This window comes from Peribacillus sp. NPDC097198 (assembly GCF_044762055.1).
In the GTDB taxonomy this organism is placed as follows: domain Bacteria; phylum Bacillota; class Bacilli; order Bacillales; family DSM-1321; genus Peribacillus.
The window spans coordinates 1-57,671 of the sequence record NZ_JBIWDO010000016.1; the positions used below are offsets into that span (position 1 = coordinate 1).

General features: G+C 38.1%; 54 protein-coding genes and 1 other RNA gene (1 of these 55 running past the window's edge). 40 read left to right on the plus strand and 15 right to left on the minus strand.

Translation table 11 applies throughout. The annotated features are described in order from the left end of the window. Window positions 1–631 (minus strand): DUF3900 domain-containing protein (locus ACIQXQ_RS18895; protein WP_402959493.1); only part of this gene is annotated, 631 nt, incomplete at its 3' end. A 454-nt stretch (window positions 632–1,085) separates the two neighbouring features. On the opposite strand from ACIQXQ_RS18895, the gene bcaP reads away from it, so the two are divergent. Together bcaP and ACIQXQ_RS18905 are read left to right on the plus strand one after the other, a co-directional pair. Beyond that, window positions 1,086–2,480, plus strand: coding sequence for a branched-chain amino acid transporter BcaP (gene bcaP, locus ACIQXQ_RS18900; protein ID WP_402959495.1), 1,395 nt, complete (start codon window positions 1,086–1,088; stop codon window positions 2,478–2,480). A 174-nt stretch (window positions 2,481–2,654) separates the two neighbouring features. After that, window positions 2,655–3,950 (plus strand): protoglobin domain-containing protein, encoded by a 1,296-nt coding sequence (locus ACIQXQ_RS18905; protein ID WP_402959497.1) that lies wholly within the window; start codon window positions 2,655–2,657, stop codon window positions 3,948–3,950. A 376-nt stretch (window positions 3,951–4,326) separates the two neighbouring features. Here ACIQXQ_RS18905 and tatA read toward each other — a convergent pair whose 3' ends face one another. Then, a complete protein-coding gene (gene tatA / locus ACIQXQ_RS18910; RefSeq protein WP_402872789.1) occupies window positions 4,327–4,533 on the minus strand; it encodes a twin-arginine translocase TatA/TatE family subunit in 207 nt (68 codons plus the stop codon). A 251-nt stretch (window positions 4,534–4,784) separates the two neighbouring features. Here tatA and ACIQXQ_RS18915 point away from each other — a divergent pair, with 251 nt between their 5' ends. The 4 genes from ACIQXQ_RS18915 to ACIQXQ_RS18930 all read left to right on the plus strand — a co-directional run bounded on the left by ACIQXQ_RS18915 (window position 4,785) and on the right by ACIQXQ_RS18930 (window position 7,502). Then, window positions 4,785–5,963, plus strand: a complete 1,179-nt coding sequence (locus ACIQXQ_RS18915; protein ID WP_402959499.1) for an iron-containing alcohol dehydrogenase — start codon at window positions 4,785–4,787, stop codon at window positions 5,961–5,963. 74 nt (window positions 5,964–6,037) lie between these two features. After that, a non-coding RNA gene (gene ssrS, locus ACIQXQ_RS18920) (6S RNA) lies at window positions 6,038–6,225 on the plus strand. Between the two features lie 314 nt (window positions 6,226–6,539). Continuing rightward, window positions 6,540–6,818 carry a hypothetical protein gene (locus ACIQXQ_RS18925; protein ID WP_402872794.1) on the plus strand — a complete coding sequence of 93 codons (279 nt, stop codon included), beginning with the start codon at window positions 6,540–6,542 and terminating at the stop codon, window positions 6,816–6,818. 66 nt (window positions 6,819–6,884) lie between these two features. Next, a complete protein-coding gene (locus tag ACIQXQ_RS18930) occupies window positions 6,885–7,502 on the plus strand; it encodes an NAD(P)-dependent oxidoreductase (RefSeq protein WP_402959501.1) in 618 nt (205 codons plus the stop codon). 25 nt (window positions 7,503–7,527) lie between these two features. Here the strand turns inward: ACIQXQ_RS18930 and ACIQXQ_RS18935 are convergent, their stop codons facing one another. After that, a complete protein-coding gene (locus ACIQXQ_RS18935; protein WP_402959566.1) occupies window positions 7,528–7,809 on the minus strand; it encodes a YnfA family protein in 282 nt (93 codons plus the stop codon). A 274-nt stretch (window positions 7,810–8,083) separates the two neighbouring features. Between ACIQXQ_RS18935 and ACIQXQ_RS18940 the strand changes: the two genes are divergently transcribed. Beyond that, window positions 8,084–9,040 (plus strand): DMT family transporter, encoded by a 957-nt coding sequence (locus ACIQXQ_RS18940; protein WP_402872801.1) that lies wholly within the window; start codon window positions 8,084–8,086, stop codon window positions 9,038–9,040. A gap of 38 nt (window positions 9,041–9,078) precedes the next feature. Here ACIQXQ_RS18940 and ACIQXQ_RS18945 read toward each other — a convergent pair whose 3' ends face one another. Continuing rightward, window positions 9,079–10,164: an MBL fold metallo-hydrolase gene (locus ACIQXQ_RS18945; protein WP_402959503.1), complete on the minus strand. Its 1,086-nt coding sequence runs from the start codon at window positions 10,162–10,164 to the stop codon at window positions 9,079–9,081. Window positions 10,165–10,407: 243 nt separating this feature from the next. Between ACIQXQ_RS18945 and ACIQXQ_RS18950 the strand changes: the two genes are divergently transcribed. Both ACIQXQ_RS18950 and ACIQXQ_RS18955 read left to right on the plus strand, forming a co-directional pair. After that, window positions 10,408–11,136: a type II toxin-antitoxin system SpoIISA family toxin gene (locus tag ACIQXQ_RS18950; protein ID WP_402873209.1), complete on the plus strand. Its 729-nt coding sequence runs from the start codon at window positions 10,408–10,410 to the stop codon at window positions 11,134–11,136. 14 nt (window positions 11,137–11,150) lie between these two features. After that, a complete protein-coding gene (locus tag ACIQXQ_RS18955; protein ID WP_402872807.1) occupies window positions 11,151–11,330 on the plus strand; it encodes a hypothetical protein in 180 nt (59 codons plus the stop codon). A 267-nt stretch (window positions 11,331–11,597) separates the two neighbouring features. Here the strand turns inward: ACIQXQ_RS18955 and ACIQXQ_RS18960 are convergent, their stop codons facing one another. Next, a complete protein-coding gene (locus tag ACIQXQ_RS18960; RefSeq protein WP_402959505.1) occupies window positions 11,598–12,536 on the minus strand; it encodes a sensor domain-containing diguanylate cyclase in 939 nt (312 codons plus the stop codon). 414 nt (window positions 12,537–12,950) lie between these two features. On the opposite strand from ACIQXQ_RS18960, the gene ACIQXQ_RS18965 reads away from it, so the two are divergent. After that, a complete protein-coding gene (locus ACIQXQ_RS18965; protein WP_402959507.1) occupies window positions 12,951–15,518 on the plus strand; it encodes a DEAD/DEAH box helicase in 2,568 nt (855 codons plus the stop codon). A gap of 75 nt (window positions 15,519–15,593) precedes the next feature. Here the strand turns inward: ACIQXQ_RS18965 and ACIQXQ_RS18970 are convergent, their stop codons facing one another. The 3 genes from ACIQXQ_RS18970 to ACIQXQ_RS18980 all read right to left on the minus strand — a co-directional run bounded on the left by ACIQXQ_RS18970 (window position 15,594) and on the right by ACIQXQ_RS18980 (window position 16,973). Continuing rightward, a complete protein-coding gene (locus ACIQXQ_RS18970; protein ID WP_402873212.1) occupies window positions 15,594–15,800 on the minus strand; it encodes a YqaE/Pmp3 family membrane protein in 207 nt (68 codons plus the stop codon). Window positions 15,801–16,072: 272 nt separating this feature from the next. Next, window positions 16,073–16,396 (minus strand): hypothetical protein, encoded by a 324-nt coding sequence (locus ACIQXQ_RS18975; RefSeq protein ID WP_402959509.1) that lies wholly within the window; start codon window positions 16,394–16,396, stop codon window positions 16,073–16,075. 247 nt (window positions 16,397–16,643) lie between these two features. Then, a complete protein-coding gene (locus tag ACIQXQ_RS18980) occupies window positions 16,644–16,973 on the minus strand; it encodes a four-helix bundle copper-binding protein (RefSeq protein WP_402959511.1) in 330 nt (109 codons plus the stop codon). 210 nt (window positions 16,974–17,183) lie between these two features. On the opposite strand from ACIQXQ_RS18980, the gene ACIQXQ_RS18985 reads away from it, so the two are divergent. Next, window positions 17,184–17,558 (plus strand): DUF948 domain-containing protein, encoded by a 375-nt coding sequence (locus ACIQXQ_RS18985; protein WP_402872818.1) that lies wholly within the window; start codon window positions 17,184–17,186, stop codon window positions 17,556–17,558. Window positions 17,559–17,663: 105 nt separating this feature from the next. Next, entirely contained in the window at window positions 17,664–18,029 is a 366-nt protein-coding gene (locus ACIQXQ_RS18990) for a DUF948 domain-containing protein (protein ID WP_402872821.1), read from the plus strand. A gap of 207 nt (window positions 18,030–18,236) precedes the next feature. Here the strand turns inward: ACIQXQ_RS18990 and ACIQXQ_RS18995 are convergent, their stop codons facing one another. After that, on the minus strand, window positions 18,237–18,428 hold the full coding sequence (locus ACIQXQ_RS18995; protein WP_402872824.1) for a DUF3934 family protein: 192 nt from the start codon (window positions 18,426–18,428) through the stop codon (window positions 18,237–18,239). Window positions 18,429–18,648: 220 nt separating this feature from the next. Continuing rightward, a complete protein-coding gene (locus ACIQXQ_RS19000) occupies window positions 18,649–19,977 on the minus strand; it encodes a polysaccharide biosynthesis protein (protein ID WP_402959513.1) in 1,329 nt (442 codons plus the stop codon). Between the two features lie 214 nt (window positions 19,978–20,191). Between ACIQXQ_RS19000 and ACIQXQ_RS19005 the strand changes: the two genes are divergently transcribed. The 12 genes from ACIQXQ_RS19005 to ACIQXQ_RS19060 all read left to right on the plus strand — a co-directional run bounded on the left by ACIQXQ_RS19005 (window position 20,192) and on the right by ACIQXQ_RS19060 (window position 34,090). Then, window positions 20,192–20,458, plus strand: coding sequence for a hypothetical protein (locus tag ACIQXQ_RS19005; protein ID WP_402872829.1), 267 nt, complete (start codon window positions 20,192–20,194; stop codon window positions 20,456–20,458). A gap of 230 nt (window positions 20,459–20,688) precedes the next feature. Then, window positions 20,689–22,746 carry a helix-turn-helix domain-containing protein gene (locus tag ACIQXQ_RS19010; protein WP_402959515.1) on the plus strand — a complete coding sequence of 686 codons (2,058 nt, stop codon included), beginning with the start codon at window positions 20,689–20,691 and terminating at the stop codon, window positions 22,744–22,746. A gap of 167 nt (window positions 22,747–22,913) precedes the next feature. Then, window positions 22,914–23,708, plus strand: a complete 795-nt coding sequence (locus tag ACIQXQ_RS19015; protein ID WP_402959517.1) for a CPBP family intramembrane glutamic endopeptidase — start codon at window positions 22,914–22,916, stop codon at window positions 23,706–23,708. 353 nt (window positions 23,709–24,061) lie between these two features. Next, window positions 24,062–26,254 (plus strand): acetate--CoA ligase family protein, encoded by a 2,193-nt coding sequence (locus ACIQXQ_RS19020; RefSeq protein ID WP_402959520.1) that lies wholly within the window; start codon window positions 24,062–24,064, stop codon window positions 26,252–26,254. A 6-nt stretch (window positions 26,255–26,260) separates the two neighbouring features. Beyond that, window positions 26,261–26,719 (plus strand): MaoC family dehydratase N-terminal domain-containing protein, encoded by a 459-nt coding sequence (locus tag ACIQXQ_RS19025; protein WP_402959522.1) that lies wholly within the window; start codon window positions 26,261–26,263, stop codon window positions 26,717–26,719. A 71-nt stretch (window positions 26,720–26,790) separates the two neighbouring features. Then, the gene (locus ACIQXQ_RS19030; protein ID WP_402959524.1) at window positions 26,791–27,207 is read left to right on the plus strand and encodes a MaoC/PaaZ C-terminal domain-containing protein; all 417 of its coding nucleotides are present in this window, start codon (window positions 26,791–26,793) and stop codon (window positions 27,205–27,207) included. A gap of 35 nt (window positions 27,208–27,242) precedes the next feature. Next, a complete protein-coding gene (locus ACIQXQ_RS19035; protein WP_402872846.1) occupies window positions 27,243–28,406 on the plus strand; it encodes a thiolase C-terminal domain-containing protein in 1,164 nt (387 codons plus the stop codon). Window positions 28,407–28,417: 11 nt separating this feature from the next. Further along, complete coding sequence (locus ACIQXQ_RS19040) at window positions 28,418–28,834, plus strand: Zn-ribbon domain-containing OB-fold protein (protein ID WP_402959526.1); 417 nt, start codon at window positions 28,418–28,420, stop codon at window positions 28,832–28,834. A gap of 40 nt (window positions 28,835–28,874) precedes the next feature. Next, on the plus strand, window positions 28,875–30,071 hold the full coding sequence (locus tag ACIQXQ_RS19045) for an acyl-CoA dehydrogenase family protein (protein WP_402959528.1): 1,197 nt from the start codon (window positions 28,875–28,877) through the stop codon (window positions 30,069–30,071). Between the two features lie 22 nt (window positions 30,072–30,093). Continuing rightward, a complete protein-coding gene (locus tag ACIQXQ_RS19050; RefSeq protein WP_402959530.1) occupies window positions 30,094–31,260 on the plus strand; it encodes an acyl-CoA dehydrogenase family protein in 1,167 nt (388 codons plus the stop codon). A 34-nt stretch (window positions 31,261–31,294) separates the two neighbouring features. Further along, window positions 31,295–32,770 (plus strand): aldehyde dehydrogenase family protein, encoded by a 1,476-nt coding sequence (locus ACIQXQ_RS19055; RefSeq protein ID WP_402872858.1) that lies wholly within the window; start codon window positions 31,295–31,297, stop codon window positions 32,768–32,770. A 42-nt stretch (window positions 32,771–32,812) separates the two neighbouring features. After that, complete coding sequence (locus tag ACIQXQ_RS19060) at window positions 32,813–34,090, plus strand: MFS transporter (RefSeq protein WP_402872861.1); 1,278 nt, start codon at window positions 32,813–32,815, stop codon at window positions 34,088–34,090. A gap of 110 nt (window positions 34,091–34,200) precedes the next feature. Here ACIQXQ_RS19060 and ACIQXQ_RS19065 read toward each other — a convergent pair whose 3' ends face one another. Next, complete coding sequence (locus ACIQXQ_RS19065; protein WP_402959532.1) at window positions 34,201–34,932, minus strand: hypothetical protein; 732 nt, start codon at window positions 34,930–34,932, stop codon at window positions 34,201–34,203. Window positions 34,933–35,120: 188 nt separating this feature from the next. On the opposite strand from ACIQXQ_RS19065, the gene ACIQXQ_RS19070 reads away from it, so the two are divergent. Both ACIQXQ_RS19070 and ACIQXQ_RS19075 read left to right on the plus strand, forming a co-directional pair. Then, on the plus strand, window positions 35,121–36,005 hold the full coding sequence (locus ACIQXQ_RS19070; RefSeq protein ID WP_402959534.1) for a hypothetical protein: 885 nt from the start codon (window positions 35,121–35,123) through the stop codon (window positions 36,003–36,005). 269 nt (window positions 36,006–36,274) lie between these two features. After that, a complete protein-coding gene (locus ACIQXQ_RS19075; protein WP_402959536.1) occupies window positions 36,275–38,296 on the plus strand; it encodes a HelD family protein in 2,022 nt (673 codons plus the stop codon). On the opposite strand, the gene ACIQXQ_RS19080 is transcribed toward ACIQXQ_RS19075, so the two are convergent. After that, the gene (locus tag ACIQXQ_RS19080; RefSeq protein WP_402872873.1) at window positions 38,291–39,010 is read right to left on the minus strand and encodes a MerR family transcriptional regulator; all 720 of its coding nucleotides are present in this window, start codon (window positions 39,008–39,010) and stop codon (window positions 38,291–38,293) included. The two genes, ACIQXQ_RS19075 and ACIQXQ_RS19080, sit on opposite strands and share 6 nt — an antisense overlap. Window positions 39,011–39,292: 282 nt before the next feature. Between ACIQXQ_RS19080 and ACIQXQ_RS19085 the strand changes: the two genes are divergently transcribed. The 6 genes from ACIQXQ_RS19085 to ACIQXQ_RS19110 all read left to right on the plus strand — a co-directional run bounded on the left by ACIQXQ_RS19085 (window position 39,293) and on the right by ACIQXQ_RS19110 (window position 44,795). Next, window positions 39,293–40,525 (plus strand): Zn-dependent hydrolase, encoded by a 1,233-nt coding sequence (locus tag ACIQXQ_RS19085; protein WP_402959538.1) that lies wholly within the window; start codon window positions 39,293–39,295, stop codon window positions 40,523–40,525. Between the two features lie 195 nt (window positions 40,526–40,720). Further along, window positions 40,721–41,110, plus strand: coding sequence for a DUF4176 domain-containing protein (locus tag ACIQXQ_RS19090; protein WP_402959540.1), 390 nt, complete (start codon window positions 40,721–40,723; stop codon window positions 41,108–41,110). After that, on the plus strand, window positions 41,097–41,735 hold the full coding sequence (locus ACIQXQ_RS19095; protein ID WP_402959542.1) for a hypothetical protein: 639 nt from the start codon (window positions 41,097–41,099) through the stop codon (window positions 41,733–41,735). Before ACIQXQ_RS19090 ends, ACIQXQ_RS19095 begins: the two co-directional genes overlap by 14 nt. A 21-nt stretch (window positions 41,736–41,756) precedes the next feature. Further along, window positions 41,757–43,163, plus strand: a complete 1,407-nt coding sequence (locus tag ACIQXQ_RS19100; protein ID WP_402959545.1) for an alpha/beta fold hydrolase — start codon at window positions 41,757–41,759, stop codon at window positions 43,161–43,163. A 121-nt stretch (window positions 43,164–43,284) separates the two neighbouring features. Next, entirely contained in the window at window positions 43,285–44,343 is a 1,059-nt protein-coding gene (locus ACIQXQ_RS19105; RefSeq protein WP_402959547.1) for a hypothetical protein, read from the plus strand. Between the two features lie 260 nt (window positions 44,344–44,603). Then, complete coding sequence (locus ACIQXQ_RS19110) at window positions 44,604–44,795, plus strand: hypothetical protein (protein WP_402872894.1); 192 nt, start codon at window positions 44,604–44,606, stop codon at window positions 44,793–44,795. Between the two features lie 63 nt (window positions 44,796–44,858). Here ACIQXQ_RS19110 and ACIQXQ_RS19115 read toward each other — a convergent pair whose 3' ends face one another. Continuing rightward, window positions 44,859–45,569 carry a class I SAM-dependent methyltransferase gene (locus ACIQXQ_RS19115; protein ID WP_402959549.1) on the minus strand — a complete coding sequence of 237 codons (711 nt, stop codon included), beginning with the start codon at window positions 45,567–45,569 and terminating at the stop codon, window positions 44,859–44,861. A 156-nt stretch (window positions 45,570–45,725) separates the two neighbouring features. Between ACIQXQ_RS19115 and ACIQXQ_RS19120 the strand changes: the two genes are divergently transcribed. Continuing rightward, on the plus strand, window positions 45,726–45,992 hold the full coding sequence (locus ACIQXQ_RS19120) for a hypothetical protein (RefSeq protein ID WP_402959551.1): 267 nt from the start codon (window positions 45,726–45,728) through the stop codon (window positions 45,990–45,992). A gap of 283 nt (window positions 45,993–46,275) precedes the next feature. Here the strand turns inward: ACIQXQ_RS19120 and ACIQXQ_RS19125 are convergent, their stop codons facing one another. Next, window positions 46,276–46,998, minus strand: coding sequence for a class I SAM-dependent methyltransferase (locus tag ACIQXQ_RS19125; protein WP_402959553.1), 723 nt, complete (start codon window positions 46,996–46,998; stop codon window positions 46,276–46,278). A 293-nt stretch (window positions 46,999–47,291) separates the two neighbouring features. On the opposite strand from ACIQXQ_RS19125, the gene ACIQXQ_RS19130 reads away from it, so the two are divergent. Next, window positions 47,292–49,247, plus strand: coding sequence for a GTP-binding protein (locus ACIQXQ_RS19130; protein WP_402959555.1), 1,956 nt, complete (start codon window positions 47,292–47,294; stop codon window positions 49,245–49,247). A 53-nt stretch (window positions 49,248–49,300) separates the two neighbouring features. Here ACIQXQ_RS19130 and ACIQXQ_RS19135 read toward each other — a convergent pair whose 3' ends face one another. Next, window positions 49,301–49,966 (minus strand): lysozyme family protein, encoded by a 666-nt coding sequence (locus ACIQXQ_RS19135; RefSeq protein WP_402872907.1) that lies wholly within the window; start codon window positions 49,964–49,966, stop codon window positions 49,301–49,303. A 324-nt stretch (window positions 49,967–50,290) separates the two neighbouring features. Between ACIQXQ_RS19135 and map the strand changes: the two genes are divergently transcribed. The 6 genes from map to ACIQXQ_RS19165 form a co-directional block, all read left to right on the plus strand. Beyond that, window positions 50,291–51,037, plus strand: coding sequence for a type I methionyl aminopeptidase (gene map, locus ACIQXQ_RS19140; protein ID WP_402872909.1), 747 nt, complete (start codon window positions 50,291–50,293; stop codon window positions 51,035–51,037). Between the two features lie 244 nt (window positions 51,038–51,281). After that, window positions 51,282–52,034 carry a PadR family transcriptional regulator gene (locus ACIQXQ_RS19145; protein ID WP_402872911.1) on the plus strand — a complete coding sequence of 251 codons (753 nt, stop codon included), beginning with the start codon at window positions 51,282–51,284 and terminating at the stop codon, window positions 52,032–52,034. A gap of 141 nt (window positions 52,035–52,175) precedes the next feature. Further along, entirely contained in the window at window positions 52,176–53,423 is a 1,248-nt protein-coding gene (locus tag ACIQXQ_RS19150; protein WP_402959557.1) for a GTPase family protein, read from the plus strand. Window positions 53,424–53,547: 124 nt separating this feature from the next. Further along, the gene (locus tag ACIQXQ_RS19155; RefSeq protein WP_402873215.1) at window positions 53,548–54,693 is read left to right on the plus strand and encodes an acyl-CoA dehydrogenase family protein; all 1,146 of its coding nucleotides are present in this window, start codon (window positions 53,548–53,550) and stop codon (window positions 54,691–54,693) included. A gap of 389 nt (window positions 54,694–55,082) precedes the next feature. Beyond that, window positions 55,083–57,071 carry an acetoacetate--CoA ligase gene (locus ACIQXQ_RS19160; RefSeq protein WP_402959560.1) on the plus strand — a complete coding sequence of 663 codons (1,989 nt, stop codon included), beginning with the start codon at window positions 55,083–55,085 and terminating at the stop codon, window positions 57,069–57,071. Window positions 57,072–57,538: 467 nt separating this feature from the next. After that, a protein-coding gene (locus tag ACIQXQ_RS19165) for a hypothetical protein (RefSeq protein WP_402959562.1) crosses the window boundary here: on the plus strand, window positions 57,539–57,671 show its start. 338 nt of this gene lie beyond the right edge of the window; only the first 133 of its 471 coding nucleotides appear in the window; the start codon lies at window positions 57,539–57,541; the stop codon falls past the right edge of the window.

Consider the following 57,671-nt stretch of genomic DNA (forward strand, 5'->3'; position numbering starts at 1 on the left):
CGAACTTAAGGAAATCCTCGAAGTAGCGGGCATGTGAAGCCTGATGGATTTTCAGTTCACCTTCTTCGACAATTCCTTCTTCGGGCATGAAGGGGTACTGAATCGATTTCATATTTTTTGTGGTAATGGCCATTTCCACATGTCGAATTAATGTTCGTTCGTCGGAAATGGAAGCGACTTTTGGCTCGAAATCACATTTCAATAGAAAGATGAAAGGTTCATCAAGATATTGCGTCAACTTAGCCGAAGCAATAAGGAAAACCCCGCCACGTACAGCACTTGTATCTATATAAGATTGGGCAAAAAGTTCATTTTCCTTTTGAAACTCTTCTTTTGATCGTGCATATCGGACTCGATTGAATGCATTGTAATTCGGGTTTGAGTCGAGCGCATGACCTTCTTCTACTATAAATGAACCGATTTTCGTCGGAATTTGTTCAGTTTTAGGATGACGGTCCACTTTTCGTTTGGAGATTTTCATCAATTCACCATCTAGAAAATCCTTTAAAGGACTATCTTCATATTCCTGGGTATCAAGTGTTTGAAAGTGTTTAAAACGTTTGTCCGCCTGATCGCCTTTTCCTTCGACTTGTATTAAATAAAAAGACAGATAGGTAATCGCAAAATCCATGAAAGTCACCTACTCCATTATATATATTTCCTCTTTTAAGACTTAATAAGTATAGAGATGCCAGTCTCATCCGTCAATATTAATCTAGTCACCTTGAACATGCTATTAGGACATTATGCTCCGAAGGTGAGCCCTGTAATGAAGTAAATTTAAACATATTACTAGTGAAAGTTACCTTATAATTAAGAAATATCAAATGTCTAATATTTTGTGAGTATATTAATAGTGTATATAAATCTTGTAAGCTTTAATGAAAATAAGATAGTATTCTTTAAAAATTATACTATTACAATAATAAAACCATTGACGGGTAAAAGGGTAATGCGTATAATTTGAAAGTCTGATAATTCAGGATTTGTTGAGGTTTGTCGAAATTTATCTTAACTAAACAATATTTTTAGCCATTCTATTATTTACTTATCGAATGTTTTTTATTTTTTATGGAGGAGAAAAGATGAGCATTTTTAGAAAGAAGTCCATCGAGGACTTATTGAACACAGGTTCCAATAACAATGGTTTGAAGAGGGAGCTAGGTGCTTGGGATTTAACGATGCTAGGTATAGGCGCCATTATTGGGACAGGCATTTTTGTATTGACGGGTACTGGAGCGGTCCACGCCGGGCCTGCACTATCCCTTTCATTTGTCATTGCAGGTCTAGCTTGTTTATTTGCCGCTCTTTCATATGCTGAGTTTGCATCCTCCGTTCCAGTTTCGGGTTCGACTTACACTTATGCTTACGCAACACTTGGTGAATTCGCTGCTTGGATTATCGGGTGGGACCTAATTCTTGAATATCTCTTGGCAGTTAGCGCGGTATCCGCCGGTTGGTCTGGTTATTTCCAATCGTTCTTACATGGAATCGGGATTAACTTACCAGAAGGGATTACTGCAGCACCTGGTTCTATTGAAGGCACAACAACGTATATGAACCTTCCGGCATTTTTAATCGTCATAGCAATCACGTTATTAATTTCCCGAGGTACCAAAGAAACCAAACGAGTGAATAACATCATGGTCATCATTAAATTGATTGTTGTAGCATTGTTCATCATTTCATCTGTTTTCTATGTGAAGCCAGAGAATTGGCAACCATTTATGCCATTTGGAATAAGTGGTGTGTTTTCAACTGCCGCATTGATGTTCTTTGCGTTTATCGGATTCGATGCAGTAGCTTCCGCAGCTGAAGAAACGAAAAATCCCGGAAAAAACTTACCCCGAGGAATCATTGGTTCATTGATCATCTGTGTTGCTTTATATATGGTTGTTAGTTTAATCATGACTGGTGTGGTACCGTATGCACAATTCGGAACTGCGTTGGATCATCCAATTTCTTTGGTTTTACAAGTTGTAGGACAAAATTGGATTGCGGGATTCATTGATGTTGGAGCCTTTATTGGAATGACGACGGTCATCCTGGTTATGTTATTCGGACAATCCCGTATCATGTTTGCGATGTCGCGTGACGGTTTAATGCCGAAGTCATTATCTAAACTGCACAAGAAATATAAAACGCCCTATGCCGTTACTTGGATGTTCGGAATCATTGCCGCTTTGCTTGGTGCATTTATTCCATTGAGTGATTTAGCTGAGTTGGTCAATATAGGAACACTAACGGCGTTTACTATGATATCCGCTGCAGTCATCGTATTACGAAAAATCAAACCAGATTTGAAACGTGCTTTTTATTGCCCATGGGTGCCTCTCGTACCAGGATCGGCAATCGTTTTCTGTGTGTTTCTGATGTTCCAATTAGGGAGCCATACATGGATTCGTTTCTTGATTTGGATGGTCCTCGGTATTATCGTGTACTTTGTATATTCACGAAAACACTCCAATCTGAATCAATAAATCGTAAAAACACTCTTACGGAGTGTTTTTTTTTAGGGCAATACCAAAAATAGTCCTAAAGTAATGTGAAAATATGTTCAAAAATGAGGAAATTTTCATCAAAATAGCTTAATATTAACATAGAATATGACTTACTATCATAAATCGAAAGCAGATATCCGGAGGCAAGTCTTAATGAAAATCATATGGAAAAATAACCTTACCAATGATATTGATTATATGAAGTATAAGGATCAAGTTGGTATACAAATTAAAAACCATTCAGGTGTGTTAACCCAAATAGACATGATTCATTTAACTACAAAGGATCTCTGTGTTATTCGTTCATTACAGGACGATGTGAAGGAACATATTATTAAAATTGTAGACAATTTCTACAGAAACTTAGAAAAGGAACCCTCTTTAATGCAGGTGATTAATAAGCACAGTTCGGTTGATCGGTTGAAGACGACGTTACACCATCATATGTTTGAAATGTTTAGTGGTTGTATCGATGATGAATATATTAAACAGCGTTATATCATTGCACATGTCCATGTAAGGATTGGCTTGCAGCCAAAATGGTATCTGAGTGCATTTCAGGATTTGCTTCAGTCAATCATTCTCCAAGTGATGACTCATATCAAGGACATAGAACTATACCAGGACACGATTTTGGCTGTCACAAAAATCATGAATTTAGAACAACAAATCGTTCTAGAAGCATATGATCTTGAAAATGAGAGAATTCGCCAACAAATCCAGGGTGATAAGGAAATGATTAAACAACAAGTCAATCGGAATGCAGAAGAATTGTCTGCCATCAGTCAACAGACTAGTTCCGCCACTCAATTAATGGCGGATAAAGTAATGGATATCCAAGTTGTTACCCAAAAGGGATCCGATACCGCCATCAGGACAGAAGAGCAATCCAAAGAAGGGGTTGAACTTTTAAAGGGGCTCGAAAAAAGGATGGTTAAAACCCAAGAGCAAATAATTATTATCTCAAAGGATATGGAGCAGCTATCCAATACATCCAAGGAAATTGAAAGAATTGTATCAATCATTACTTCAATCGCAGAACAGACGAATCTTTTAGCTTTGAATGCAGCAATTGAGGCAGCTAGAGCAGGTGAACATGGTAAAGGCTTTGCGGTGGTGGCTGGTGAGGTTAGAAAGCTATCGGAAAACACGAAAAAGTCCGTTACTGAAGTGGCAAAATTGGTAAACGGAATAGGGGACTTTACAAATGTGATGAATACATCCATTGCTGTCGTGAGTGATGAAATTATTCAAGGTACGCAACAAGGAAAGGAAACTGGATTATTTTTTACTGATATTGCGGAGGCCATGCTGTCTGTCAAAGAGCAAAACATTAAAGTCGCCAAAGAAATGAACGAGCTTAACGAAATATTCGATGGAATCAGTAAAGCATTCGATCAAGTGGCGGTATCCTCGGAGGAATTAACAACAATGACAATGAATTTATAAGATCATGATAGAAAAGATACGGAATCTGCTAGATTCATTCCTTTTTGACCAATAGCCTGTAAAAGGGAGGGAGCAAATCATGAAATGTAACCCCCTCTAAAACGCTTTTTTAGAAAAGGATTCTGACTTCCTTCTTTTTTAGGAAATGAGTGAGTACATGTGCTACTTAGTAAGTGTACTATATTAAGAATAGAAAAGTTTGAAATATTTACTTGTAATAATTTCAGATTAATGTTATATTAATAAAGCGATGAGCTAATTTGTGTAAGCCGTAGAACATGCTTTTAGCTAAACGTCGGGATGTGGCCTGACGGTTTTGCGCCACAAACGCATCAAGACGCCTGCTGCGTGCAGGCGTCTTTTTCTATGCATTTTTTTATTTAATGGACTCTTTTTTAGCAGCTTGTACGTCTTCTTTGAAATCGGCTTGTATATCATCGGTGATTCCTTTTGTGGCATCCTTGAACTCACGAAGCGAAGTGCCGACAGCACGTCCGATTTGAGGAAGTTTACTTGGGCCAAAGACCATTAAAGCTAATAGAAGGATTATAATTAAACCAGGTATTCCAATATTTGAAAACATAGATAGTCACCCCTAAAAATATTGATATCTAATATTATAGACTTCACACCGTCAATTGCAAAGGTTAATTACTATTAATTGTAAGCCTTATTTGCTTATAATCTAAACATATTGCCTCCATATTATTCTCTGCTTGCAAGCTAAATTCTTTGATTGTTCGATTTCCCTCATCATAACTTTATCTTCCTACCATATTTTGTGTTACCATTAAATTACATGATGGATTAAAATATTGGATTGGAGGTGTTTATATGTCCAGTACACTTATTTTTACCCCGCTCAGTCATGTGGGCTGGGGGTCATTGAAACAACTTATTCCTCAAGTGAAGAGGTATGACATCTCCAGTATTCTAATCATCACGGACCCGGTGCTTATAAAAATAGGAGTGACGAATAAGATTACTTTCCCATTGGAAGAAGCAGGGTATCACGTTCAATTATATACAGAAGTGATTCCTGAACCCCCTTTAGAATCAGGAGAAAAACTGGTTAGCTATATAAAGGAGCATCCATTCGATCTTATCATTGGTCTAGGTGGTGGCAGTGCTCTGGATTTAGCGAAACTGGCTGCGGTTCTTGCTGTTCATGAAGGATCTGTGGCAGATTACCTGAACCTAACGGGAACACGGAAGATTACTGCAAAAGGGATTCCCAAAATATTAATCCCAACCACAGCGGGAACGGGTTCTGAAGTAACCAATATTGCCGTGCTTTCTCTTGGAAACACCAAGGATGTTGTGACCCATGACTTTTTATTGGCGGACGCTGCCATAGTGGATCCAGAACTGACTGTATCCGTGCCACCACATATAACAGCTGCAACAGGTATCGATGCTCTAACTCATGCAGTAGAAGCCTACGTTTCCGTCAATAGCAACCCTACGACTGAAGCCTTATCATTGCACGCTGTCAGGCTCATTAGCAAATCTCTTCGTACTGCCGTTCAGGATGGGCATAATCAACAAGCAAGGACAGACATGAGCCAGGGAAGTTATATGGCCGGCCTTGCCTTTTTTAATGCTGGCGTAGCGGGAGTACATGCACTTGCCTATCCGCTAGGTGGCCAATTTTACCTATCACATGGTGACTCCAATGCCGTCCTGCTTCCGTATGTTATGGGCTATATTAGAAAAAGTTGTACGAAAAAGATGGTTGACTTATTAAATGCCATGGGTGGAAGCTCTGTTTACTTATCCGAAGAAGAGGCATCCCTTAGATGTGTTGAAGAAATTAAAAGATTGGTTCAAGATATAGGAATCCCAACTACTTTAGGTGATTTCGATATTCCTGAAAACGCAATAGACAAGCTGGTGGAGGATGGAGAAAAGCAAAAAAGGCTATTAGCGAGAAGCCCCATGCCACTGGGAAAAGAAGATATTCGAACCATTTATCAATCGGCTTTTAATGGTCGTATTACTGAGCCTTTATAAAATTTATTGCACGAAATGTAGTGGATGGAAATTTTTGACCTTGCAACTTAAGATATCTTTAGGTATTATAAATACATAAGCTGCGTTGTTCGTAATGATAATTAAGTTTTAACCTTTAAGCTGTAATAGGGAGTTTTATATCAAGGTTGGAATGTTATGCCTCGTCACTGACTTGGAAAACAGGAAAATTTTTGCAAACACCCACTTTGAGGAGTGGTGGTTTAAAACTTTCTTACTGAAATACGGCAATGGCGGCTTTATAACCTTTACAATTTGAGACCAGTCCCTAATGGGGGCTGGTCTTTTGTAATTGTTCAACTTAATTAAGCGAAGGTTAATAAACAGAGGCAATGTTATATAATAAAAGATCTTCGAGGCGTTTTTTTAGAGGTATTATAGGACAGTATTCAAAGAGTTAATTTCTATGTAAAATCTCATAAATGCTTTAACTCTTTTTTCCTACATAATTCAAAAGTGCTTTTATATAAAGCGATAGTTGGAGGTAAACTTGCGGATCATTTTGGTTCAAAAGTCGTACTCTTCTCCTTTTTAATCCTGGGGTTCGGGACACTCACGATGTTGAGCTTTAAACCAAGCATGTTCATGCTTTATTTGCTCCTAGCCATGGCAGGGGGAACGACAACAGGTACACAAATCATTACGAATGCCTATGTATCACAGTATTACCCAAATGAAATTGTCCCTTCAGGTCAATTTCTTGGCCTTTGCCATTCCTTGTATTATCGCAGCGATAGCGATATGGTTCATACAAGAAAAATTCAGCAATGCAGCACTAAATTCAGTAAAGAAAGTAAATTAACAGAGTATTGTATGATTAGTATCACTTTAGAGTAAAACGTAATGATAAATTATCCGGTCAGTGTTATGATTAACTCTATCATTTCATTTGGAGGATAAAACATGAACATAATCGTATTTGGGGCTTCAGGTAAAACAGGAAAATTGGTTGTGGAGCAAGCACTAAATTTACAGCACGAAGTAACAGCCTTTGTAAGGAACCCGACTAAGCTGCAATTGAATCATCCGAACTTGCATATCGTTCAAGGGGATGCTCTAGAAGAAGAGGCGGTACAAAAGGCCATATCGGGCCAAGATGTGGTCATATCATGCCTAGGCTCAAGCAGTGGGTTGGGAAAGACGACCGTTCTACATGAAATGACGCAGAATATTGTCAATGGAATGAAAGTCAACAATGTTTCAAGAATCATTTATATGGCGTCAGCGGGTATTGAAAAAGAAATCCCAGGATTGATTGGGAAGTTGACAATGAAGATGTTGGGGAATGTATTGGAAGATCATCGTAATGCAGTGGATGTTATTAAAGCAAACAATTTGACATGGACCGTGGCAAGACCGATGGGGTTATCTGATAATCCGCCTACTGGTTCGTATCGGGAAGAGCATCAAGGTGTACCAAAAGGAAGCCGTAGCATTTCCCGTGCAGATGTTGCCGATTTCATAACACGAGCACTCACGGAAGATAAATATTTAAATCAATCTGTTGCTTTAGGAAACTAAAGGGGTTATTAGCCCTTTAGTTTTTTTAGTTTCTTGGTGCCCATAGGATGATGGATGCCCCGATTACACAAATGATAGCGCCAATCCAATCATATAAATCAGGTGTTTTCTTATCTATTCCCCATCCCCATAAAACCGATAATACGATAAAAACGCCACCATATGCTGCATATACACGTCCAAAAGTAGGGAATGTTTGAAATGTGGCAATTATGCCATATAAAATAAGTGCAATTCCTCCGGCCAATCCAAAATAAATGGATTTTCCTTCTCGTAGCCACATCCAGATAAGATATCCGCCACCAATCTAGGCCAGACCAGCCATAAGAAATATAAGGATGGTCACAATCATATGTATCCCTCACTTTCTTCATTGAATTCTATCATAACTTGTATAACGTTGGCAGACTTTGCTACCTATGTTTTAGGAGCATCAACTCCATCTCCTTTTCTTCGATCCATGGGTCATTCACTGAATTCTAACCAATGAATATTCAAATGAATTATTGGATTGCATTTCAAGTACAAAGGGTACTAGAACTAAAACGGAATCATAGTATCCTAGTTAAGGAGATGCAACCATGAAAACCAAATCATATGCTTATATGCTAGCCATATTGCATGCCAGCATTGTTGGCTTATCCTTTTTGTTTACAAAGATGGCAATCGCCGAATCGAACCCACTTGATACGTTGGCGTTCCGTTTCAGCATTTCTTTCGCCGTTATATTAGTTCTGGTCGCACTAAAAGTAATTAAGGTGAGCTATACAATTGAGTCAATCAAAAAACTGCTTCCATTATCATTAATGTTTCCCACCCTTTTCTTTGTCTTTCAAACTTTCGGACTTAAATATTCCCAATCCACGGATGCCGGAATCTTATCGGCTATCACCCCAATCATTACAGTCATCATTGCGGGATACTTTCTAAAGGAAAGAACCTCTCTTTATCAAAACATCTCTATTGTTTTATCGGTAGTAGGGGTCATTTTCATTTTCCTTATGAAAGGAAGTACGATGAATGCCTCTGATTTGCTCGGTATGGGATTAATCCTTCTATCTTGTTTAGCGACAGCAGGATATACGACGATGACACGGTCCTTGGCAAAGGAATATACGCCTGGTGAAATGTCCTTTTTCATGATGGGAACAGGTTTCATCCTTTTTAACCTGGCTGCAATCATATCTCATATGAGCAAGGGAACGATGCCGGAATTCATTTCACCATGGTCAAGTATGGAATTTGTCGGTTCTATCTTATATTTAGGAATCTTGGCTTCGTTGGTCACGTCGATGCTTTCGAACACGATATTATCAAAAATCAAGGCTTCTCAAATGAGTGTCTTTGCAAATCTATCGACAGTGGTGACCATTATTGCAGGAGCACTCTTTCTTAATGAAAAAATTACGATTTTCGATATAGTGGGTTCAGGTTTAATTATCCTGGGCGTGTTCGGTACCAACTATTTTGGGGAGAGGAAAGATCACCCTATTAAAATGAAACTTCATTTTGATGAGAAAGAGCATAGTGTAAAATGAAAAAATCAGCTTATCCTCAATAAAGGGATAAGCTGATTTTATTTCCACCATATTGTGTCAGGGAATTCCATTCCGCCAATGTGAACAGGCTCGCCGATTTTTGGGGTGGCTATTTGTACGGTTTTTTCCTTGGCAGCTTTTGTCACCCTTTCAATGGGTTCTGTCCAATCATGAAGAGATAAAGTGAAGCCTGCCCAATGAATGGGAATCATTAGTTTTCCTTTTACGTCGATAGTTGCTTGGACCGTTTCTTCAGGCATCATATGAATGGTGGACCATCGTTCATCATACTGTCCGCATTCCATTAATGTAAGATCGAAGGGACCGTATTTTTCGCCGATTTCTCTAAAATGTGTGCCGTACCCGCTATCACCGCTGAAAAAGACCTTATCTTCTTTTCCGTATATCACCCATGAACACCAAAGTGTAGAATTTCTATCATTTAAACTTCTCCCGGAAAAGTGTCTTGCTGGCGTACAGACTAAATGGAGTCCGTCGTAGAATACTTCATCCCACCAGTTGTGTTCCTGTATCTTTTCCTTCGATACACCCCACTTCACCAAATGGTCTCCTACCCCTAGGGGAACAATGAATTGACCGACCTTATCTTTTAATTTCTTTATGGAATAGTAATCTAAATGATCATAGTGGTCATGCGAGAGAATGACAGCATCAATCGGTGGAAGGTTTTCCAAATCGATTGGCAAGTCACCGCTAAATCTCTTGTTTCCAAACATCGGAAAAGGAGTAGGGGCTTTACCAAACATTGGATCCACCAATAAAGTTTTACCGTCCAACTCAAGCATGAAGGCTGAATGTCCATACCAGGTGATTTTATTGGCGTCTTTGTATGATCGGACCGTCGAATCAATCAAAATGGGAACGGCAGGTCGTCTGTTTGGATTTCCTTTCATATACTCCCGAAGTATGGAGCCAGTATGTTTAAGGCTCATCATCTGACTCGCAGGAATTTGATTGATGAATTGCCCATTCTTAAAATTTTCTTTCGTACTGAAGTTTTTGATTCTTTTCTTTGATGCACGTCTTCCTAGTGGAGGATAAAGACTTATAAAAAGTATCCCGGTTAATAGGATGGACATGAAAATTCTTAACGTTTTCAGCATATATGTTCCTCCTGAATATTTAGGGATTTATTCTGAACTAATCATAACATAAAAATTGGTAATCACTCACTGGAGTGGTTCTGAATGAAACGCGTGAGGGTCGCTGTTCAAGTGCAAATGTAAAAGGCAATCCCCACTTATACTTTCTCTTTGATTGCAGGGAAAAGAGGGAGACATCCTGAATATAATTTATATAAGAATTATAGAAGCTGAAAAAAGGGTAGGAGGATAAAAACAGTGTTGATGTTTTTCAGAGTCTTTGTATGGGCCGTATTTATTGCATTATTAGTTTATGTGGTTTTATCCTGGAGGTATAAAGATAAAATCAGCATGAAAATAGAAGCCATTCGAAAAACATGGTATGTCATTTTCATATTGGGGGCTTTAATATACTGGAGTTTTTATCCGACGAGCATTTTTGATGAGTGGAAGAATTTCCTCATTGTCGCCGTTCTGTTTGTGCTGATAGATATGTTCGTATTTTTGAGCATGTATATATCAAAAATTGGCGATAATGAGCTCTCCTATGCAACTAAAGCGGTTGCGGAAAGCGATAAGTTATTATCGGATAATCGGGAAAAGGTCAAAAATATGTTTTACCTTTTGAAAAAAGAAGGGATTCCGGAGTTTTATCAGACGAATGAGGAATACCTGGCCTACTTGCATATCATGCTTCAGGCTTATGCAGCCAAGGAAGGGATGAATGTCAAAATTATTCCTTTTAAAACGGAACAAGACAAGAACTTGATGTTAAAAGCTTACCCGACCTTGTCTGGAAGTACGATCCGTGCTACATTGGAAAGAGAAGATACGTATTACAATGATGAAGAGAAAATGGCGCTTCAGCCCGTTAATGTTTTGACATTTCCTTATATTTTAGAGATAAGATCGGAAAGCTTCGTGTCAGAAGTGGATTGTTTATTAATAGCATTATTGATCATGATGTTTGATATGGTCATAAAACAAAATTAAGGGGAGTTGGTTGAATGAGCATTTATGATAAAGCTGGAAGCAATGTTTCCGTCGCTGTAATTAAACCCCAGGTCAAAATTCCCGATGTGGCTTTAAGTCCACATACAAAAAAGGTGATGAAACAAAATGAACGTGTTATCCTGAACCATAAAGAAAAGACAACACGTTTGAACAAATTGAGGGATGTCCTCTAGAAAGAAGGAGGCTTGGGATTGATGATATTTTAAGGGCACCTGCATATACTATTTTATAATGATAAATAGGAAGGGTCCTTTAGATATGAACAAGAAACCTGTGAGAGTAGACATCCCAGCCCCTTCAGCATCGCCATCCGAAAACAGGATACATAAAAAAAATGCTGAATTGTTGAATGTTTTGCGTAAGTTGAAAACGAAACGTTGGTTTTTTATACGGTAAGGACAAAAAGTGTGGATGATTACAATCATCCACACTTTTTTGAATTAAGAATATTCAATATGTTTTTTGCCTCCTTTAGCAACATACATAGAATGGTCCGCTTTTTTCAGTAACGTAACCATGTCGTCCCCATGGACCGGGTAAACGCTTATCCCCATACTTGCAGAAATCAAATGTTCTTTCCCACCGACTTGGATAGGCATGGAAGATAATTGTTTTAAAAGGAGTTCGGCTGTCTGTTTTGTGCTTTTTATACTATCCTCAGTGCGTAATAAAACAACAAATTCATCCCCACCAATTCGAGCGACATAACTATTGTCAGGTGAAGATTTCAAAAGACAATCCGCGGTCCTTTTAATGACACTATCTCCAAAATCATGACCAAAAGTATCATTGAAATATTTAAAATTGTCGAGATCGATATAAAGAAGGGACATTTCTTTATAAATTTCATCCTTATTATATTCAAAATAGTTATAAATGTAGTTACGGTTATAGAGACCAGTCAAAGAATCCCTGATTATTCCATTCTCGATGATGACCGTTTGACTGATCAGCGATGCCAAGGAGCTAAGTAGCAATACATCATACTCTTTGAATTCATAAGGTTTAATATCGAATGCACATAATGTTCCGATGATTTTCTCCTCATTTTTAATAGGAGCACCCATGTAGCATCCATTTTTAATCCTATCCAATATGGGGTGATTACATGTCAGGATACTATTTTTTATATCGTTAATAACTACGGGTTCCATTTTATTCTCGACGACCAGGTTACAAAGAACTTCATTAAAGGGTATGGTATCGCCGGTCTTGATTAGATTTGCTTTCCGATTGAAGGACTTGACGATAAAGCTTTGGGATTGTTCGAAAACCGTGAGCACGAATGTATTGACTTTAATCGTATGAGCTAGTAATTCTAAGACTTCATTAGCGATGAAATCAAAATTCTTGTAGTAATTAATGTCGTGGTGAATCATTTTCTGAATCCCCTTTCCATAAGTCAGGTTGTTTGATGGGTTCTATATGGGTGATTTATCATGGGTTGAATCTATTTATATAAATGACGGTATGTTCGTCGCGTTAGCTCATTGCTAATTCGAGGTTACTATCACGAAAATGGATACAGTTTTGCTTGAAATTTGTTAGTATTAGTTTAAACCATCATTATAAATGTAGAAGTTACATAGCTTATTGTAGACAGAGTCACCATTTACTGTACATGTAATGGAAGTAATACCATTAATCTATCATACATGTCATATTTTATCACTATTTGCATCATAGCACTTCCTTTGTGCTTTCTCACAGTTCCGATAAAATGGCTTATCGTGCTGATTTTTAAAAAAATTTTGGAAAGGATAATAAATAAGAAGATTCAAAAGGGGATTATCATGGGAAAATTAGAAAATATACACCCACTTTCAATTGAACAGACAAAGCAAAAATTACTCCAAGATATCGACCGCTATGTAGAAAATAAAGATGTAATGCCGACCTTTGAAACATACCTTTCAGATCGGATGTCTTATATCGAACAGATTTGGATGAATGTTTGGTTAAATAAAGCGTCCAATGACGTTCCGAGAAAAGAAAAGAAAGTATTTTTAAAAGGCAGGGGATTCGTTACAGAAGGGACAGATCATAAGCATATCAACCATTTGTTTCGAAATGAGTTAAGGGCGTATCACCCTTTTGATACAATATCCTGGCTGGAGGAGACCTTTTCCGAAAACGATCAAGATTGGGAACAGAGATATGTGAACGCAAGGGAAGTCTTCTTTAAAAGGCAAGAGGAACAAAAGCTAGCACATAAGCGGTGGCTGGTACAGGAAAAGCTTGAAAATGAAGCGTACACTTTTTTAGAAAATAACTCTCTGCTAGTTTATTTACATGTCCGTTATTATATATCAGGCAAAATTGCCACTGATCTTCTTAATAAGCCGAAATTTCAGTCTGTAGAACCGTATCTACTTGAAGAACGGTTGATTGAGGAGGGATCATTCGAATCTACCGATTACCTTATGGTGACTGATTTCTTCGATGAACTGACGGGGGATATTCATTCTACTTTTGATTGGGGTAAAAGTCGTTACGAGTATGAAAATTATTTCTATCGTTATGAACGGTTGGTATTAGACTTTATCTTTGAATATATACCTAAAAAGGTTCTTGAGAACTTGACTACAGAAGTGTTGAACGATTATTCAGAAACCTTAGGGGATATTGTCACCCCGGAGATCCTTAAAGAGTTACTTCAAGAGGATTTGACAGATTTGTCACAGGCTTGTTTCGACGAACTTCAAGAAGAATACCTATCTGACTTACTGAAGCTTGCCCAGATTCCCTTTGATGAATCTGTTCATCAAGAGATTTTTGAAAAGGACGAGGCAACCAGGGAACGAAAAAAAGCAGAAGCGCTGGCAGAAGCTGCTCGAAAGAAGGAAGAAGAGAAAAGAATCCTTGACGAAATTTTTGGAAAGGCCTATACACCATCATTAGGACTAAAGGTCAAATACATTTTACACGTTGGAGACACGAATACAGGAAAGACACACCAGGCCCTGGAGAAAATGAAAAAGGCCGAGAGCGGATTGTATCTTGCACCACTTAGGCTTCTTGCTCTGGAAGTGTTTGATAAGCTGAATGCAGACGGTGTGCTTTGCTCATTAAAAACGGGAGAAGAAGAAAAGCTGGTAAATGGGGCACAGCATATCTCTTGTACGGTTGAGATGTTTCATGAGAAGGACTACTATGATGTAATTGTCATTGATGAAGCTCAAATGATAGCGGACAAGGACCGTGGATTTTCTTGGTATAGAGCGATTACGAAAGCAAATGCAAAAGAAGTACACATTATAGGAAGTAGAAATATTCAAAAGATGTTGCTGAATTTACTTGATGAAACGGATTTGGAGATTTATGAATATAGTCGGGAAATACCGTTAGAAATAGAACCGAAAGAATTCGAATTGAAAAATACCAAGAAAGGGGACGCCCTTATTTGCTTTTCAAGAAGGCAAGTACTCGAAACGGCCTCACGTGTGCAAGCTAGTGGGCATAGGGTCAGCATGATTTATGGGAGTATGCCACCAGAAAACAGAAAAAGGCAAATTGAGCTTTTTAATCGGGGGGAGACATCCGTCGTTGTTTCAACTGACGCAATTGGGATGGGATTGAATTTACCGATTCGCCGCATCGTTTTTCTTGAAAATGAGAAATTTGACGGGACGAGAAGAAGAAGGCTGACTTCTCAAGAAGTAAAACAGATAGCAGGGCGTGCTGGAAGAAAAGGGATTTATGATACGGGTAAAGTAGCATTTACGGGCGACATAAAAATCATGAGGAAATTACTTGAACAGGTAGATGAGCCGGTTCAAACCTTTACGATTGCCCCGACCTCTGCGGTATTTGAACGGTTTCAGAAGTACTACAGGAATTTAGGGACATTCTTTGAGTTATGGGAAAAGTTCACTCCGCCAAATGGAACAAAAAAAGCATCACTTTCGGAAGAGCGGGAGCTTTATGAACTGATCCGTGAGACTGAAATCGAAGCTCGTTTTTCATTAATGGACCTATATGGTTTCCTGCATTTACCTTTTTCGGCAAAAGAACCTCGCCTTATTCGCCAATGGCTAGAAACCATAGAAGCAATTGCTGAGAGTAGCGAACTTCCCGATCCCTTTATAAGGACTAGGAACTTAGAGGAGTTGGAACTATCTTATAAAGCAATAGGTCTTCATCTTTTGTTTCTATATAGGATGGGTAAGAGAACCGAGGCTGTCTATTGGGAACGGGTGCGGGAAGAAATCAGTAATGGCGTTCATGATCAGTTGAAAGATGAAATAATCAATTATCAGAAAAAGTGTAAGCGCTGTGGAAAACAGCTTCCAGATACCTCGCGTTTTCAAATATGTGACGCTTGTTATCATAATGGACATAGAAAAAATCGAAAATATTAAGGAAATAATAAAGAAAAACCCCGGATATGGTACACCTTTACATGGTGGCAGATATACGGGGTTTTTGAGTTGAATTCATTTTTTTCGATTGGACTTTGCAATCAAGGCAGCTTGATGCTTCATTCGATTATCCGCTTTTTTGTCATGAACAACCAAAATGGCATGAATTAGGCCTGGAACGTAGAAAAATAAGGTGAGAATCAAGTTAAGCAAGGCTTGAATTGGTTTACCGGCCAATAAGACGGCTAGAGGAGGAAAAAGAATGGCGATTAAATATAGAATATTGATCACTCTCCAAAATTAAAAGTAGATACCCCTAATATAACACTTAACCTATTTCGGTGCTATGAATGGGGTTGGGAATTTTCTATAGAGGTCCCACTGTCGCGTAAAGCCTTCGAATGAAAGTTCTTGATATGATTAGGGAATTGCCTGGGAAATGGGAAACCAAGATATTTGACCCATTAGAAAAAGATATGGACAACATATCCATAGGATAGGGATATATGAAACAGAGTCACTTGCGTTACTAGTTATTTCAATGAAGTGAGCAATCAGCCTCCATTCACTTTATTACGTATCTGTTCAAGGATTAATTCCAACTCTTCAACAGGAAGCTCTGCAAGGGAACTTTTAATTTTTTCTTCAACCCGTTTTCGGTCAAGCTCGCGGTATTGATCCCACCATTCCCTCAAACCATCCGTATTTTCCAATAAGTACTCGATGTCAATTTCTTCTTGCTCGTCGTCGGATAAATACCTCATGACGGCTCCTAATAATCGATTGAGTCGAGTTACCTCGTTTTCTTTCTCTTTCTTATCTATAGTTGATACTTTTTTCCCCTTATCGTTCTCACCGGAAACTTTTTGATTTGCCATGCACATTACCCTCCTGTTTTAAGACTAGTATTCCTAAAATAGCCAAGTTTAATAACTTTGAGGATGGAGGGATGCAAAGTATGAGAATTCAAGTGAAATGCCAACCAATAATTTTAGCATGAACCTCGGTAGAATATATTATTTGATCTTTCAACTCAAAGTATAGTTTAAATAAATTAACATCAATCATTAGGAAGAAAAAAACAAAATTAAAAAGGGATAGAGCACCCTATCCCTTTATATGAAGTTATGCTGCAAGTTTCCTGCATTCTTCTGCACACGTTAAGCAAGCCTGGGCACATTTCTGACAATGTTCATGATCATGCTTTTTACATTCATTCCCGCAACTTTCACAAATCTTAGCACAGGTAGCTGCCAATTCAGAAACGAATGGTGTATTTCTTCCTAATGCTTGTTCCAAGTATGAACACATATCCGCGCATTCTCGATCCAAGCGGATGCACTCGGCCATCATCTTTACGTTCTCTTCTTTTAAGCAAGCATCAAAACAATGGTTGCATGCAGTCATGCATTCGTGCAAAGTTTGAATGACTGACTGATAATTTTCGTGTGACATAGGTAAGTTCCTCCTTAATGGTTATCTCATATTGTCTACATCTATTTCCTTAATAACAATTTTCAAAACATGAATAGCCAAACAGATAAAGTACAGACATAGTCGAACATAGCAAAAAATCCAGGTTGAGAAGAACAGGGCAAGCAAAATCTTTTAACGGAATGAATAGGGAAGCTAGTGCATAAATTTAAAGAAAAGGAGGTTGCTTGCATGTATATTAAATTAAGCGTGGCTAGTGTTTCCGGAGCTGTCGTCTATTTGATTTATAATTTAAACAAGACGCTTCGAAAAGGAATGGGTACGCTTGAGGAAACCAATAAAACCCTAGAAGAGGTAAGAAAGGCGGTTCATGGGTTAACAGATGAATCCAAACAATTAATCCATACCGCGAACCAAATTACCGTTGATGTAAAAGGGAAAATGAGTAATGTAGATCCGTTATTGGAATCGGCCCAAGATGTTGGCGAAATGATTCATAACGTCACCAGTACCATCAAAGAAGGAAGCAGGACCGATTCAGAAATTCCTTCAAATCCGACTGCTCCTAATAACCAGCCAGAGGGAGTACACATCAAAATCAAATAAAAGATTTCATATTAGGACCATGCACCCCGAGAATTACTAACATATACATCTAAACTACGGCAATATGCATGTAATGAATTTTTTGAGTTTAAGGGGGATTTTTTCATGGTTATGGAATATAGCGTCGCAGCAATCGCATTGGCTTTCATTTGGTTGGTTGTTTTCTTGATTGGTACATTACAAAAAGTGATGGTGACGTTAGGGGAGGCAAATAAAACATTGATTGATGTGAGAGGAGCGATACAGGACCTTTCATCCGAATCAAAACAACTTATTCATACAGCGAACGATATCACTGTGGATGTGAAAGGGAAGATCAAAACAGTGGAACCATTATTCGACTCGGCCCAAGACGTCGGGGAAGCCATTCATTCAGTGACGGATACGGTTAAAAAAGCTACAAATACCTATAATACAAAGCTTTCACCCAAAAAAAGCAATCCTACTAAACCCAAAAGTAATATTAGATAGCACAAAATCTTCTTCTTATTCTTTCTACATACATCTCACTTACCTCATAGAACAAAAAAGACACTTCCAAATTGGGTAGTGTCTTTCCTTTATTAATCTCATTATTTAATTGTCCAATCTTCTTCTATGGATTTGATTGAATGAATAACCCGTATTAGAATCTGAGACAAGAAAGTTTATTTGTAGCCACTCGATTACGTGGATTAATTATTTCTCGCTTTTACTACTCGAATCGTTACCATTGGCTTTGGAATCATTGCCATGTTTGACGCCCTTACTTACGTACGGCTTGGCACTCTTTTTCTTATTGGCTCCCGTTTTCCAACGATTCCAACCCTTCTTGCCCGTACCTGTTCCTGTTCCCTTACCTGTTCCACTCTTAGCTTTAGCCTTGCTCATGAAATCACTCCATTAATAGTCTATGCTTAGTTTAAACCACATTGCTTGATTAATACCCAAGTATGTTGAAATATACATCAAATAGCGGCATAAGTACAGGAAAAGGGACAAATATTTTTCAAAATCCTTATAGATCAGTTTCTGGAAATAGGTTACGTGTACAAGCATTAAGCAAGATGGTTGGGATTTTGAATGACCAAATTGTCCAAACAATCCATTATTAATAAACGTTTTGTTTGGATTTCGTCAACCAGAGGCTTATCCCGATTTTTTTACAGATGGTTAAGTAGTGCATAAATGTAATTAAAACAGCACCTGTATTCATACCCAAGATAACGCCTTCCATATTAAGGACAGCTTGAGAGCCAAGAATATACATGAGTGTAAAGGAAACAATATGCGCCCACACGGTATGGATGAATGCATCTTTGACTAGACCTAATCCAATGAGGTAGGCTTGCATCGGTATGATGAAAAAGTGGAAAAGGAAATAAGGGCAAAGCATTTTCAAATAAAGAGAAGCCGTTGTGGAAGAAAAGAAGAGTGCTGTCAGAGGTTCCGCAAATAAATAGATAATGAGCACGGCTGGGACTCCATACATAACCGTAAACCACATTGATTTTTGTAACAGGACTCTAAGCTTTTCTTTATCCTGATTTTTGTGAGCTTCCGATACAGTCGGAATAAGCATGATCATTAGAGAATGAGCAATAAATGCCGGAAAGAAACCTATAGTCATCGCGACACCCGTTAACATCCCAAAGTGCTCGGTTGCAAGAACGGCACCAAACCCCGCTGAAAGAAGCGCAGCATGAATAAGAAAGGGTTGAATGGCATTAGTGATTGCATGAAAGATTCTAAGTCCCATAGTTGGGAGGGATACCTCCAAAAGCTTTTGCCGGGCATGTTTACCTGTGGTCCTTAAATTCGTACCACGCCCCATGATCCGAACTTGAAGGATCAGTATGCTGATCAAGTATAAGAATACAAGAAATTCACTTCCTACCAATACGAAAAAGGCCATTAACAAAGACTTTTCCTGGTTAAATTGAAACAAGTTGAAGATGAGGAGCAACAGGCCGAACTGAAAAATCTTCTTTAAAAAGTTTGAGATTGCAATTTTGCTCATTTGTTGTACACCCATAAAATAACCTCTTGCAATCGAGGAAAATGCGACGATAGGTATCAAACTGATCAGCATCCATTTTATATATGGGTGAAACCCGTCCATTATTGAAGAAAATGAAAGGATAAAAGGAAGGATGATACACATGATCAGCACGACCACAGTTGCCAATTTGAAGGCATGAAGCAGTAAATTATAATGTAATGCAGGTTTGTTTTCAGCGACAAACTTGGCAATCGAAACATGCAATTCAAAACTGGCAATTACATATATCAGAAAGAATACAGGCAAAATGGACATGTAAAGCCCCATGCCTTCCTCTTGTAGTTCCCTGGCGAGAATCATGTTTACAAAAAACTCGATACATTCACCAAAAAACGCTGCGACTATCAAGATGAGCGTTCCTTTATAAAAAGATTGCATGCTGTCACACTCCTCAAAAGGTGTTTGTATAAATATATGAGACAGGCACCGGAATATTCATATTGAAGGATGACATGACATGGCATGCTATCCATACAGTTCAAAATGACAGCATGTAGCCATGGTGATGATAAAGTGTGTAAAAGTAACTATGTTATGTCCTTTGTAATCTAACTAATATTTTGCTATCCTGTATTCAGAGGAGATGTTAAAAATGAAATTTTCAGCGATTGACCATTCGAACCTAGACGAATTATGTATTGCATTTGAAAGCTGTTTGACCCAAAATCATATTTCATTCAAATATGTTGACATGACTGAAGAAAATGGAGTTATCTCGTTCATATTCTGTAACAACCCCGAGTATGCCCGATCTGTTGAATTGGACGGAAAACAGTTTATCGGTTTAGAAACGGATTACATAGCAAATGAAATATTGGTGCCTATTTTACCTAGATTAAAAGAATTCTCACAAGAATGAACTCCTCTAAATTGAGGAGTTTTTATTTTGATCCGTTTTCTTATATAAGCAATCAGGCAAGAAAATTTTAATTACTCTAGTTCAAAAGAAGGGTAAAGTTAATGCTTATTGAATATATGTAATAGGATGGGTATTATCTGCTCTTTCATTAGCTCCATGTTATACATCTCATTTTTATATATCTTAATAGTAAATCTTGAGCGGTTACGTATTTCAATGGGGAGGTATTCATGCAAAAAAATATAGATGGTAAGCAAAACGAAACAAAAAGACCAAATAGCCAGTCGAGTGGTAACATGCCAACTCTTCCCTGGTCAAACAAAATAAATAACTTTTTGGTGCTTTGCATCTATGAATCAAACAACCAATATAATGATTTTCATAAAATGTATCACATTCATAAGGCTAAAGGCCGGACAGGTTTTCAAACATTTAAAGAAGGGTTTAGTACATCTTTTGTTATTTGGGAAGAGGCATACAAAAAAAATGAAGAGTTGTTTTTTAAACTAAGGATTACAGCACGAAATGAAACCGTTTCACAGATAGCACAGAATGTTGTGTTTTACCTTATAAGCAGATATGAGAAGTTGTCTTCAAAAAGCGAGGCTGTTTTTAATGATAAACAATTAATTGAAGATTCCATTTATCAAATGGAAAACAAATTAAAAACAGATACCTTTTTGGCTAAGGAGACTGTTTGGGTCAATTTTTATAGTTGGTTTAGAAATCAGATAAAGGATTGGATTATTGAGGAAATTGCTGGTTTGTTAGGCACTAATCATTTGGCAAGACTGGATAATGATGAGCTGAATAAACTATTCTATCAACAACTTACGGATAAATTCGCTAAAGACACCGATTTTGTATTGAAATTAATAGATATCGTAAATGGCTATGTACAAGAATGGGTTAAATTAATCATCATTCATTTCAATCTGGAATCTTGTTCTGTAAAAAAAATAGAAGAGCTTCTTTGTATTAAGAAAGATGGTTTTCGAACACCTGATTTATTATTAACAAATATCAGGGATTTTTCTTCAAGCTTTACTATCCAAGACCATTTACTGGTAATGAATAGTGCTCCGTACCAATCTGTCAGAGACGCCATTTATAAAAAGAACTTTCAAAAAATCGGAAATGCTCCATGGCCATCAACACCTATTCTACGTGGAAACACAGAAGGATTTATACAAATTATCCCTATATTCAACCACTCTCTAAATATGGAACAGAGTATAGTCGACGAAGCATGGAACAGAGTACAATCATTGTCGGATGCGGATGTGGATGTATTCGATGCCCTTTGCAGCCTGTTTTTATCCAAGGCGAGAAACAATGAAGAAATTATAGAAATTCACCTGAGTGATTTACTATCCATAAGAGGCTTAAAACCTAAACTTGGTGGAGATGGGCGAAGAGGGGGATATGAAGCGAAACAACGAGAACAAGTTTTGAAATCGCTTACAAATATTCAAAGCATATGGATTAATATCCAAAAAGCGATCGTCTACGAAAAAGGTAAACCAGTTCATACAAGGTTGCAAGGACGGACATTTATTTTTATCGACCGTAAGGGGGAAGAATACTCCATTTCGGAGGAAACATGTAAGAAAAAGATTACCTTTACAATTGATCGGGTTTTCGCGAAGTTCTTGAATGGATCTGGCAGGCAGGTTGCACTTCTTTCAATTAAAGCCCTGCAATATAACCCTTATAAACAACTGTGGGAGAAACGACTTACTAGATATTTAAGCTGGCGTTGGAGGACACAAGCGAGAAAAGGAACCTTTTTACAGCCAAATAAAACAAGTACGCTCTTGGAATCTATTGGGGAAGAGATGAATATTCGAACTCCATCGCGTACGAGAGAACGTTTTGAAAAGGCTTTGGATAAGTTACTTGATGATGGAGTAATTGCATCATGGCATTATGAAAAGTGGGACGAGTCTATTGCGGATTTTAAAGGATGGGCGAATATTTGGTTGAATTCCATGATTTTAATAGAACCTCCGGAGATTATTATGGAACAATATCGTTCAATTGAGAAAAAAAAGACTATTGATGATTCGGAACAAAAACATTCTAACCAAAAGAATGTACAAATTGGTAAGCAAATAAGAAACACTAGAAAAATGCTCAATCTTACACTATATCAATTGGCAGAAGAACTAGAAATTTCTGCTCCTTACGTTAGTAATATTGAGAGGGGAATTAAAGTCCCATCAAAAAAAATTCGCATGAAAATGCTTAAATGGTTGGAAAAACATGAAACGGTTCATCATACATAGTGGTTAAAACGCCGAATTCCGCTCATTAAATTCCATTGAAGCCAAAGAGTCCAATTCCTACACTACACTCTAATAAAAGGGAAGGAATTGGACTATAGCCCCCGAAGTAAGCAGGAGGGATTTGGCCCTAATGCAACTACTGTTTTCGGAGGGGTGAATGTTTCATATTGTCATATGTATTTAAACATATCGCTTCATTATTTATATTTGTATCCCTTATCATATCGTTACAACTAAACAATTATTTACTTATTGGTATATGGCTAATTACGTCTATTTTTATTTTTATAACTTTCGATAAATCTATGAAATCGTTTATTATCACAGGTATTCTATTTGGAGTTGGATTTTCCGCTTATTTATATGCAATTACTCATTGGACGGTACAGTTTGAAACAAAGGAATTACGCATACTTTTCAGTAGAGTATCATTAATTCTAATTTTGGTCCCCTTATTCATTTTATCTTTCTTTTCCAAGTCTCCATTTATAGCATATTTGAAAAAACCACAATGGAATGAACTGATTTACTTTCCATTTATATGGTCCGGTTTTCACCGAACGAGTGTTAAGTTTTTTCTATTCATAGCATTAATCGTTAATACTATTGTCTTTACACCTTTCATTATTCAAAATGGTTGGTTCGCCATCAAAGAAATGTGGCTACTCACCATCATATTTTCAATAACAAATGCTGTATTAGAAGAACTTATTTGGAGAGGTAATCTGCTGAATCGGTTCTCAGAACTATTAGGTGAAAAATGGGCGGTCGTACTAACAAGTTTGGGTTTTGGATTGCAACATTATTCACTTGGAATTCCATGGGTTACTTGCATTGCCTTTTCAATTGGAGGAATGTTTTATGGAGGGATTACTATCAAAGGCAGAAGTGTGATTCCTTCGATTCTTTGGCACTTTATTTTTAATATTCTTATGGTTTTAAGTGGTTTCCTATTGAACTAAGAAAAGGTACGAATTCAAGTATCACCAAGGAACAGAAGAAAAAATTTAATAGAGTTTATATAGGAAATCCTTAAACGGGGTTTCCTTTTTTATTTCAAACTAAAAAGTTAAGCGTTTATCTTGTTCAGATGTCGGGGCTATCCCCACGCATAGTCGGGGTTATATAGAACGTAATTTTTTTAGTGTCTCCTTGTATCCCTTGCTGCATCAAGGTTAAATGAAAGGTTTTACATGAATTAACCTCCTAATGTTTATATGAATTTAGCGATAGTTAATTTTCTTATCTTTTTTTCTCTACATGTAAGATGAAAACAGAGAAATGATTTATACATTACGAGGTTGGGGGAGAATGTATGACAAATGAAAATCAAATAGATCTTTCAAATCAATCGCTTGATCCTTTATTTAATCCTAGGTCTGTAGCCATACTAGGTGCATCTGCGAATAAATATAAGATTGGTAATCTACAAGTGAAGACACTTTTGGATGGGAAATTTATCGGAGAGATTTATCCAATCAATCGCAAAGCAAAGGAGATTGAAGGATTAAAATGTTACCCTTCCTTATTGGATGTACCAAACGATATTGACTTGGCCATATTTTGTTTAAATGCCGAACAAGTACAGCAAGGGTTAGAAGAATGTGCAAAAAAGAATGTTAAAGCGGCCATCATTTTTTCTGCGGGCTTTTCTGAAACTGGACAGGAAGGCATTGAAAAGCAGAAGGTGCTCACAGAGATTGCCAAAAAGAATGGTATTCGAATAGTCGGTCCCAACTGCGTTGGGTTAGTTAATTTGTCTAATGGATTAATCGGGACGTTTTCACCTGCGATATTATCAGTTCCGTTGGACGGCCAACAAGGTGTGGGGTATGTCTCGCAAAGTGGGGCATTTGGTGTATTAACATACATGGCTGCTGCACAGAATGAACTAAGTTTTAACTACTTTGTGAGTGTCGGAAATGAAATGGAAACCGAGTTTTCGGATATCGTGGAATATATGATCCATGATCCAAAAATAAGCGTAATAAGTGGTTACTTGGAAGGATCTAAAAATCCAGAAAAGCTAAGAATTTTGGCTAAAGACGCACTGGACAAAAATAAACCAATTATTGTCATGAAAACAGGCAGAAGTATAGCAGGAAGTAGAGCTGCTGCTTCTCACACTGGTTCACTCGCTGGTTCGGATCATGTTTATGATGCATTCTTTACGCAATCCGGTATTGTCAGAGCTGATGATTATGAAGATATCATCTCTTTTTCAAAGTTATTTCTTTCCAATAAGTTGCCTAAAGGAAGAAATACAGTAATCATCACAAGTTCTGGAGGAAGAGGCATTAATGAAGCAGACCGTTGTGAAGCAAATGGTCTTACCATCATTCCTCTAAGTGAAAAAACAAAGGAAAAAATCATGCTTAATATTCCTACTTATGCAAGCGCTTCCAACCCAGTTGATTTAACAGCTGCTGCCTCTGTATCCAATCCAGAATTATTTATCGCTCCATTAAGGGCTCTTATTGAAGATCCTGAAGTAGATAATATTATTTTCACTGAGTTTCCTAATTATTGGGATGCTGATCATCCTTTGTTAAAAGAGTTTATAGGTCTTTGTAAAGCTTCCGACAAATTCATATTCATTACCTCTTTCCCACTGGTAGGCATGTCCATTCCTCAAGGCACAGCAGAGCTTGTTAAAAATGGGATTCCTGTTGTACCGGGTAATTTAAATCCAATCAGAGGATTTGCTAAATTAGTCGAATACAGTGAATATTATCGAAAAAATAAGGAGTTACATGTATTTGAACAACTTGAAATTCCTAAGTTGATAGAGAAGCAAGATATAGAAAAACTATTGCCTGCTGGCAAGACACTGAGTGAATCAGAAGCAAGCGCTATATTGGATCATTATCAAATTCCAACTACAAAGAGATCTTTAGCTACAACAGCTGAAGAAGCATCAAATTTTGCAACAAAAATGGGGTACCCAGTCGTTTTAAAAGTGGATTCCCCTGATATTCCACATAAAACAGAAGCAGATGCCATTCGATTGAATGTGAAAGACGAACAAGAAGTCGTAAAAGCTTTCACTGAAATAACCCGTAATGCACTGAAGTATAAACCAGACGCTATAATCAATGGAATTTCCGTACAGGAAATGCTCCCCGAAGGTGTGGAAGTAATTATAGGGGCTAATAATGATCCGGTTTTTGGACCTGTTATCATGTTTGGTCTGGGAGGGATATTTGTAGAGGTCTTCAAAGATGTGTCACTTAGGGTTGCGCCAATTTCGAGAAAAGATGCTCATGAAATGATTGAAGAGATCAAGGGAAAAGCCATCCTTAAAGGAACGCGGGGAAAAGATCCGGTTCATATCGAATCCATTATTGATGTGTTACTAAAGGTTTCAGCCTTGGTCACTGATTATAAAGATTCCATCAAAGAGCTGGATATAAATCCTCTAATTGTTTATCGAGATGGAATTAAAGCAGCGGATGCGATGCTTGTTATCGGTAACGAATCTGAAGTGAAAACAACGATTAGGGGGTAGCAAACTATGGAGTTGGATTATTTAAAGGGTTTAACTGGAAATCAATTTGTATTTGAAGTCGAAAAAAGGCATATACGGCAATTTGCAGAAGCAATCGGTGATTTTAATCTTTTATATATCGATGAAGAGTATGCTGCAAAAACAATATATGGAGGCATTATTGCTCCTCCCACTTTCCCTATAGCAATAGGGCAAGATAGTGGAGAAAACTTGGATCTAAAGCTCGATCAAAGAAGAATGCTGCATGGTGAGCAGGAATTCATCTATGAACGCCCAATTCGTCCGGGGGATACACTATATTGCCAGATGAAGGTCTCTGATGTGTATGAACGTGAAGGAAAAAAAGGGCCTATGCAGTTCGTGGTTCTCGATACGGAAATCAGAGATGAAACGGGTAAATTGGTTGTGATAAGCCGTACGAATATTATCTATAGGCCCTTAAAAGCTAAATCATCTACAGTTTAAGTAGGGAATAATTGCTTATAAATAGTCGATTGGAGCAAAAGGAAGACTTCCAATGAGAGGAGTAAAGGGAAATGTTGAATTATGAAGGCTTACAAGAAGGACAAAGACTCAAGTCACTTACCAAGCCAAGTGTAACAAAAGTTCAATTAGTCAAATATGCAGGTGCTTCAGGGGACTTCAATCCGCTCCATACAGATGATGACTTTGCCAAAAAAGTAGGAATGCAAGGGGTGATTGCTCACGGAATGCTGGTCATGGGCTTTCTAGGGGAATATGTAATGAAATTGGCTGGCGATACCGCTATGCCAACGAACTTTAAAATGAGATTCGGTGCTATCACTGTACCCGGATACCAAATTACCTGTTCAGCATTTGTGAAAAATGTGTATGAGAAAGAGGGAAAACGCTTTGTCAAACTGGATCTTATTGCAGAAAAAGAACCAGAGCATGTTGTAGGATCAGGGCAAGTCGTCTTGCAATTTCAATAGGGGGTTGCTTTAGAAATCAAAAGGGAGGCTTTTTTATGGGAAGTATAAAAGATCGCTACGCCATTGTCGGAGTTGGGGAGAGTGAACGATCCAAGAATTCTGGAACAACGCCCCTTCATTTGGCATTGGATGCAGCACGGGCAGCATTGAATGATGCTGGTCTTCAAGCGAAAGATATTGATGGTTTCATGAGTTATTCCGAACATGATTCTTGCACTTCACATCAGTTAGCCACGTATTTAGGCGTTCGTCCGAAATATGTAAACGATATTATGGGTGGAGGAAGCAGCACGGAGATGTTAATTGCTGATGCTGTTGGTCTAATTGAAACAGGTCAATTAAATACGGTATTAATCTACCGCTCTATGAATGGGAGATCTGGCGTCCGAATGGGCGGGGGCGGTTGGGATGTGAATCTGCTCCAATCGGCCATTGAAGGTGGGAGCTTTATCATTCCTTACGGAGCGGGTAGCCCATCACAGTGGTTCGGACTTTTTGCGACTCGCCATATGCATGAAACCGGGTTGACCCAGGAGCATCTTGGACATGTCTGCACGAGCTTTTATGAGCATGCCCAAAGAAATCCAAAAGCATATTTTTACGGGAAACCGTTAACGATGGAAGAATATAAAAATACACCATATTTGAGTTACCCATTCAATAAGCACGACTTCTGCATGGAATCAGATGAAGCAAATGCAATCATCGTCACTTCAGCAGAGCGAGCTGAAAATGGTAAATCTAAACCAGTCTACATCATGGGCTTATCTGCAAGGCAATGTGTGTCACATGCCCATTATTGGAACAATTTAGATGAAGTCGCTTCTGACTATGTTGCACCTGAAGTATATAAAATGGCAGGGGTTAAACCCGAAGATATTCAGGTTGCGTCCATTTATGACTGTTATAGCTGGGTGGTGCTACGTCAATTAGAGGCTTATGGATTCGCGCCACGAGGCGAAGTAGGGGATTTTGTAGCCGAAGGAAACTTACGGATGGGTGGGAAATTACCATCGAATACTGCTGGAGGAATGTTATCAGAAGGCTATACACATGGGATGAATAACGTATTGGAAATTGTTCGACAAGTCCGACATGAATATAAAGGGACAGATCGCCAGGTGGAAAATTGTGAAATAGGTATATGTACTGGCTGGGCTGGTCCTGATATCGCAGGAGCTATGATTCTTAGAAACTAGGAGGGAAAAAGATGGAATATCAAAAACCAATTCCGGTAAAAACCCAAGATAATACCCCATATTGGGATGGGGCAGATCGTCATGAACTGATTCTACAAAAGTGTAATAGCTGTCAGGAATATTCGCACCCTCCTGGACCAAGTTGTGCAAAATGCGGAAGTACGGAACTAAGTTGGGAAAGTCAAGGTAGTGACATAAACGGGAAAGTTTATTCGTATATCATTTCCTATCGTCCATTTCTGCCAGGATTCCAAGATGATTTACCACTCATCATTGCAATTGTCGAATTAGATAAATTGCCTGATGTCAAATTAATCGGGAATATTCAGCAGTGTCCTACCGATGATGTTCATATCGGAATGCAGGTCAAGATGACTTGGGAGAAAATGACGGAAGAACGTTCTTTGCCACAATGGATTCAAGTATAGATCATTCAATTTAGACTGGTAAAAAAGGGGGAAAGAAACAATGGACTTTTCGTTTTCAGCAAAGGAAGAAGAATTCCGACATGAATTAAGAATGTGGCTTGAACAAAATTTACCTGAAGGTTGGTTAGAAGGATCTAGCCAGGTTTCTAAGGATGAAGGTGAATATGCCGCTTTTTTAAGAGATTGGCAAAGGAAGTTATACGAAGGGGGCTGGGCGGGAATTGCTTGGCCGAAAAAGTATGGTGGCCGGGAAGCTACGTTGATGGAGGAAATTGTTTATCATCAGGAAATGGTTCGTGTTAAAGCACCTCCTTTGGTGAATTATGTTGGACTACATATGGTTGCACCAACACTTATGCAAATAGGTACGGAAGAACAAAAAACAAAGTATATTCAAAAAATCCTCACAGGTGAAGAAGTTTGGTGTCAAGGATACTCCGAGCCAAACGCTGGATCAGATTTATCAGCTATCCAAACGAGTGCAGTAAAAGATGGAGACCGATGGATCATTAATGGTCAAAAGGTATGGACAAGCTTTGGGCATCTAGCGGATCGCTGCTTTTTACTTGCTAGAACAAATCGTTTTGATAAGAAACATAAAGGGATAACGGTGTTCCTCTTGGACATGAAACAGCCAGGAGTGGAAACCCGACCTATCATTCAAATGGATGGGCAGCATGATTTTAATGAAGTGTATTTAAATGACGCGATTGCATATGATGCTGAAATTGTTGGAGAAGTGGATGAAGGATGGAAGGTTTCAATTGCGCTCCTTATGCATGAGAGAACGGGTATAGGAGCACAGGTTTTCACATTGGAACAGCAATTCAATGACCTCGTATCATTGACAAAAGAATGGAAAGTGGATGACAAGCCGTTAATGGCCGATCCACTTGTTAGAAAAACGATGATAGATTTATATACTCGTTCCCGTGGTTCTCTATTAAATTATTATCGGAATTTAACGAAAACAATAAAAAATGGTTATCCAGGAGCCGAGGGTTCCATGGATAAATTAATAGTAAGTGAACTCACAAAGGACTTACTTTCTGAATCAATATCCCTGCAAGGTCATCAGGGAGTTCTATGGAAAGAAGATGCCATTTCAGGTCAGTCATATTGGCAAGATAATTATCTCTATTCATTCGGCCAGACAATTGGTGGAGGGACGAGTGAAATACAAAAGAATACAATTGCTGAAAGAATTCTAGGCTTACCGAAGGATATGGGACGCTAAGTCTAAATAGGGGTGATGAAAAATGGATTTTTCTTTAAATCAAGAACAAGAGATGTTTCGGGGGTATGTCCGAAAGTATTTAGATGATGCAGGTCAAACAAAGGCAGCTCGTGATTTTATCAAGGGTGATACAGAATCATTACTAGCCCTGCAAAGAGGAATGGCCGAATTAGGCTGTACTAGTATTAATATATCAGAAGAATATGAAGGAATGGGATTAGGACCTTTGGATTTAATACCTGTTCTTGAAGAATCCGGTCGTTCATTAGTACCAGGACTTTATTTAGAAACGAGTGCATTGGCTGTTCCCTTATTAGAAAAGTTCGGTACGGAAGAACAAAAAGAAAACTATCTACCCAATATAGCGAATGGGACTCAATCATTTTCTCTTGCATGGTTAGAGAGGGGCGGAAGTTATGGTCCTTCTGGAATTAATCTATCTGGAAAAGTAGAAAATGACCAAGTGATATTAAATGGGGTAAAATCACTTGTTCCAGATGCCGAGTTAGCCGATCATTTTATCGTAACGGTCCGCACAGATATAGGAAAAGGTACAGAAGGGATTTCGTTAGTTATTGTCAATCGTACCGATCCCAATCTGACTATTCAAAACCAAAAAAACATGGATGAGACGCGCAGCTTAGGAAAGCTTACATTTAGTAACGTTAAAATTCCAAGAAATCAAATCCTCGGAACTCTTCACAAAGGCTGGGATGTTCTCCAAGAGGGTTTACTTACCTTCAATGCTTCACTTTCAGCTGTAATAGTGGGAGCTATGGAGAAAGTAGTGGAGATGGCTACCGAGTACGCAAAAATTCGTGAACAGTTTGGCCAACCCATTGGAAGATTCCAGGCGATCAAACACAGAATAGTAGATATGAAGACAGACTTGGAAACGGCAAGATCTTTGGCATATTATGCGAATTGGGCATTGGAAAGTCATGCATCCGATCGTGTTCAGGCCATTGCTTGCGCAAGAATCTTTGCTACGGATGCCTTTACCCGTATCTCCGCTGATAATATACAAATTCATGGAGGAATTGGTTTTACAGAAGAAATGGATTGCCAGCTATTTGTAAAACGGGCCCGATTCTATGAGAATTATTTAGGCCGTACAGATCAGTTTTATAAACAAGCCGCAACAGCATTAGGATGGTATGACGAAAGTGCGGTAATCATGCCTGTTTGAAATATATACTCATTTTGAAAGGCGGAGTTGAACTTTGAAAATAGCAAATGAAATTAGGGATTTTCAAAACATGATCAACGGGAAATTAATTCAATCTTCTTCCGGAAGACAAATAGAAAGTATCAATCCATCTACGGGAAAGGTATGGGCCACTATTCCTAACAGTACAGTCGAAGATGCCGAATCGGCAGTAAGGGCAGCAAGGCGTGCTTTTGAGGGCTGGTCTACCCTACCAGCTATGGAGCGGGCAAACTATTTGAGGAGAATTGGTGATCTGATTGTCCAACATGGTAAAGAACTTTCGGAGTTAGAGACTAGAGATAATGGGTGGGTCATTAGGGAAACGAGTTACGGACTCATTCCAAGTTTAGCAAGTTACTGGTACGATGCAGCAGGAGCGACAGCTGTAGGAAGCAAGGGAGATACCGTCCAGTTGGGTTCATCAAGTGTTGGATATACATTACGGGAACCTTATGGGGTGGTTGTAGGAATACTTCCATGGAACTCACCTCTTTTTACTTTTACCGTTAAAGCAGCCTATGCCCTTGCTGCAGGGAATACCGTCATAATCAAACCATCTGAACTGGCCTCTGTCGCATCATTAAGGTACGGTGAATTAATTAATGAGGTTCTTCCCCCTGGTACTCTGAATGTTGTTTCAGGGGATGGAGTGGAAGTAGGCAATACATTGGTCAGTCATCCTAACGTGAATAGAGTCAGCCTAACTGGATCCGGGGCAACGGCCAGGGCAATTGCCCAATCAACGGCTAAAAATCCAAAGCCTATGACGTTTGAACTTGGTGGAAAATCAGCAAACATCGTCTTTGAGGATGCCGATCTTGAAAAAGCTGCACAAGGTGTTACACTCAATGGGATTTTCACTGGGAATGCAGGCCAACTATGTGTAGGTGGTTCCAGGATCCTTATTCAAAGATCGATTATTGATGAGATGGTGACCAAAATGAAAGAAGTGATCACCGAGTATATCCAACTAGGAGATCCGATGCATCCTGAAAGCGCCATGGGGCCAATTGCTAATGCCATACAATATGAAAAAGTGTGCTCGTATATAGAATTAGGTAAAAAAGAAGGGAGAGAAATTATCATCGGCGGTCGCCACGGAGGAAAGGATCTATTGCCGGATATGCCACATTTAGCGGAAGGTTACTGGATTGAGCCTACATTAATCAGGGTGGATAGTAACACCCTTCGAATTTGTCAGGAGGAAATATTCGGTCCGGTGGCGACCGTCATCCCTTTTGATACGGAAGATGAAGCGATTGCTATGGCCAATGATACTGAATTCGGTTTAGGAGCAGGCGTTTGGACGACCAACTTGAACCGGGCACACCGAATGATTCGGAAATTGGAGTCAGGAAATGTCTGGGTCAATACATACCGGACAGTAGGTCCTGAGTTGCCTTTCGGTGGACAAAAAAGTAGTGGATACGGTGTGGATTCTATTATGGAATTCACTCGTGAGAAAACATGTTATATTGATATCGGTTAATCTTCGAAGGTAATTGAAGTGGTTGGAGAAAGGCGGTAATGTATGGAGCAAGGAGCTAAAGGCGTATTCTATGGTTGGTATGTTGTATTATGTGGGTTCTTTATAATGTTTGCCGCTTACTCTATAATAAATTCTTTACACAGCTTATTTATGGTTTCTGTTACTGAAGATTTAGGAATAAGTAGAACCACTTTTTCAATTGCTCTTTCCATAGCTGGTCTTGGCGTGGCAGTAGCTTCCCCCTTTATGGGAAAGCTACTGGCTAAGGGTAATATGAGATTGATCATGTCCATTTGTGTAGTGGTGGCGGGCTTGGGATTCATGTCATACTCATTAGCCAATTCAGCTCTATACTTTTGTATTGTTGGCTTTATGATAGGTATCTGTGTCGCGGGTTTTTCAAATATTCCCATTTCCATTATGGTAACGAACTGGTTTTATGAGAAAAAGGGAAAGGCCATGGGTTTTGCTTTTGCAGGATCAGGAATAGGCGCTGCGGTGCTTAGTCCTGTATTAACTACCATCATCACAAACTACGGATGGAGAACGGCCTATGTTATAGCGGGAATACTTCTCATTGTCTTAACATTGCCGTTTGTTTTACTATTTGCCAAGAAAAGTCCTTCCGAAAAAGGCCTAGCCCCACTTGGTGCTGATAAAATGGAGTCAACTGAGAAAATAGAGACAGAGAAGAGCGGATTAATGATGGGCGAAGCCAAGAAGACAGCGATGTTTTGGATTTTTGTACTAGGAATCGTTTGTTTTGCATTGGTGGCAGGGGGTGTACAGATGCATATTCCCGCTTATTTAATAGATATTGGTCATCCCGCCCTCTTTGCCGGTACGATTTTTGGCCTGCTTTCCCTCGCAAACACAGTGGGAAAATTGATTTTAGGTGCTGTATTGGATAAGTTCGGTACTACTGGAGGAGCTATCTATGTAGGGATATGTATGACTATTGCCATGCTATCCCTTCTGTTGGCTAAAGGCCCTGCTTTCGCCTACTTATTTGCGATTGCTTTTGGATTCAGTGTCGTGATCTCGACATTAGGACCTCCATTCATGACAAACGATATTTTTGGTAACAAAGATTTCGGAGCAATTTTTGGAGTCGTACAAGTCTTCTTTGTGGCAGCAGGTTCCTTAGGGGTCATTGTTTCCGGTTTAATCTATGATCTTACTGAAAGCTACCGTGTTGCATGGATTTTCTTCCTTGGATTATTTATCTTCAGTATGATTTGCGTGCTAGTTGCTAACAGCATGAAAGGAAAAACAAAGGATAAATTTACAATGGAGTCAAATAAAGAAATCATATCATAAGAAGTAGTATGCCTTTTTCATCACTAAAAAACTGAATAGTCAGGTTTAGACACTGTTTATATAAACAGTGTCTAAACCTTTGAACAGGACCCATATTGGCAATACATAGGTTAAAACGTTTTTCGCCATTCGTCATCTTCTAATGCCACTCCATCAGTGCTGACGTAATTCACGATGAGTTCACCTCGAACAAGAGCGCCGTCGGTTTTAATGGATTGAATAATACTGTTAAAATCATTTTCATCTGAATCTTGTTTTTTACGGTGAATTGTAAGAAGGATAGATGGTGTAACATCATACTCTTTATAACTTTTTGGATGATTCGGGTCAATATCTAATTCTCTTCCAATCTCCCTATCAAAAAGGACAACTAATTCACTAGAATCCCCTATTTTAGCCTGGATTTCTTCATAATTGTTACTATCAGTAATTTCTTTCATTTCCACTGATGACTTTACATCCCCAATTTTTTCTTCGATATAGGGCTTTATTTCTTTTTCTGAATCATCTCTCCATTTGTTGGAAATAAAGGAATCCTCCATTTTTCCAGTATGCACGTTAGAATACACAAGAAATTCTGTACCATACTTTTCCTCTCTAACTTTAGCGGCGTATTCAAACTCATCAAAGTTACCCATGTTATCGTATAACACGTCGTATACATACGTTTTTTCTTTAAAATTTTCCACTAGATATTGTTCCGCTTGCACCCGGACTTTCTTTTCTTCGTCAGGATCACCCTTCATACCTTGTGTGAAGGAATACATCAGGATGACTACTCCGGCTAATATAAATAGAAAAATTACAAGTAAAATCAATAAAATCTTTTTTGTCTTACTCACGATATGCCCCCTATTATCCATTCTCTTATTTCCATTATATTCTAATGTTTGAGATATACAAAAAGATATCCAAATTTACTGATTTATCTCTTGGAAAAATACCATTTCCTTGTTGCTGAGAATCTCTACATTAGAGCAGTCTTTTGATACAATAGTTTAATCAGTTGTACATAAAGGAGTGTTAAGTCTTGGAAGCCTTCCAAAGGGATTTGAATCATAATCGTGACGAATATAGAAGGATTAAATGGGGAAAACATCGTGAACGGGTAACAGAATTATTTGATACCGTTTTTTCCAAACAAGCTTTTGTAAATAAAATAGGGATTATTGGAGCGGGCAATTGTGATGATCTGGATTTAAATCATCTATCAACAAAATGTAATTCGATTTATTTATTCGATATAGATAAAGAAAGCATGGTAAATGGAATCAAGAACTTTTCAGAAAGTACTCGCAATAAAATTCAGTTAGTTGCAATGGATGTGACCGGATTGGATAAAATAAATTTCGAACAAACACTGACTTCCATGTTGGAGCATGGTGAAAAGACTGAAGACATTATTCAATACGTATTGAATATGAAGGATAAGTTATCAGAAATCGTTCATAATGAATTCAATGATTATATTGGCCAATTTGACATATTCGCAACATCGGCCATTTATACTCAATTATTTTATAATTGGGCATTAGATACTCTTGAAAAGAATAAACACCACTATGAACAGTTGGATTTAGTAAGAATAAAAGATGGATTTTTGGATGTAAGAGATCAGGTTGTGCTTAATTTGCAGGATGTAGCCTTCAAGTGTTGTACTGGAAATGGGTTCTACATAACCTGGTCCGATATCTTGAAGATGGAACCAGAATACATTGAGACTACCAATCAAGGAATTAACGCCATTTTTTCATTAGCTTCCAATGTCGGGTATGGGGCCGCATTAATTGCCATCCAGCATTATATGAGTAAAGTGGATCGGCAAGATTTTTCCTTGCGCCATTGGTTATGGGATTTCGATGAAAATAAGCAATATTTATCAATCGGGCTATTGGGAAAAGTGAAACAAGTTTAAGGAACATCAGAGGACAATAAGGATATTAGCACAGACCTGCATTAAAAAAATCAAAATCCTACTTTCATATAAAGAGATCCTTTCTACTAGAAATCGAATAGAAGGGATCTCTTTATTTTTGAAAAACCTTACTAGTTATCTGCCACATCCAAAATAGGAAATATATTATTTGTAAGATTTTTCATAAACTTTTTAAACCCTCCATATACACACCAGCGAAGTTTGAATCGTTAAACTAGTGATTACTGGTAAAAAGGAGGACGATGATGATGGACTCACGAGAATTAACATATTTCGAACATACTATAGAAAAGCTAAAGGAAGCTTATGAACAAGTTTCAAAAGATATTACAAAACAAGACCACTCCTATAAAGAGTTACAAAAATATATGATTGATTACAAAAGTGAAATCGATAAATTTGAGATATATGATTATAGCCAAACGTTAAATATGATTGACCGACGGGGTTTTGCTCAAGTTACCGAACGAGAGCAACTAGAGAAACTAATCGATTCCCCATACTTTGGTCGATTTAATTTTGTTTATGAAGGCGATGAACCAGATGAAGTGGAATCATTTTATATAGGCCGTTTTGGATTTAGTGATGAAGCCAGTAATAATCTCATCTATGATTGGCGTGCTCCAGTTTGTAATATGTACTATGAATTTGAAATAGGAAAAGCTTATTATGAGGCAAAAGAAAATCATTTTGACGGTGAAATTGTTTCGAAAAGGCAATTCAAAATCGAAAATTCCAAAATTGAGTATATGGTTGAAAGCTCATTAACAATTCAAGATGCTGTGTTACAAAAGACTTTAAGTGAGCATGCGAATGATAAAATGAAAACGATCGTGACCTCAATTCAACGGGAACAAAATAAAATTGTCCGTAATGATTCTGCCTATAATGTCATCATACAAGGTGTCGCGGGATCGGGGAAAACGGCAGTTGCTCTGCATCGTATTGCGTACCTTTTATCCAAATTTCGAGATACACTACAAGCAAATCGAATTTTTATACTATCCCCTAACAAAGTTTTCGGTGATTATATATCTTCAGTCCTACCGGAACTTGGCGAGCAGCCAATCCGTTCCTTTACTATAGATGAGTTAACGGAACAGTTACTTCCTAACCACTTAACTTACGTATCGTTTGAACAAGAGGTAAAAGATATTTTAGCAGATCCCAAAAGTGACTATGCAATAAGAGCTTCGATCAAATCAACTTATGCTTTTGTAGAACAGTTAAATGCTTTTTTACAAAGATTGAACTCAACCTTATTTAAAAATGGTACCCTTTCGGTTGCTGATTATGAATTCACAACAGAATATTTGCAGAATCGTTTCAGCAAATATGCAAAAGAACCCGTACTTATTCGCTTAGAGATGATAGCTGATGATGTAATGAATGTTCTCAAGACGAAGCGCCAAGGTGAACTAAAACTACCCAGTAAAAACGAAATCGTAAAACGATTAAAAAAACGGCTACTTATTAACTCCGCAATCGATATTTATAAAGCATTTATGTCGGAATTCAGTGAAGAAACATTCTATTTCAAAAAGCGGCACTTTGAATTTACCGATGTATATCCCTATCTTTATTGTCAGCTTTACTTTGAGGGTATAAAGACATTTGATATGATACAGCATTTTGTCCTAGACGAGATGCAAGATTATACACCCATTCAATATGCACTACTCGAAAAAGTATTTGAGTGTAAACGTACGATTATTGGTGATTTTAGTCAGGCACTTTTACCATACGAAACAATTTCAAAAGAAGGTTTTGAGCAAATTTTTTCAAACCTAGAATATGTTGAACTAACGACTAGTTACAGGTCATCTTATGAAATCGCAATGTATGCGAAAAAATTCATGCGGAATTCGACAATTCATCCAATCGCTCGTCACGGAGAGGAACCAAAAGAAATCCCGTATAAAACATTGAATGAAATGATTTTGAGATTGCTTGGATCTATTAAAAATGATTTCAAATCTACGGCCATCATTTGTAAAACGGAATCAGACCTTGTTTTGTTAAAAGAACATGTAAACCATTTGCCGATTCACCTAGTAGATGCTCATACAGAAAAATTTGAAAAGGGGATTATTTTAACAACAATACAATATGCAAAGGGACTTGAATTTGACTCGGTAATAGTGCCATTCGTAAATGGCACGAATTATCGGAATGAATTCGATCGTGGGTTACTCTATATTTCAACGACAAGAGCCATGCATGAACTAACCATTTTAAAAGACGAAATAAATCCGTCTCCTTTATTATAAGTCCTCTAATAATGCGATGATTGACTTTACGTCTTTCATCGCATTTTTTAAATTTATCTCAAGTTCATCTGTAACATGTAAAAATTCATCAGCAAACTTTGGTGAATTTAAAAGGGATTGAATATCCCGTGCGGTTTGCACTTCTTCAATACCTTCTATTAAATGATGTATGGCTGCAATGGAAAAATGAGCAGTACGAAGCGTACGAATAATTAATAGTTTCTGAATATCACGCTCTGAATATTGACGTCGGTTTTGGGAATTTCGTTTTACCGTAAATAATCCATTTCTTTCCCAATTCCTAAGGGTCTCTTCCGTTAATTGCAGATTATTTGCTACTTCTCTATGAGTGTATGTCTCAGTATGGACTACTACCTTCGTTAAAATCTTTTCAACTATTTGGACAGCACGACAAGTATAAGAATACTCCGCTTCTAAAAATTGCAGATATTTATTTGCTTCTATTAATGCCTCGCTAAACAGCTCACTACCACTTAATCGGACAATTCGGGTAGCTTGTTTGCGCAGGTTATTTTGAATGAATTCTTGTCGAAAAGCATAGCGAGCGATTTGCATTTGAATTAGATGGATGTTTGAATATCTCCTGTATGTATTTGCTTCTCTGGGAACTGAAGAAATAAACCCCCAATCCTCATAAAGCCTTACAGTGTTAGGGTGAACTTTCACTTTTTTTGCTACTTCATTTGTTCGCATTAAATCACTCCTTCCTTTAGCTTTTCCATTATAGTTAACTTTTAAAAATACAACAACATTTCATATCCCTTAGTAAAAAACAATTGTTGGTAGTGTTTTTTGTTGTTTTAGATAGTAGTAATTGAAAATAGATAAAAGGTATAAAAAACGGTCCAAAGAATTAACTTTTTGTCTAATGAATGTAACAGTTTATGCAAGTATAATAAAAAGAATAATCCGAAAATTAAGTTTTATAGAAAGTCATCATGTTTTTTAGTAAGTATTCGAAGGGAGTAGTGCTCTATGAAAAAGCAAAAACTACTGATAAATGGTAAGAGGTTAAGTGACTCACTTGAAAAATTTGCAGATTTCGGACGTACTGAAAATAATGGAGTCACCCGCCTTTCGTTGACTGAAGAAGACCGTTTAGTCAGAGATTACTTTTGCTCTTGTTGTGAAGAATTAGGAATGTCGATTAAAGTTGATGATATGGGTAATATTTACGCTACATTAGAAGGTTTGGAGAATAAACCGCCAATCGTCATGGGTTCACATATGGATACCGTGAAAAAAGGTGGGCGCTTTGATGGAATCCTAGGGGTGGCTGCTGGGTTGGAAGTGGTTCGTACCTTAGTAGATAATGATATCAAACCAAATGTTCCAATCACAATCGTCAATTTTACAAATGAAGAAGGAGCAAGATTCGAGCCTTCGATGATGGCCTCCGGGGTCCTTTCGGGGAAATTTGAAAAAACTACGATGATACAAAAAACCGATAGTGATGGAATTACTTTCGAAGATGCCCTGAACTCGATTGGATATGCAGGAGACATTGAGTCCCGCCTAAAAGAGGCCACAGCCTTTTTAGAATTACATATTGAGCAAGGACCTATCCTTGAAAGAGAAGCTTTGAAGATTGGTGTAGTGGAATGTGTTCTTGGAATGGTCTGCTACGAAATAGAAGTGACTGGCGAATCAGACCATGCTGGAACCACTCCTATGAATATGAGAAAAGATGCCTTCTTTACGACAAATAGTCTTGTCACAGAAGCCATTCAAAAGTTAAATCTTCTTGATGAAGATTTAGTTTTTACCATAGGGCGGGTAAATGTGCATCCTAATATTCATACAGTCATTCCGAATAAAGTAGTTTTTACATTAGAAGCGAGACATAAGGATCAACAGGTTATTGAGCGTGTAGAAGAAATTATAAAAGGGCTAATACAGTCAGGCTCAAATGATGGGTGTGAAGTCACTGCCACAAAGCTATGGGGACGCGATACGGTTTGGTTTGATGAGTCACTTTGCGATTTATTAGAGCAATCTACTAATTCATTGGGGTATTCCTACAAAAGAATGGTAAGTGGAGCTGGGCATGATGCACAATTCATCGCAAGCTATATCCCTACCGCGATGGTTTTCGTTCCAAGTGTCAACGGAAAAAGCCACTGCGAAAACGAGCTGACATCTTGGGAAGATTGTGAAAAAGGTGTGAATGTCATCTTAGAAACAGTCCTTGCGATACAAGCTAAATAGGCAGATTGAAAAAACACTACTAATATATTACGTGGTTTCCTAAAAGGGCAGATTTCATATGAAATCATGCCTTTTTTTATTGCAACTTACCATGTTGGTGAAATGTATTTCTAAAGATAATGGAGCCTTCCGGATTTAGCTAAATGAAGGGTCGGAATTCTATAATAGGAAAAAAATGGTTTTAAAATAGAGAGGATGGGTAATTTAAAAAAACAAATATATTTAGGGTGTTCAATGGCAAGAGGATGCGAAGGAGAGATGGAATTGTTCTTTTCTAAGGAGTTTTTACCAATAGGGAGTGTAGTTGGAGTCCAAGGTGATTCAAGGCGTTTGTTAATCATCGGTCGTCTGGTGTTTTCTGAAAATCATAATGTGGTTAAAGATTATACAGCTATTGAATATCCAAATGGTTATATCCATTCGAAAGAAAAATTCATTCTTTTTAACAAGGATGATATAGACGTTTTGTATCATTATGGGTATGTGGATGAAATGGAAGTAAAAGTTGATCAATTACTTAAAGAGGCGGAAACAAAGGGAGGCGATTCGAAAATTGAAGGAGGCCAAATAAGTGGGGGTATTTAAATTTAATAAAGACTTGCCTGATATGGTTTCTGGAAGCGTCCGAAAATTAGAAGATACGATATTAGCCGTTTATAAACCCATCGTTTTTTTTAGTAAGGAACTTGAGAATCATAGCGGTGAAGCTGTTACAGCGCTTAAGACAAAATTGAGTAATCATATCGAATTTTTTAACAAAGCTAGCGTTGGTTTACTGTATTTTGCTGATACTGTTATGAACTTTGTATCAATGATTTTGAGTACGGATGAATCAGGTTCAGTAGAGACTGTACCTCAGAACAACCGTGCAGTGCAGCAATACGAGTTTTCTTATGAAAATATGAGTAACGAAATTAAACTAAATGCCTACACATTAAAAACAGCAAAAAAAGAATTTTCTTCTAACTTAGATAGCTTAAACGAGTTGTTAAAAGACTTTGAAAAATTATTGAATGATGTACTTTTTCATACGGAGTTTCCTTGGGGGGATGTTGCCGATGTGTGGGAGGAAGGAAAGGTGCAAATTACTTTCCTTTTATCCACGTTTTTAAAAAGTGTCGAAGAACTTAGCACTGACGCGGATGGAATTATTAAAGAGCTTGAACGAGTAGATAATCTCATTGCTCATAACCTAGGGAAGTGTGAATAACCAGGAAAGGATAAAGAACCTATGTATAAAGAGCCAGAAGTAACGAGTTTGATCAATTTACACACTAGCCGCGCAAATGCTACGGTATTATTAGCAAATTCCAAACTTGTAAGAAATGCATATGCAAAGATTTGGGGTTTTATTGATTCAGGCAGTATAACGGAATTGGCTGGTACTATGATTATGTTTGACTTCTCTGATTTGAAAGCTGAAGTGGACCAATACATAAGTGATTTAGACGAGTTAAGGTTGAAGTCGGAGAACAAAAAACTTCAGTTAAAAGGCGATCAGATTGAAGAAGAACTATTAAAACTTACGAATATTATCTCTCAATGTCAGGAAATTTCACTTTATTATAATATGCTCAAAAGTGAAATATCTGAAATTGAATTAGATTTTGAAAATGCTGTCCGCTATTATCGTTCGCCGATGCGACAGGGATTAAATGATATTTCAATCATTTATAATTCCATGAAAAATATTAAAGGACCTATGGGGGACTTTGAAGAAGTATCAGTTTATATTCATGGAATCGAATCAAACGGGAACGAGTTTTTGGAAAGTGCTAAAAAGGCTTCTGTTGAGGGTGACGTAATCGTTCATGTGAAACGTAACGGAAAGAAAGAATATTATGTTGTGAAAATGAATGAATATGGCGAAAAGGAAGTGCTTGCACTAGACGATTTTCAATCCTTACAAAAGGAAGATGCCTTTAAATATCCTGAAGGACGTATTCATTTAGTTTATGATACAGAACAGTCAAATGAACATAGACAGGAAACCAGTGATGATTTAACTAGATTGCTCTCAGAAATGGGACTTATAAACAAAACGACAAAACTTAATTTGTTTGGTCATAGTTATGGAGGCAGAAGATCTATGCAATTTGCAATGGATTATCCAGACTATGTACAGAGCATTACTACTATCGGCACACCTTATGACAAAAACAAACTAGCTAAAACGGGAAACAGTTTACCTTATGTTGCTGAAAAAATAGGGCAAGATCCACGGCAATTTACAGATTTTTTGGATTTCAATCCAGAAAATAAAAGGGAGGATAATGGAATTCTCCATAGCAATGTCTATACCGATCTATCTAAGGAAGAAATGAAAGAGGACTTACAAAATCTCAAATCTGCAAATCCTGAAGTATATACTAAACTTGAAAAGATGAATATAATAGCTTCTGCCGGTTATCGAATGGAAACGGTATATTATGAGGGTGGGTCTATGGAAGTTAAAAAAGATAGCGACGATGTAGTCTCATTGGAAAGTCAAAATGCAAACAATCTTGAATCATTGATTGATGAAAGACCGCAATATGAGGTAGAGGGTGTTAGCACAATAAAGAATCCAGGTCATGGTAATGAAATTAAAGATGAAGAATTCATTGAACTCATAAGACAAGTTAATACAGACAAATAATTAGGAGCTAAAATCTATGAAAAAGTGTTTCTTTAACGGAATCGTACTTTTAATCATTATTTTTCTCATTGGATGTGGACCGGATCTTTCAACAACAAAAAAACAAGAGGAAGTGAAGGACTTGCTTTATATAAAGGGATTCCCTGAAACGGATAATGAGTCACTTTCTCGATTTATGATCAATTTTTTCGCTCCGAATTATGGTAATCCTCTTTTTATGGAAGACGGCGTTAGCGTAAATGCCATAAGAAATGGGTCTGAAGAGTTCTCCCCCATTCAATACTTTTCGTATGGTAAGGTATTCCGTGACTTTTACAAGCCCTTGTTAGGTTTAGAGGATGTTTCATCAACATTGAACTCATTACAAAATAAAAATATAAAGCAGGAGGTTTTTCTACCAGTAAAACCACTGCATGAATATAATCTCCCTTTAGTTGAATTGGAAAAAAAGAATAGATTACGAATTAAGACCATGGAAGGTGAGAAAACACTCAATTTGCCTGGCATTTTAAATCGATATAGTTTGACGGAGACCGATCGGCTCAGTTTTAATATAAGGGGATTAAGTAAGGAATCAATGGCAATTGAAATACAACAATTAAATAAAAAAGAAAGTGGGTCAATTTTTCTTTTCGTAAAAAGTGATTTTTCAACGGTAACCGCCAGTAAACTGGTACCAGATGAACTTCAAAACGTCGTTGATTCTGAAGAATTGAAAAACTTTGAAGATTTATTCGTTAAGACTGATCCATCAGGGGAATTCTTTAACATCCTGCATTCCGAAACGATATGGAATAAAAAGGAACATACTGTTTTTAGGATTCATGAAAAAGATGTTCTTCTTAGTGATGATGGGAAGTTTGTCTATTTAAATGGAACGAAAGAAAGCTTTAAAGATGGGATACAAAGGATACAGACTATAGAAAATTATAAAAAAGGAAATGAGAAATACGAAAAAGTATTTAAAATAGATTTTATGGATATAGCAAAAGAGCTTAATCTAAAAGCGGATAGTGTTAACTTTGCCCATATTAACTTTTTTTACGATGACTTAATCGTATTAAGTGTTGATTACGAAGCAAAAGTAGTTGGAACAGCAGGTTTTACGAATGTATTAATTGATCTTAACGAAGATAGCGATAATTCTAAGGCTTATCTGGTGGATTTGGGGGTCCAATAACACCTTAAAGTTGATATATCAATACCCATGTCAAACTTCGATAAGGTAAACTATATAGGCAATTATTTGGCTAACCGACATCGGTTGGCCTTTTATTAGTTGCGATGAAATCCTGTAAATCATAAGGACACCAAGATGCCTTTTTTAGTAGACTTTGCCTGTTTCATTTTTTCTCAATATTCCGTATACTTATATTATTAGGAGTTACAGAGAGAACGTAATGTATCTCAAAATGAAGGTGCATGAGCGGGGGGATTAACATGAAATTTTCCATGATATTGGTCTTTATCATCATGATTGCTGCCTTATTTGGTACCATGGCTTTGGGTGGAAAAAGCGATGAAAATTATTCAGGCGCTGTTAGAGGCAATTTAACCAGGCTAACTTGGATATATGCCGTCCTAGGGATTGTCTTAGCTCTAGGAGTGGGGATTTATATAGTCACTGTATAAAACTAAGGGAGCGTTTCTTCTAACCGAGAAACGCTCCTCTTAGTTTAAGTTGGTATATCCATGCTATTTGTTCATCCTAAACACACGGTAGCCCAAACTATTTCCATAAGTGAGGGTTAGACGATAATGTTCTTCCAGTATTCGGCTGTAGGCTTCATTAGAAGGCAGAGGCTTGGCATGTGCCGCTTGAGCATTCTCTAATTCTTCTAAAACCGTATTGGATTTTAGTATTTCCAGATGCGAAAACCCTTCTTTTTCAAAAGCACTTATCCATTCAGATTGTGTCAAGATGCTTTTAAGATGATAAAAATTCATGATTTCCTCTTTATGTTCACCAGGCAAAATACATTCCGCTGTCATATCTATAGAGATTAACGTGCCTCCAGGTTTAAGGACACGGTAGTATTCTTGAATGGATTTGTGAATGGTAGTGAATGATGTAGAGGATTCAGCTATGATAAAATCAAAAAAGTCTTTGGGGAAGGGCATTTTTTCAATGGAGCCCATACATACATTCACGGGTAAATGAACTTGTTGTAATCTTTTCGTTGTCTTATTTACCATTTCCGGATGAATATCCATTGCATAAACCTGACAACCATAAGTTTCGGCTAGGTATTGTGAAGTCTGGCCAAGTCCACATCCAGCCTCTAGGATCTTATCATTTTTATGAATGTCTTCATTTTTTAGAATACTTTTGGTTAGTTCAAAACCCCCTGGATGGGCCCCTTCCAATTCATAAAAGACCAAGGCATCTTGGTATGAGTGTTTCATTTCTGTTGTCTCCTTTTTCCATGTAATTGATTCATAGTATGTCACGGAAGGTAAAGCGGATAGAATAATTGCTTTTCATAGTGGGTGTTTATCTATGCAAGCTAGTCCCCTTCTGCATACCATGTAGAATCGAATATAAGGGAAGTGTTTATTAAAGTGGGATATAACAATCAGAACTATTTTCATAAGTGCAGCCAAGGAATTGGGAGACCAGTAGAAATCCGTACAAATAGAGGAACAATCCATAGGGGAATTATTCATAGGGTAACACCCAACAAAGTCTATATTCGCCCAATTAATAACGGAGGTAACCTTGGTGGATTTGGCTATGGTGGATATTATGGTGGATTCGGTTGGGGAGCGGCTTCTGGGTTCGCTTTTGGAGCAATCACCTCATTAATCTTCCTTGCATTCCTATGGTAATAGAAAAGATCCTTTAAAAACCTGTAAGGCGATGGCCACAGGTTTTTTTCTGTATTTGTATTCCCCAAACGGAAATGCAATTAAATATAAGTTAGTATACGTATCATCACTCTAAAGAATAAATCCCCCATAATAAAACGGTAAATAAACTATTATTAGGGGGATCATTTCATTCGAAACATTCTTTTATAACAGCTTCACATAAAACTACAGCCATTTCGCTAGAATTAGATGATGCGGCAATTTTTTGAAGGAGACAGAAACCATTGGAAAGGAAGACCTATTATCCCTTACTCACCCTAAACGCACGGTAACCAAGACTATTTCCATGAGTAAGCATAAGGCGATAATGCTCTTTGATGATATCATTTAAGGTTCCTTTGAAAACCGGAGAATCGCTCGAGCGTTGGTTGGCAGCTGAGTATCTTTTTAACTCTTCTAAAACTGTACTGGAATGAAGGATTTCCGTATGTTTGAACCCTTGTTCTTTAAAGGCACGTACCCATTCCAATTCAGTCGGAATATTTTTAAGTTTATAGAAATTCATCAATTCAACTTTCAAATTGGCATGCAATGCAATTTCCGCAGTCATATCAATTGAAAGCAAAATTCCGCCAGGTTTTAATACCCTATAATATTCTGCAATGGACTTGTTGATTTCCGTAAAACCTGTGGTGGACTCAGCTACAATATAGTCAAATGAATCGTTGGGAAACGGTAATTCTTCTAAGGAACTCATATACACTCGAATAGGCAAATTGGCTTTTTGAAATCGCTGTGCTGCCTTTTTAACCATCTGTGGATGATTATCCACCGCATAAATGTGGCATTTAAAGGTTTCTGCCAAGAAATGTGATGTTTGCCCTATCCCGCATCCTGCGTCGAGTATTGTGGTATTCGTATCAATTCTCTCATTCATCATGATGTTTGATGTCAAATCGAAACCGCCTGGATGAGCACTTTCAATCCCGTAGAAGGCTAAGGCATCTAGATATGTGTGATACATAACTTTTATCTCCCTTGGTGTAGTCATATACATATTTTATGCTTTAGAATGAAAGGGTGACTAAAACATTCATGTCTTAGGTTGAATATTAGTGGACGTATTAGGAGTTGCCTCAGAAATAAGGGGCGGTTTGTATGTGGAATCGGTGTTATCAAGTTCATTCCGCGAGCTTGCACTAAGGAAATGATCATTAGTTCTAGAATATATACTCGTTGTTTAATTCAAAATCACAGATATTCTCTATCTTTAAAGGTAAGAAATTGGTGTGAAGGCACTTGAAAGAAGGAACATAAATGAATAAGACAATTGGAATAGTGGCACATGTGGACGCTGGGAAAACAACATTTTCCGAACAGCTTCTTTTTTATACGAATAGCATTAAACATAGGGGGCGTGTTGATCATCAGGACGCATTCCTCGATAGCCATGATATCGAGCGGCAACGAGGAATTACGGTCTTTGCAGATCAAGCCATGTTTTCTTACCGAGATTCGAACTATAATCTCATCGATACGCCGGGCCATGTTGACTTTTCACCGGAGATGGAGCGGAGTATTCAGGTGATGGATTATGCAATCATCATCGTCAGTGCAGTGGAAGGCATAGAAGGTCATACGGAAACCGTTTGGGGGCTTCTCCAGAAGTATCAAGTGCCCACTTTTTTCTTTATCAATAAAATTGACCGTGTAGGAGCAGATGTGGATGCTGTAATGAAAGATATACAGTTGAATTTAACCCAGGACGTCTGTAATATCACAGACTCTTTCACAGATGGAGTGATGAAAGAGGAGCTTGTGGAATTTGTCGCTGAACGTAATGAACTCTTACTGGATCATTATATGGATCAAGGTTATAACCAGGATTTGTGGTTTAAGACGATGAAAGATTTGTTTCATGATAATAAAGTATTCCCACTTGCATGTGGGTCAGCACTGCATGGTGTCGGAGTAGAGAGTTTTATGAAAAAGGTTGACCAGTTAACGGCCACGGATTATCGCAGCCAAGGACCATTTGCTGGGCGTGTGTATAAGATTCGTCATGATGGTAACGGAACGAGAATAACATTTATCAAAGCATTAAGTGGAACATTAAGAGTACGAGATGAAATCGAATATGGAAAACCAGAAGATTCCGTCTTCGAAAAAATCACATCCATTCGCATCTATAATGGTAGTACATTTAAAAACGTAAATCAGGTTGCGGCAGGGGAACTCTTTGCAGTCACCGGTTTATCCTTGGCATCAGTTGGGGATGGTCTAGGACTGATTAAAGAAAGTTCCGTTTTTGACATGATACCGACATTAAAGTCAAAAGTTACATTTGAACCTACTGTGAATATCAAAGAAGCATTACAGTATTTTAAAATTATGGATGTTGAAGACCCCTCATTGGATGTGTCATGGGAAGAACGCTCTCAAGAAATACACGTTCATGTCATGGGGACCATACAGCTAGAAGTATTGGTGCAGTTGGTCAAGGACCGATTCCTATTAAATATCACTTTTGAAAAGCCTGAAATCCTCTATAAAGAAACAATCGGTACAGACGCTATTGGATATGGACATTTTGAGCCTTTAGGACATTATGCGGAAGTTCATCTTCAATTAGAGCCGGGAGAAAGAAATAGTGGGATTACGTTTGATAATAGATGTCATGCTGATGACCTTACTGTGGGAATACAGAACTTAATCCGCCATCATCTCTTTGAACGGGAACATCATGGCATACTTACAGGTTCTCCCCTTACGGATATACATGTAACACTACTTACTGGACGAGCTCACAATAAACATACATCAGGTGGGGACTTTAGAGAGGCTACATACCGGGCATTAAGGCAGGGATTGGAAAAGGCGGAAAATATCTTGCTTGAACCTGTTTACCTATTTAAGATCAGAGTAGACCTGGACCAGATGGGCCGTGTACTTTCTGATATTCAACAGGCACATGGGAGTTTCGATTCTCCAAAAACGGAAGGTGACAAAGCGATTTTAACGGGTCTCGTACCAGTTGCCACATTTATGGACTATAGTAGCCAACTGGCTTCTTTCACCCAAGGGAAAGGGAACATAAACTTGACCTTCGCTGGATATGACTTGTGTCATAATCCCAAAGAGGTCATCGAACGGACCGAATATAATAAAAATGCTGATCCTGATTACACCTCATCCTCCATTTTCTGTTCCAAAGGGCAAGGGTATACAGTAACGTGGGAAGAGGCCGAGGGAAATATGCATGGACTTCAATAAGAAAAATCATATGGAATTATACAGTTAAAATAAAAAGAAACCAGATGTCGCAGCTAAAATGCTTCATCTGATTTCTCTTCAATGGCAATGGCAGGGGTGCTTTTTGTAAGTGTATCAAGAATCTTTTCTACTTTATCACTATAAGAAAAGTCCCCGTAACAATATGGATAACGGAAATTTTCCTCATTGCCACCACAGTCGTAGAGTTCAGGGTTCTTTTCAACTTGCAGGGCAGAGAACTGTTTTGCTAGCTCCTCAGTATGTTTGCCGCCGGAATTTGCAACGTAATCAATATATCCAATCCCCATATTATAAGATTGGATGATGGTTGAGAAGTCAACGGCTTTTTCGTTCCCATATTCCATGATTCTCTGGAAATGTTTCACGCCATATTCGATGCTTTCATTAGGGTCGGTTATTGTATTGGGAGCTAGACCGGCGGATTCGGATGCTTGCATGGGATCTCCTCCTTTTCCTCGACTTTCTTGTTGCATCACGGCAATCAATGTTAGCGTTTGATCCTCAAGGCCATATTTCTTCAATTCAGATTGAATTTGGGTGCTATATTTTTCAACGATTGCAAACGAGTTCATCTTATTAAGCGGTGTTGATAGTTTTACTGAAAAAGGTGTCTGCAACACTTGTTTTATAAACAGAAATAAAAAAAGCATCATCGATATTATCAGAATGACCTTTGATTTTTTACGTAATCTTCTCATGTTTTCTCCCTATTATCACTTTATCTTCTCTTATTCTACCAAAAAGAATGAGTAATAACTATTTTAGTATTCTTTTAAACATCCACAGTATATAGAATGAGTCTAGTCGTAGAAAGTAACGTATCAGAATCTATTCGCCTTCCATCATTTTTTAAATTGAAGGGCACGAACGATTTATATTTACCGGATGAAAATATATGTTCATGAAATGAGTAAACCATTGTTTTTTACCGGTGTTTTGGTTGCTTTTTATATAAAGGAAGGCATATGATAAATAAGGAGTCTCAACTAGAAAAGATAATTTAAGATGAAAGAGGATTTTAAATGATTACATTGAAAAGTGAACGAGAAATACATTTGATGCATGAAGCGGGCAAGCTTCTTGCTGAGACGCATAGAGAAATCGCAAAAATGATCAAGCCGGGCGTAACGACTTGGGAAATTGAAGAATTCGTTGAAAAGTTCTTGGCTGATCATGGTGCAACACCGGAACAAAAAGGCTACCAAGGTTATAAATACGCGACGTGCGCATCTGTTAATGATGTAATCTGTCACGGTTTCCCACAGAAGAAGCCATTGAACGAGGGAGATATCGTAACGATCGACATGGTTGTAAGGCTTAACGGAGGATTAGCTGATTCAGCTTGGACCTATAGTGTGGGTGAAGTTTCCGAGGAAGCACAACGCTTGATGGATGTAACGAAAAATGCTCTTTATAAAGGGATCGAGGCTGCACAAGTAGGCAATCGTCTTGGAGATATCGGGCACGCCATCCAATCGTATGCTGAAGGAGAAAAATTCTCTGTCGTACGTGATTTCACAGGACATGGTATCGGTAAAACGATGCATGAAGATCCAACCGTGTTACATTACGGTAAACCTGGTAAAGGCGCTCGTTTAAAAGAAGGCATGGTCATCACAATCGAACCTATGTTGAATGCCGGAACATGGCATATGAAAGTGGACAAGGATGGCTGGACAGCAAGAACAACAGACGGCAAACTTTCCGCCCAATATGAACATACGATAGTGATTACAAAAGAAGGACCAATCATACTTACAGAACAATAAGAGATAACAAAAGCGATGACCTAATTTTATGGTCATCGCTTTTGTTATATCCTCGGTGTAAATTTATTCCAGTAAATACCTCGTCAGAATACTATGAATGAATTTGACAACTAAAATGGACGGTATACATAGTTTAAGTACTAAGGTAATTAGGCACGAAACCCTTTACTAATTTGTGGGTGCGCAGGATAATAAGAAGAAGCTGAACTATTTTGTGACAAACAATATATAAGGGGGGTTGACAGTGAAGAAAGGGGAAAAACTATCTACAACGGTTGAGTCTGTTGGATTAAGCCAGAGAGAATTCTTAACGATTTTTTTACTGCATTCTTTGACGGATAAAGCTAACTATCCACGTGCCATTCATCAAGACCTGAAAAATATGTTTACAGGGAAAGTCCATAGTTATGACTACTTATGTAAAATTTCTAATAATCTCGTCGAATCCGGCCATTTATCATTATATACGAGTAAAGGAAGAAATTATTATCAAATAACAGAAAAAGGGAAAGACCTTTATACATGGTACCAAGAAAATTTCCTGGAACGTTTTTCTGAAGTGAAAAAGGTCATTGACAGGTTTATGTTCGATTTAAAAGGTTCTGGTACGAATCCTCCGGTTGTGAATGAACTACCAGAAGAATACCGCTCTTATTTCTCGAAAATCATTTCTGTGAAGGATCTAGTCCGTTACGTTACTTTGAAGGCCGCTTTCACTAAAAGACCGATTTATATGGGGGAAATTGCCGACTTGTTAAAAAATCAATTCGGCTGGATTGCCTCCAATGGATACTTATATGATTTATCACACGAAATGGAGGAGAATGGGTTACTTGTTGGTAGATGGGAAAGTGAAAAACGAACGAAGCGTTATTTACGGATTACAGATGAAGGACAGCATCACTATAAACAAATTGCCGATTCTGCGGCTTACCAAGTGCAGGAAATCCAAAAGTACCTGGCAAGCGTAGTGACCTTTCTCGAAGAAAAATCCTAACATCTTTCAATCTCCTTTTACTTCGTTAAGAACAACTAATGCCTAGTGACTGAAAAGATCAATCATCTCATGTATATGCTTAAGACGAATCGTTCAGGGGTAAAGTTTAATAAAACTGTTCTTAATTAAGGGGGAATCACAATGAAAGAAAAGCGCGATGAAATGAGTAGTATATATACATTGATTAAGAGCCAGGTCGATAAACTTCCTATTTCAGAATCTAAAAAGAATAAAATGCTGGACCAACTCTTAAAAGTAAAAACGATGACGGTTGATGCTAGGGAGCCACGGATTGCTCTTGTCGGAAGGCGTGGTTCAGGAAAGTCCTCTCTTATTAATTCGATGTTCGGAGAAAAACGGCAATATGTCAGTTCTGTTAAGTCTGGAACGGGTAAAGGCAAATGGCTGTGGTACCCTAGTGAAAACAATCCAAAAATCCGTTTGCTTGACTCTCGCGGTTTGGGAGAAAGTGAGGCGCCTACAGAGGCGTTTGAAGAAGAAACACCAATGGATGAGTTAATTAGTGCGGTTACTGGGGAACAGCCGGATGTGTTTCTTTTCTTGATTAAAGCGAAAGAAACCGATTCACGGATTGAAGAAGATTTAAAAGAGCTAAATAAGCTACGGAAAATCGTGAAAAATAAACATCACTATGATGTACCAGTAATCTGTGTGGTTACCCAAGTCGATGAATTGGATCCACCTCATTATAAACAAGTGCCATTTGATGCCCACCCTAAGAAAAAACAGCATATAGATGAAGCAGTTTCGTTGATGGAAAAGCGATTTAAAGAAAGCGACATCCCACTTTTGAATATCATTCCGATTTGTTCTTATATTGATTTTGATGAAAATGGCAATATCGATTACGACATGAGATGGAACATCGATGAGTTATCTACCTACTTGATCGAGGCCTTACCCAGTGAAGCGAAATTAATGACGGCTAAGGCCATGCAAAGTCACTTCGTCAAGAAGAAATTCGCACGGACAATCGTCAGCACATTTACCGCTATTGCCAGTTTAATCGGCGCTGAACCCATCCCATTTGCTGATTTTCCAATATTGACCGGTATTCAAGGACTGATGATTGTAGTGATTGGATTTATCGCGGATAAAGAAATTAACACAAAAACAGCAAGTGAATTCATCGCTGCTCTAGGCATTAATGTCGGATTAGGCCTCCTTGTTAGGGAAGGCGTGCGTGCCGCAGTCCGTTTGATACCCGGCGCAGGTCTAGCTGTTTCGGGTGCTGTAGCGGGAGCCGTAACATATGGCATTGGTCAGGCTGCAATCGCTTATTTCATTGAAGACAAAAGCATGGAGCAAGCGAAAGAAGCATATAAGCATGCTAATAATGTATATGAAAAAGAAGAAATTATCCCTTAATCAATTCGATTAAGGGAATTCTCGAATCATATATATGACTAAAGTGATAAGATATAGGTGAGTTATAGTGATGAATGATACTCGCGAATACTTGTAAGAGTATTTGGTTACATATCTAGAAGGGATGATCGACATGTTTTATCAAACAGACGCGCAAAAAAAATATATAGAAGAATTAGAGCGAGCGATACAGTCCTTCCCGGATCGTTCCGAATCACTCGATGAGTCTAAAGGTTTTCCTTTTGACAACATTCAGGAATTAAAAGCATTCGGTTATCCAACATTAACGTTGGCTAAAGAGTTTGGAGGACAGGGCGGTTCCTTATATGATTTTCTCTTAGCCCAGGAGAAAATTGCAGAATATTGTGGACCAACCGCTTTAGGAATTGGTTGGCATGTTGGGACGGTTTTATCTTTAACGGAGAAAAGGCCGTGGAAAAAAGAGGTCATGGACGAATTTTTCGAAGAAATATCTAGAGGAGCCCTTGTCAATACGGCTGCATCAGAAGCCGGAACGGGTAGTCCCACACGTGGAGGACGTCCTGAAACGACTGCACGTAAGAAAGGCGATAAATGGATACTTAGTGGCCGTAAAACGTTTACGACGCTTTCCCCAGTCCTTGATATCTTTCTTGTTACCGCCTGGGTAACGGAAGAAGAACAGATGGGTACTTTTTTGGTCCATCGAGACGTTCCAGGAGTATCGATAGAAGAAACATGGGATATGATTTCCATGCAGGGAACAGGTAGTCATGATCTTGTCCTAGATGACGTTATCATTCCAGAAAAGTACTATGTCATGCAAAAAAATCCCGGTAAAAGAATACCGGATGCTTGGCTACTGCATATACCAGCTTGTTATCTGGGAATTGCGACCGCAGCAAGAAATTATGCAGTCGAATTTGCAAAGACGTATTCCCCAAATAGTCTACCCGGACCCATCCGCGACCTTCCGAATGTGCAAAGAACAATTGGGGAAATTGAATTGGCATTAATGGAAGCGCGACATTTTCTCTTTTCCGTTGCGGAAAAATGGGAAATGCAACCCGAAAATCATGACGAATTATCAAAAGAATTAGGAGCGGTTAAATTATCGGTCGTCAACAAATCCATAACCATTGTCGACAAGGCGATGAGAGTCGTTGGAGCGAAGAGTCTGCAACGGTCTAATCCGCTACAACGATATTACCGCGATGTACGTGCAGGACTTCATAATCCACCCATGGATGATGTTACGATTACCACACTTGCGAAATCAGCCCTTTATTAAGAAAAAAGCTATTTAGACACTGAAATGGACCATTCGTTTCAGTGTTTTTTACGTTTAGTTATAGGGAAGCTTTAAATCTCTTTAAGACAAAACTTGTGAGGGATTCTCAGAAGAAGAACCTCATTCTTAGCTTTCATGGGTACAAATTAATTGAGATATTTGTCACTTCGTTTTAAGTAAATGTTCAATCTAGCTTTTATAGTACGTGAAGGTCTATAGGCGTGTTTGAAGGGAATTATCGAATAATTCAGCCTTCTCGACTGTATACGGATTGACGGTATTTCAACAATCCAGTATCATCAAGTTGAATTACCATTTATAGGATGTGTGCATTGATAAACAACTAGTAATAAACTGTTTGATTTTCGATAGCGAAGGGGGAAAATGATATGAAGTCACTTACAGAAGGACAAATCATTTGGGAACCGACACAAAAGCGGATTGAGCAAACGGGATTGACACAATATGCAAACTGGTTGAAAGAAAAGAAAGGCTTGGAATTTCAAGATTATCAACAACTATGGAAATGGTCAGTCGATGAACTCGAGGAATTTTGGGCATCTGTGTGGGAATTTTGCGAAGTGATTGCAACTAGACCATATGATAGGGTTTTAGCGGATCAGACGATGCCAGGTGCTAAGTGGTTTGAAGGCTCGCGGTTAAATTATGCGGAGAATGCCCTATCGAAAGAACAAGAAGGCAAGACGGCCATTTTCTTTCGTTCCGAGCATATAGTCAATCAAGAAATCAGCTGGAAAGCGCTAAAAGAAAAAGTTGCCTCTGTTTCTCACTCATTAAGAAAACTAGGGGTGAAATCGGGTGATCGAGTTGTTGCATACATGCCCAATATCCCTGAAACCGTCATTGCGTTCTTGGCTACGGCCAGTATAGGTGCCATTTGGTCAAGCTGCTCACCTGACTTTGGGGCAAAAAGCGTCATTGATCGCTTCAAACAGATAGAACCCGTTGTTTTATTTGCTGTTGATGGATATCACTATAATGGAAAGTCGTTCGATAAAACATCCGTAGTTGCCCAGTTACAAAAAGAATTGATTACAGTTAAACATACCGTACTAGTTCCTTACATAGATAAAAAGAATCTAGAGCAAAAAATAGAAAATATCATTCCATGGAAAACACTTTTAATAGAATCATCAGAGTTGTCCTTTGAAAGCGTTGCATTCGACCACCCACTTTGGATTCTTTATTCTTCAGGTACCACGGGCATGCCGAAACCGATTGTTCAAGGACATGGAGGAATCATTCTAGAGCATTTAAAAGCCACGCGCCTGCATCAAGATATGACATCTGAAGATACGGTTTTCTGGTTCACAACGACTGGCTGGATGATGTGGAACCTGTTGATGGCCGGACTACTCAATGGGGCGACCATTGTCCTCTATGATGGCAGTCCTTCCTATCCTGACATGGATACACTTTGGAAATTGGCAGAAGATGCAGGTGTGACTTCATTTGGTACTAGTGCTCCTTTTCTTACCAGCTCGATGAAACTAGGCATTAAACCAATCGAAACATATGATCTATCAAAATTAAAATCTCTTTTTTCTACGGGGGCCCCCTTATCAAGTGATGCTTATAAGTGGGTGTATGAACATGTTAAAATGGATATTTGGCTTAGTTCATCCAGTGGAGGGACTGATGTATGCTCCGGCTTTGTGGGGGGTGTATCCATACTTCCCGTTAGGATTGGAGAAATACAGGGTCGCTCGTTAGGTGTCCATGTTGAAGCATTTGATGAACAAGGGAACTCACTAGTAAACGATGTCGGTGAACTAGTGATCACTAAACCGATGCCTTCCATGCCGCTATATTTTTGGAATGATCATGATGGTGCAAGATACTTCGATAGTTACTTCGATACGTATCCAGGCATCTGGAAGCATGGCGACTGGATTAAGATTGATGATAGAGGCAGCTGCATCATTTATGGACGTTCAGATTCTACCATCAACCGTTCAGGTGTACGCATGGGGACCAGCGATATTTACCGTGTCGTGGAAGTGATGGATGAAGTGATGGAGAGCCTGGTTATTGATAGGGAGGTACTTGGTCGAGGATCATCCTTGCTGCTATTCGTTGTCCTTAAGCAAGAGAACACTCTCGATTCGAATCTGATGACAAAAATCAAAAATGAAATTAGGGAACATGTTTCCCCACGCTTTATTCCAGATGAGATTTATCTCGTCAATCAAATACCAAAAACGTTGAATGGTAAGAAGATGGAAGTGCCAATACGTAAACTACTATTAGGATTCGAATTCGATAAAGTAGTAAATCCCGATTCCATGAGCAATCCTGAATCACTGTCGTTTTTCAAACAGTTGGCAATCGAGTTAAACGAGGAGAGAATCTTTTAAGAAAGATGGGCGGGGGTTCAAAAACTCCGTCTTTTATTCGTTTTCTTAATGCTATTTTAATCTATTATTTTGTTAAGCTCATACTGTTGACTGGTGAGGCTTTGCAGACGTAAGGGGTTTAAGTAATATGTTGGGCTCAAATTAGAAGAAAAAATCAAGGATAGTGGCTTTATGGACATTAAAGACGTACCCATCAAAGTAACGTACAAGTTTATTTAAACGATATTGGTATTGGAAGGTTCAGACTAGATTAAGAGAAAGGACATCTACTTTGCAGATATGCATACATAGGGAGAGGAGTTAAGTGGATTTTGTAGAGTACATTCATGATTAATTGAATTCGTACCTGATAACACGGAGTTTCATAATGTGATAAAAATTATTTATAGTTCTATACTTCATTAATGGAGAATTGGAGCAACTTTTCATATGAATTAACGTCTATCTAATAAAGGTGGGGATTCTATATGAAGAAATGGTTAGCATTATCATTCTTTGTGCTTAATCTAATGGGGTGTTCAAACAGTAATGAAATGGATGGGGAAAAGCCCCCAAAGGTTCAGATTGAACTGGCTAATGAAGCATATGAAACGAAAATAG

What these genes read in the sequence shown, in the direction of transcription:
- bcaP (WP_402959495.1), top strand. Translation starts at nt 1,086, where the DNA reads ATGAGCATTTTTAGAAAGAAGTCCATCGAGGACTTATTGAACACAGGT.
- ACIQXQ_RS18905 (WP_402959497.1), top strand. Translation starts at nt 2,655, where the DNA reads ATGAAAATCATATGGAAAAATAACCTTACCAATGATATTGATTATATG.
- tatA (WP_402872789.1), bottom strand. Translation starts at nt 4,533, where the DNA reads ATGTTTTCAAATATTGGAATACCTGGTTTAATTATAATCCTTCTATTA.
- ACIQXQ_RS18915 (WP_402959499.1), top strand. Translation starts at nt 4,785, where the DNA reads ATGTCCAGTACACTTATTTTTACCCCGCTCAGTCATGTGGGCTGGGGG.
- ACIQXQ_RS18925 (WP_402872794.1), top strand. Translation starts at nt 6,540, where the DNA reads ATGTTGAGCTTTAAACCAAGCATGTTCATGCTTTATTTGCTCCTAGCC.
- ACIQXQ_RS18930 (WP_402959501.1), top strand. Translation starts at nt 6,885, where the DNA reads ATGAACATAATCGTATTTGGGGCTTCAGGTAAAACAGGAAAATTGGTT.
- ACIQXQ_RS18940 (WP_402872801.1), top strand. Translation starts at nt 8,084, where the DNA reads ATGAAAACCAAATCATATGCTTATATGCTAGCCATATTGCATGCCAGC.
- ACIQXQ_RS18945 (WP_402959503.1), bottom strand. Translation starts at nt 10,164, where the DNA reads ATGCTGAAAACGTTAAGAATTTTCATGTCCATCCTATTAACCGGGATA.
- ACIQXQ_RS18950 (WP_402873209.1), top strand. Translation starts at nt 10,408, where the DNA reads ATGTTTTTCAGAGTCTTTGTATGGGCCGTATTTATTGCATTATTAGTT.
- ACIQXQ_RS18955 (WP_402872807.1), top strand. Translation starts at nt 11,151, where the DNA reads ATGAGCATTTATGATAAAGCTGGAAGCAATGTTTCCGTCGCTGTAATT.
- ACIQXQ_RS18960 (WP_402959505.1), bottom strand. Translation starts at nt 12,536, where the DNA reads ATGATTCACCACGACATTAATTACTACAAGAATTTTGATTTCATCGCT.
- ACIQXQ_RS18965 (WP_402959507.1), top strand. Translation starts at nt 12,951, where the DNA reads ATGGGAAAATTAGAAAATATACACCCACTTTCAATTGAACAGACAAAG.
- ACIQXQ_RS18975 (WP_402959509.1), bottom strand. Translation starts at nt 16,396, where the DNA reads ATGGCAAATCAAAAAGTTTCCGGTGAGAACGATAAGGGGAAAAAAGTA.
- ACIQXQ_RS18980 (WP_402959511.1), bottom strand. Translation starts at nt 16,973, where the DNA reads ATGTCACACGAAAATTATCAGTCAGTCATTCAAACTTTGCACGAATGC.
- ACIQXQ_RS18985 (WP_402872818.1), top strand. Translation starts at nt 17,184, where the DNA reads ATGTATATTAAATTAAGCGTGGCTAGTGTTTCCGGAGCTGTCGTCTAT.
- ACIQXQ_RS18990 (WP_402872821.1), top strand. Translation starts at nt 17,664, where the DNA reads ATGGTTATGGAATATAGCGTCGCAGCAATCGCATTGGCTTTCATTTGG.
- ACIQXQ_RS18995 (WP_402872824.1), bottom strand. Translation starts at nt 18,428, where the DNA reads ATGAGCAAGGCTAAAGCTAAGAGTGGAACAGGTAAGGGAACAGGAACA.
- ACIQXQ_RS19000 (WP_402959513.1), bottom strand. Translation starts at nt 19,977, where the DNA reads ATGCAATCTTTTTATAAAGGAACGCTCATCTTGATAGTCGCAGCGTTT.
- ACIQXQ_RS19005 (WP_402872829.1), top strand. Translation starts at nt 20,192, where the DNA reads ATGAAATTTTCAGCGATTGACCATTCGAACCTAGACGAATTATGTATT.
- ACIQXQ_RS19010 (WP_402959515.1), top strand. Translation starts at nt 20,689, where the DNA reads ATGCAAAAAAATATAGATGGTAAGCAAAACGAAACAAAAAGACCAAAT.
- ACIQXQ_RS19020 (WP_402959520.1), top strand. Translation starts at nt 24,062, where the DNA reads ATGACAAATGAAAATCAAATAGATCTTTCAAATCAATCGCTTGATCCT.
- ACIQXQ_RS19025 (WP_402959522.1), top strand. Translation starts at nt 26,261, where the DNA reads ATGGAGTTGGATTATTTAAAGGGTTTAACTGGAAATCAATTTGTATTT.
- ACIQXQ_RS19030 (WP_402959524.1), top strand. Translation starts at nt 26,791, where the DNA reads ATGTTGAATTATGAAGGCTTACAAGAAGGACAAAGACTCAAGTCACTT.
- ACIQXQ_RS19035 (WP_402872846.1), top strand. Translation starts at nt 27,243, where the DNA reads ATGGGAAGTATAAAAGATCGCTACGCCATTGTCGGAGTTGGGGAGAGT.
- ACIQXQ_RS19040 (WP_402959526.1), top strand. Translation starts at nt 28,418, where the DNA reads ATGGAATATCAAAAACCAATTCCGGTAAAAACCCAAGATAATACCCCA.
- ACIQXQ_RS19045 (WP_402959528.1), top strand. Translation starts at nt 28,875, where the DNA reads ATGGACTTTTCGTTTTCAGCAAAGGAAGAAGAATTCCGACATGAATTA.
- ACIQXQ_RS19050 (WP_402959530.1), top strand. Translation starts at nt 30,094, where the DNA reads ATGGATTTTTCTTTAAATCAAGAACAAGAGATGTTTCGGGGGTATGTC.
- ACIQXQ_RS19060 (WP_402872861.1), top strand. Translation starts at nt 32,813, where the DNA reads ATGGAGCAAGGAGCTAAAGGCGTATTCTATGGTTGGTATGTTGTATTA.
- ACIQXQ_RS19075 (WP_402959536.1), top strand. Translation starts at nt 36,275, where the DNA reads ATGGACTCACGAGAATTAACATATTTCGAACATACTATAGAAAAGCTA.
- ACIQXQ_RS19080 (WP_402872873.1), bottom strand. Translation starts at nt 39,010, where the DNA reads ATGCGAACAAATGAAGTAGCAAAAAAAGTGAAAGTTCACCCTAACACT.
- ACIQXQ_RS19085 (WP_402959538.1), top strand. Translation starts at nt 39,293, where the DNA reads ATGAAAAAGCAAAAACTACTGATAAATGGTAAGAGGTTAAGTGACTCA.
- ACIQXQ_RS19090 (WP_402959540.1), top strand. Translation starts at nt 40,721, where the DNA reads ATGGGTAATTTAAAAAAACAAATATATTTAGGGTGTTCAATGGCAAGA.
- ACIQXQ_RS19100 (WP_402959545.1), top strand. Translation starts at nt 41,757, where the DNA reads ATGTATAAAGAGCCAGAAGTAACGAGTTTGATCAATTTACACACTAGC.
- ACIQXQ_RS19110 (WP_402872894.1), top strand. Translation starts at nt 44,604, where the DNA reads ATGAAATTTTCCATGATATTGGTCTTTATCATCATGATTGCTGCCTTA.
- ACIQXQ_RS19115 (WP_402959549.1), bottom strand. Translation starts at nt 45,569, where the DNA reads ATGAAACACTCATACCAAGATGCCTTGGTCTTTTATGAATTGGAAGGG.
- ACIQXQ_RS19125 (WP_402959553.1), bottom strand. Translation starts at nt 46,998, where the DNA reads ATGTATCACACATATCTAGATGCCTTAGCCTTCTACGGGATTGAAAGT.
- ACIQXQ_RS19130 (WP_402959555.1), top strand. Translation starts at nt 47,292, where the DNA reads ATGAATAAGACAATTGGAATAGTGGCACATGTGGACGCTGGGAAAACA.
- ACIQXQ_RS19135 (WP_402872907.1), bottom strand. Translation starts at nt 49,966, where the DNA reads ATGAGAAGATTACGTAAAAAATCAAAGGTCATTCTGATAATATCGATG.
- map (WP_402872909.1), top strand. Translation starts at nt 50,291, where the DNA reads ATGATTACATTGAAAAGTGAACGAGAAATACATTTGATGCATGAAGCG.
- ACIQXQ_RS19150 (WP_402959557.1), top strand. Translation starts at nt 52,176, where the DNA reads ATGAAAGAAAAGCGCGATGAAATGAGTAGTATATATACATTGATTAAG.
- ACIQXQ_RS19155 (WP_402873215.1), top strand. Translation starts at nt 53,548, where the DNA reads ATGATCGACATGTTTTATCAAACAGACGCGCAAAAAAAATATATAGAA.
- ACIQXQ_RS19160 (WP_402959560.1), top strand. Translation starts at nt 55,083, where the DNA reads ATGAAGTCACTTACAGAAGGACAAATCATTTGGGAACCGACACAAAAG.